Here is a 56,954-nt window from a genome sequence, read left to right as displayed (position 1 = left end):
CGGACGGCGGCGGCGTGCCGGTCCAGCGCGGCGTGGCAGGCGGCGAGCAGCGCCTCCAGGGTCGGCGGTTCCTCGGCGTCGTCCAGGACGGGGCTGTGCTCCGCGGCCGCCAGCAGGCAGAGCAGCACCGGATCGGGGTGCTCGGCCCGGGCCTCGGTCCGGAAGCGTGCTCTGCTCTGCTCGGTCACGGTGGCTGCGACGGCTTTCGTGGGAACGGCGGGTCGGGACTGCTCGCGCGGGTGCGCTACTCCTGCGGAAGGCGGGCGTAGTGGTAAGTGTGACTGGTCGTGAAGCCAAGTCCGTCATAGAGCGCGATCGCACCATCGTTCTCGGCCTCGACCTGCAGGTAGGCGCCGGTGGCGCCCTCCTCGGCGGACCGGGCGGCGAGCACCGCCATCAGCGCGGTGGCCAGGCCCGCGCGGCGGGCGTACGGAGCGACCTCGATCGCGCCGAAGCAGGCCCACGGGCCGTCGATGACACAGCGTCCGATCGCCAGCGGCGGTTGCCCCGCGGCGCCCGGCACGGTGGCGAACCAGACGGAGGGCCCGCCGTGGAGCACCCGCCGGGCGGCCTCCTCCACCGCCGGGTCGTCCGTCACCCGCCGGTACAGCGACATCCACTCCGGACCGGCGGTACGGGACAGCCGCACCCGGTCGTGCCCCGCCCCGAGCCGGGCCAGCGGGGCCAGCGGGGCGACCCGCACCAGGGTGGGCGAGTACGCCGCCCCCAGCCGGTCCAGCTCGGCCCGCAGCTCCTGCGGCGAGCCTGGCGCGCACACCTCCACCCAGGCGGGCAGCGCGCGCGCCGCGTACCACTCCCGGACCGCCGCGAGCGCCTCGCCCAGCGGCAGCCCCGGGTCGCCGAGGGCCTGGGCGGAGTTGGCCCGCCGGGTGAACCCGGCCGAGGCGCGCAGGGTCCACGCGCCGAGCGGCTCCTGCTCGACGGCCGGCCAGCCGCGCGCCGCGATCCGCTGGAGCTCCACCGGCGCGGCCTCGGGCAGCGCCGCCCGCCGGGCCGGGAAGAGCGGCACCACCTTGCCCGCGACCAGCAGGTTCTCCTCGAACGCGACCGGATCGCCGCTCCGCGGGACGACCGTCAGCCCAAGATCGTCCCACGATGTGAGCACGCCGATCGCATCGCGGAACACCGGCCTGTCGTCCACGAACTCAGCCAGGCGTCGAACGGAGACGCGTCGTCCCACGTCAGAGCGATCTATCCGGACCTCCGGACGGTCCTGAACCGGCCCGCCAGCCGCCATCTGGGCACCTCCTGTGCATTTGCGCTCCCTGACCCGCGATACTAGGGGCGGGCATCGACGACGCCGCGCTCACCCGCGCACGCGAGCAAAACAGAATGGGCCGCCGAGCCCTTCCGAGGAGGAACGACAGCGTGACCTACGTCATCGCGCAGCCTTGTGTCGACGTCAAGGACAAGGCCTGCATCGAAGAGTGCCCGGTTGACTGCATCTACGAGGGCGAGCGATCGCTCTACATCCACCCGGATGAGTGTGTCGACTGTGGCGCTTGCGAGCCGGTCTGCCCGGTCGAGGCGATCTTCTACGAGGACGACACTCCGGAGGAGTGGAAGGACTACTACAAGGCGAACGTCGAGTTCTTCGACGACCTCGGTTCGCCCGGTGGTGCCTCGAAGCTCGGGCTGATCGAGCGGGACCACCCGTTCATCGCCGCTCTGCCGCCGCAGAACACCGACGAGCACTGAATCGATCGGTGGCAACTGAAGCTGTGAGCACCAACGACAGCACGCTCGCGCCGTTCCCGGGCCACCCGGGGGCGGCGCGCCGCGTTTCCGATCTCCTGCCGGTCTTCCCCTGGGACAAGCTGGAGCCGTACAAGCGGACCGCGCTCGCCCACCCCGGCGGGCTCTGCGACTTCTCGGTGGGCACGCCGGTCGACCCGGTCCCCGAGGTGGTCCAGAAGGCGCTGGCCGCCACCACGGACACGCCCGGCTACCCGACGGTCTGGGGCCCGGTGGAGCTGCGCGAGGCGATCGCCGGGTGGCTGAACCGCCGCGTCGGCGCCGGGATCGGCCCGCAGGCCGTCCTGCCGACCGTCGGCTCCAAGGAGCTGGTGGCCTGGCTGCCGACCCAGCTCGGCCTCGGCCCCGGCGACCAGGTCGCCTACCCGCGGCTGGCCTACCCGACCTACGAGGTGGGCGCGCGGCTCTGCGGCGCCGAGCCGGTCGAGTACGACTCGGTGGACGAGCTGGACGGCTCGCGGGTGCGCCTGCTCTGGGTGAACTCGCCGTCCAACCCGACCGGCCGGGTGCTCGGCGCGGACGAGCTGCGCCGCACGGTCGCCTGGGCCCGCGAGCACCGGGCGCTGCTGGTCAGCGACGAGTGCTACCTGGAGCTGGGCTGGGAGGCCGACCCGGTCTCCGTGCTGCACCCGGACGTCTGCGGCGGCGGCCACGAGGGACTGCTGGCGGTCCACTCGCTCTCCAAGCGCTCCAACCTGGCCGGCTACCGCGCCTCCTTCGTGGCGGGTGACCCGGTGGTGGTCAAGGAGCTCCTGGAGGTGCGCAAGCACGGCGGCATGATCGTGCCGGCCCCCGTCCAGGCGGCGACGATCGCGGCCCTCGCGGACGACGCGCACGTGGCCGAGCAGCGCGAGCGCTACGCGGCCCGGCGTTCGGCGCTGCGGGCCGCGCTGGAGGCGTACGGCTTCCGGGTGGAGCACTCGGAGGCGAGCCTGTACCTGTGGGTGACCCAGGACCGCCCGTGCTGGGAGACGGTGGCCGAACTGGCCGCCCTGGGCATCCTGGTGGCGCCCGGTGACTTCTACGGGCCGGCCGGCGAGCGCTTCGTCCGGGTCGCGTTCACCGCGACGGACGAGCGGGTCGCGGCGGCCGTGGAGCGGCTGCGCGGCTGAGCCCGCACGACGGAAGGGGGCCGGTGTCCAGGACTGGACACCGGCCCCCTCCGCGTGGCGGGCCCCCGCGCGGGCCCGGCGCCGTACGGCTCGTCAGCCGTCTGCCGTCCGCCCGGGGATCAGAGCGGCAGGCCGCCGAGACCGCCGCCGCCGATGCCGCCGAGCAGGCCGGTGATCGGGCTGAGGCCGGCCAGCGGGGAGTTCGGGCCGAGGTCGGCGCCGCCGAGGCGGTTGGCCGAACCGTGCTCGGCCAGGCCCAGGACGTCGGCGCCGGGCAGACCGGCGGGCAGGCCGGCCGGCAGCGCGCGGGTCACCGAGCCGAGCGGCAGGGCGTCGGTGACGGCGTTGGTACCGGGGACGGCGCCGGCCAGCGCACCGCCGCCCGGCAGGCTCCCGGTGGTCTGCGAGAGCCCGCCCACCGGGTTGGCGCCGGCGCCGGCGCTGCGGCCCGCGGCGCCGTGGCCGGTGACCGCGTCACCGACCTTGCCCGCCAGGGCGGCCGCGACCTTCGGGGTGATGGCGGAGAGCTGGCCGGTGGTGGCGGCGGTCTTGTCGACCGGGGCGGTCAGCGAGCCGGCCTTCTCGTTCGCCTCGGGGAGCTGGTGGGCGACGATGTTGCCGGTGGCGTCGGCGGTGGCGGGCACGCCCGCGGCGACGGTGGCGGCGCCGGTGTCCCCGGCGGCCTGGCCCAGCTCGTGGGTGGTGTGCTGCAGGGTGGAACCCGCGTCGGTGTTGGTCAGCTGGCCCAGCGGCGCGGCCAGGTCGGACTTGGGCAGCAGCGCGTCGGCGGCGGACGCGGAGCCGGCCGCGACCAGCGGCGTCGCGCCGGCCGCCACGAGCAGGGCGGCCTGGGCGATCCGGCGCGTGAGGGGGTGAGACATGGGGCTCCTCGAAGGGTCTGGGTCCGTCCCGTCCGCTCGGGCGGACAACGTCACTACCGCTTCAGAAGCCAGAAGGTTTCGGCCGGTGCAAGGAAAGGGTCTTACCGACGATCGGACGGTATGACCGCAGTCCGGTCGTCGCGGCCCGCCCGGCCGGGGGCGGGAACGGGCCGCGCGCCAAGGGAAGTGACGGTTCTGCGCACCGGTGGTCGGCGCGCACCCGTTCGTCCACCGAGGTTGACCCGAATCACCCGTTCGGCGGTGATCCGCTCACCAGTGCGTCAACCGCCGGTCAGCTCTTCCCGGAGGCCGTCAGCGAGACCTGCACCAGCTTGGTCGAGGTGCCGGTCGGCTGCGGCTTCCAGCCGTCCTCGGACTTGGCCTTCCGCCAGATCCGACCGTCGTACGCGACCGTCTCGATCCCCAGCTGCTGGGCCTGTGCCACCGCCCACTGCGCGACCGCCCAGCCGTTCTGCCGCTCGGCGTCCGGGCCGGCGTCGGTGCTGGTGTTCGGCTCGGGGGTGAGCGAGACGGCGTTCTCCGCGCCCTTGATACCGGAGCTGAACCCGGCCGCCGGGGTGACCGTCCGGCCGAACTCGCGGCGCACCCGGTCGGTCAGCGCCTGGGTCCGGTCCGGCCGGCCGGCCGGCGCGGTGGTGGCCGCGGCGGAGGCGGTGCCCGGAGCGGCCGGCGTGGCGGCGTCCTCGGCCGGCTCGGGCTCGGCGAAGTCGTGCACCACGCAGTTCAGCGCGGCGGCCTCACGGCCGGTGAGCGCCGAGGCCAGCAGGGTCGCCTTGGTCTCGTGCTTGGCGTACGCCTGCGGGTAGCCGCTCTTCTGCACCTGCTGGGCCGCGTCGGTCAGCGGCAGCCGGGTGTAGCCGGGCACCTTGACCAGGCCGTCCAGGAACTTGTTGGTCGCGTAGACCGGGTCCTGGATCTGCTGCACCGTGCCCCAGCCCTGCGAGGGCCGCTGCTGGAACAGGCCGACCGAGTCCCGGTCGCCGCCCGACAGGTTGCGGATCTTGGACTCCTGCATCGCCGTCGCCAGCGAGATCGTCACCGCCCGGTCGGGCAGGCCGCGCGCGTGCGCCACGGCGGCGATCGTCGCCGCGTTGGCCGCCTGCGGGACCTCCAGCGTGCCCTCGCCCGCCGGGGTCTTCACCGAGCAGCCCTCGGGGGTGAGCTTCTGGTCGCGCAGCCAGTACAGGCCGACCGCGACCACCGCCAGCACCAACAGGCCGATCAGCACCGCCCGCAGCGGCCTGCGACGACGCGCGGGCGCCGACCCGTCGCCCTGCTCGCCGCTCTTCCTCCTGGCCACCGCCGCCCCTCTCCACCGTGCTCCTTGATCCGACACCGTACCCACTCGGACGGATGTACGGCGCCGGTGGTTCTGCGACAGGGCGGTGCGGCGTCCCGTGGCACGGCCCGGCGAACGGCCCCGGGTCTAGGCTGGACGACCATGAGCAGCCCGAACGCACCCCTGGACCTCACCCTCGACGGCGGCACGCTGACCGCCCGGCTTGTCGACTTCCCGTCGGAGAGCGGCGACGAGCAGGCGCTCGCCGACGCCGTGGAGGGCGCCCTGCGGGCCTACCCGCACCTCACCGTCGACCGGTACGGCAACAACGTGGTCGCCCGGACGAACCTCGGCCGCGCCGAGCGGGTCCTGCTCGCCGGGCACCTGGACACCGTGCCGATCGCCGACAACGTGCCGTCCCACGTCGAGGGCGACCTGCTGTACGGCTGCGGCACCTCCGACATGAAGTCCGGCGTGGCCGTGCAGCTGCGGCTGGCCGCCACCCTGCCCGAGCCCAACCGCGACCTCACCTTCGTGTTCTACGACTGCGAGGAGGTCGAGGCGCACCGCAACGGCCTCGGCCACCTGGTCACCGAGCACCCGGACTGGCTGGCCGCCGACCTCGCCGTGCTGATGGAGCCCAGCGGGGCCACCGTCGAGGGCGGCTGCCAGGGCACCCTGCGGGTGCAGGTCCGGCTGACCGGCGTGCGCGCCCACTCCGCCCGCAGCTGGCTCGGCGACAACGCCATCCACCACGCCGCCGAGGTGCTCGGCCGACTCGCCCGGTACGAGCCGCGCCGGGTGGAGATCGACGGCCTGGAGTACCGCGAGGGCCTCAACGCGGTGCGCATCGACGGCGGCGTGGCCGGCAACGTCATCCCCGACGAGTGCGTGGTGACGGTCAACTTCCGCTACGCGCCGGACCGCGGCGAGGCGGACGCCGAGAAGCACGTGCGGGAGGTCTTCGACGGCTTCGAGGTGACCGTCACCGACTCGGCCCCGGGCGCCCTGCCCGGCCTCGCCCAGCCCGCCGCGCAGGCCTTCCTGGCCGCCACCGGCGGCGTCGCCCGGGCCAAGTTCGGCTGGACCGACGTCGCCCGGTTCAGCGCGCTCGGCGTCCCCGCGGTCAACTACGGCCCCGGCGACCCGAACATGGCGCACAAGCGGGACGAGCACTGCTCGCTCGCCGCCATCGCCGAGACCGAGGAGCGGCTGCGCGCCTGGCTGACCGCCTGACCGCGGCGCCGGGCGGCGGCCGAACGCCATCTTCCGGTTGCCCAACCGACCTTCCGCCGTTGCCTGAAAACGGGGATCTGCGGGCGTAGGGTTTCGTCATGACAGGCACAGGAGACGAAAAGCACTACGGACACGGCCCTGAGCAGGTGGGAGAGCCGCGCCCGAAGCGGGCGTGGCCCGAGAAGCAGCAGGGCCCGGTGCTGGTGCGCCGGGACCAGGTCGGCACCAGCACGACGGACCAGCGCCTGCTGGACACCACCGGCCCGACGGACTGGCTGCACACCGATCCGTGGCGGGTGCTGCGGATCACCTCCGAGTTCGTCGAGGGCTTCGGCGCGCTGGCCGAACTCCCGCCCGCGATCAGCGTCTTCGGCTCCGCCCGGACGTCGATCGACTCGCCCGAGTACGCGGCGGGCGTGGCGATCGGCCGCGCGCTGGTCGAGGCCGGCTACGCGGTGATCACCGGCGGCGGCCCGGGTGCGATGGAGGCGGCCAACCGCGGCGCCTCGGAGGCCGGCGGCCTGAGCGTGGGCCTCGGCATCGAGCTGCCCTTCGAGCAGGGGCTCAACGAGTTCGTCGACCTGGGGCTGAACTTCCGTTACTTCTTCGTCCGCAAGACGATGTTCGTGAAGTACGCCCAGGGCTTCGTGGTGCTGCCCGGCGGCCTCGGCACCCTGGACGAGCTGTTCGAGGCGCTCACCCTGGTGCAGACGAAGAAGGTCACCCGCTTCCCGGTGATCCTCTTCGGCAGCGAGTACTGGGGCGGCCTCTTCGACTGGCTGAAGAACACCCTGGTCGCGCAGGGCAAGGCGGCCCCGCACGACCTGGAGCTGTTCCAGATCACCGACGACATCGACGAGGTCATGAAGATCCTCGCCGACGCCCGCCGGCCGGCGCACGAGATCTAGCCCGGGATCTGGCCCGGGCGCCCGACGCCGCGGCCCCCGTGCGGGCCGGGGCCCCGGAGGGCCGGTCTCAGGCCAGCCCCCGGCGGGCGACCGCCGGGGGGCGGGTGCCCCGGATCGAGGCGACCATGTCCAGCACCTGGCGGGTCTCCTCGACCTGGTGCACCCGGTAGACCTGCGCCCCCAGCCAGGCCGAGACCGCCGTGGTCGCCAGGGTGCCGAGCAGCCGCTCGTTCACCGGCCTGTCCAGGGTCTCGCCGACGAAGTCCTTGTTGGAGAGCGAGACCAGCACCGGGAACCCGGTCGCGGTCATCTCCGGCAGCCGCCGGGTCGCCTCCAGCGAGTGCCGGGTGTTCTTGCCGAAGTCGTGCCCCGGGTCGATGATCAGCGCGTCCCGGCGCACCCCGAGGCCCACCGCCCGCTCGGCCAGCCCGACGGTGACCCGCAGGATGTCCGCCATCACGTCCTGGTAGCCCACCCGGTGCGGCCGGGTGCGCGGTTCGGCGCCGCCCGCGTGCGTGCAGACCAGCCCGACGTCATGGCGTGCGGCCACCTCGGCCAGCCGCGGGTCCACCCCGCCCCAGGCGTCGTTCAGCAGGTCCGCGCCCACCTCGCAGACCGCCTCGCCGACCTCGTGCCGCCAGGTGTCCACGCTGATCACGGCCTCCGGGTGGCGCTTGCGCAGCTCCGCCACGAACGGCACCGTGCGCCGCAGCTCCTCCTCGACCGTGACCTCGTCGCCCGGCCCGGCCTTCACCCCGCCGATGTCCAGGATCGCCGCACCCTCGGCCATCGCCCGGTCCGCGGCGGCGAACGCCGCCTCGTCGGCGAAGGTGGCCCCCCTGTCGAAGAAGGAGTCCGGGGTGCGGTTGACGATCGCCATGATCACCAGCTCGTCGTCGGCGAATTCCCGAGGTCCCAGGCGCAGTGCCACCGATGTCTCCTCCACAGCTGCTGCGGGTGCGATGATGGCCCCCGGCCTACCGGGAACCATGATCCCACTTGTACCGAGGCCGGCCGGGAAGTCGGGAGGACAGCTCGTGTTCTGGGTGATCGTGGTGGCCATGGCCGTGGTGGTCGGCGGCGCCGCGCTGGTGGCGCTGGGCGGGGGCGGATCACTGCCGGAGGCGGTGCACGACCGGATCGCCGCCCGGCTTCCGCAGGACCGTCCGCTCAGCCGGGACGACGTGGACGGGATCCGGCTGCCGATGGCCGTGCGCGGCTACCGGATGGACGAGGTGGACGACGTCCTCGACCGCCTCGGGGCCGAACTCGCCTACCGGGACTCGCGGATCGCCGAGCTGGAGGCGGCCGCCACGCTGCGCGGCGCGGTCGAGGCCGGCGGCCCGGACGCGGGCGCCGAACCGCTGCCCGGCCTGGAGGAGTTCGCCAGGGTGGTCGAGCCCGTGGCGACGCTCACCAAGGAGCCCGAGGACGCGAAGCCGGCGCAGGAGCAGGAGCAGTGAGCGAACCGCTCGCCGAGCCCGCCGCCGGTGAGCCCGCCCAGTCGTCCGTCCAGCCGTCCGTCCAGTCGTCCGCCGAGCCGTCGAACGGCGCCGTGCTCGGCCCGGACGGCCTGCGCCGCTGCGCCTGGGGCGATTCGGCCGACGACTACCGGGTCTACCACGACACCGAGTGGGGCCGACCGGTCCACGGCGACGACGCCCTGTTCGAGCGGGTCTGCCTGGAGGCCTTCCAGTCCGGGCTGTCCTGGATCACCATCCTGCGCCGCCGGGAGGGCTTCCGGGCCGCGTTCGCGGGCTTCGAGATCGCCAAGGTGGCCGAGTACGGCCCGGGCGACGTCGAGCGGCTGCTCACCGACACCGGCATCATCCGCAACCGCGCCAAGATCGAGGCGTCCATCGCCAACGCCAGGGTCGCCCGTGACCTCGACGGCGGCCTGGACGCCCTGATCTGGCGCTTCGCCGGCGACCCGGACCGGCCGGCCCCCCGCAGTCTGGGCGAGGTGCCGGCCGTCACGCCCGAGTCGACGGCGCTGGCGAAGGCGCTGAAGAAGGAGGGCTTCCGCTTCGTCGGCCCGACCACCGCCTACGCGCTGATGCAGGCCTGCGGCCTGGTCGACGACCACCTGGCGGACTGCCACGTCCGCGCGGCCCTCGACCGGCCCTGAGGGGCCCTAGCGCCCCAGGTACCTCGGCTTCTCCTTGGCGATGAAGGCGCGGACCGCGATCCGGTGGTCCTCGCTGTCGCCCGCCAGGGTCTGCAGCTCGTCCTCCTTGTCGAGCAGGTCACTCAGCGTGTGCGCGGCGCCGTAGGCCAGCGACTCCTTGATGGCGCCGAGGGCCACCGTCGGGCCCTCGGCCAGCTCCTTGGCGAACACCCGGGCGGTGGCGGCCAGCTCGGCGGCCGGCACCACCTTGGTGGCCAGGCCCAGCTCCATCGCCTCGGTGGCCTTCACGGTGCGCGGCAGCATCAGCAGCTCGGTCGCCTTGGCGTGCCCGACCAGCCGGGGCAGCGTCCAGGAGGCACCCGAGTCGGCGGTCAGCGCGATCCCGGCGAAGGCGGTGTTGAAGCCCGCCGTGTCCGCGACGATCCGGAAGTCGCAGGCGAAGGCCAGCGAGGCGCCCGCCCCCGCCGCGACCCCGCCGACCGCGGCGACGGTCGGCTTGCGCATGCCCGCCAGCGCCCGCACCAGCGGGTTGTAGTGCTCGGCGACGGTCTTCAGCGCGCCCTCACCGGTCTCCTCGGCCCGCTTGAGCAGGCCCAGGTGCTCCTTGAGGTCCTGCCCGACGCAGAACGCCCGCTCGCCCGCGCCGGTGAGCAGCACCGCCCGGACCGCGGTGTCCTCGGCGGCGGCCGCCACGGTGTCCCGCAGCGCCACCTTGGTCGCGACGTCCAGCGCGTTCATCGCCTCCGGGCGGTTGATGGTGATGACGGCCAGGCCGCCGTCCAGCTCGTAGAGCACGGAATCCGACATGGGCGAGGGCTCCCTTGTGATCGTCGTGGGTCGGTCGTGTGTCAGGATGCCGGAGCGTACGGCCGGGTGGGGAGTGTGAGGTATCGCACCTTCCGGCCGCGTACGGACCGCCGCCGCGCCGGGGCTTATGACGGGAAATGTGGCGCTTGGGGGCGGTCCGGCCGTGGTTGCACCGAGAGTGATGTTGGTCATCAGGCCGTGGCATGCGGGATAATGGCTTCCGATCAATGCGTTCGATACCGGCGGTGGACGGACTGCCGGTGCGTAGCTGAGCGGTTGCAGGAAGGGGAACGAGCATGGCGGCCATGAAGCCGCGGACGGGTGACGGCCCGCTCGAAGTCACCAAAGAGGGGCGGGGCATCATCATGCGCGTTCCGCTCGAAGGCGGCGGACGCCTTGTGGTGGAGCTCACGCCTGACGAGGCCGACGCCCTCGGCGAGGCCCTGAAGAAGGCCTGCGGCTGACCGCAGCGGGTGCTCCCCATCTCCTGGAGATGTGCCACCGGGCCCGGGTACGACACCACGTCGACCCGGGCCCGTCGGGTTCCCGCTCCGGTTTCCGGGCCCTGGTTTCCGGGCCCCGGGGCCGTCAGCGCTTGATCGCGCAGAGCAGTCCGTCGGAGACCGGCAGCAGCGCCGGCAGCAGCGACTCGCTCTCCCGGACGTCCCGGAGCAGGTCCCGGACCGCGTGCGTCGGCGCGTCCTGAACGTCCGGCTCGGCCAGCCGGCCCTCCTGGAAGACGCCCTCGAAGCAGACCATCCCGCCCGGCCGCAGCAGCCGCAGCGACTCCGCCAGGTACTCCCGCGACTCCGCCGCGTCCCCGTCGCAGAACACCAGGTCGTACTGGCCGTCCGCCAGCCGGGGCAGCACGTCCAGCGCCCGGCCCGGTATGAACCGGGACCGGTTCGCCGCGAACCCGGCCGCCTGGTACGCCTCCCGGGCCAGTTGCTGGCGCACCGGCTCGGAGTCCACCGTGGTGAGCACGCCGTCCGGCCGCATCCCGCGCAGCAGGTAGACCCCCGAGACGCCCGTCCCGGTGCCGATCTCGGCGACCGCCTTGGCGTCCAGCGCGGCCGCCAGCAGCCGCAGACAGGCCCCGCCGCCCGGCCCGATCGCCTTGATCCCGGTACGCGCCGCCTGCGCCCGGGCGTAGGTCAACACCGCGTCCTCGCCGACGAAGGTGTCGGAGAGGGCCACGCGCGCGGGCCCGAACTCGCTGATGGCTGCCTCTTTCGGAGCCCCGGGTGGCGGCCCGGTGCCGAGGGGATGTCGATATTTCCTGCCACAGATTACTGGCCGACCGGGAACCGCGTACGGCGGCGGGCCGTTGGTGGAACAGGGACCGGGTGAACGGACGCCTTTCGGATACCCCCGGGCACTTTTATCCGGGCTTGACGGGTGAGGTGGATATGGTGGTGGCCCTGCTGGGCAGAAGAGCCGACCGAGGAGGTGTGGCCGAGGGCGACGTCCCTGTGCGGCGGCACATCCGCGGCACCACGTCGGCCCGTACGCCGAAGCCCGTGATGAACCAGCCCGCGCACTCCACCCTGGACCAGCCGGCCGCCGCGACCGTGACGCCGGCCGCCGGTACCGCCGAGGCCCCCGCCGCCCTCGCGACCTTCACCGAGGGCCCCGACGCGCAGAGCTGGACTCCGCCCTCGTGGGAGGAGATCGTCGAGGCGCACAGCGCCCGCGTCTACCGCCTCGCCTACCGCCTGACGGGTAACCAGCACGACGCCGAGGACCTCACCCAGGAGGTCTTCGTCCGGGTCTTCCGCTCGCTGTCCACGTACACCCCCGGCACGTTCGAGGGCTGGCTGCACCGGATCACCACCAACCTCTTCCTGGACATGGTCCGCCGCCGCCAGCGCATCCGCTTCGACGCCCTGGGCGACGACGCCGCCGAGCGCCTGGCCAGCCGCGAGCCGAGCCCGGCCCAGCACTTCAGCGACACCCACTTCGACGCGGACGTCCAGCAGGCGCTGGACACCCTTGCCCCGGAGTTCCGTGCCGCCGTGGTGCTGTGCGACATCGAGGGCCTCTCCTACGAGGAGATCGCCGCGACCCTGGGCGTCAAGCTCGGCACCGTCCGCAGCCGCATCCACCGCGGCCGCTCCCACCTGCGCGCCGCGCTCAAGCACCGCGCCCCCGGCGCGGCCCCCGGCCGGGAGCGCCGGGGCGGCTCCGAGGAGCCGGTGCCGGTCGGCGCCGCCGCCGGTGAGGCGGGCGCGCCGGGCGGGCGCGGACGGAGGCGGTCGTGAGCGGAACCGGCCGGTCGGGGCCGGGCCAGCCGGACGCCCCCGGCAGGGCCGCGGCCCGGCGGGGCGGCTGGGCGCTGCCCGGACGCCGGGGCCACGACGGCCCGGACGCCCCCCTGCTGCCCGCCGAGCCGCTGCCGGGTGAGCCGACGCTGCGCGCGGTGGCCGTACGGCCCGCCGAGCCCGTCGAGGAGCACCACCTCGGGGAGCGGCTCTCCTCCTTCGTCGACGGCGAACTCGGCCACGACTCGCGCGACCGGGTCCAGGCCCACCTGGCCACCTGTCCGCAGTGCCTCGCCGAGGCCGACGAGGGCCGCGCCGTCAAGCACCTGCTGACCCACACCGGCACCCCCGGCCCGTCCTCGGCGCTGATGGCCCGGCTGATGGCCGTCGGCACCCTCCAGGACGACCAGAGGCCGTCCGAGCGGCCCCGCCGGGACGACGACGACCTGCCCGGCGGCGGGGTGGCCGCGAGCGGCACGCTCGGCGGCAGCCGGCTCAACGGCGGCTCCTTCGGCCGGGGCGCGGGCGCCTCCTTCGGCGCGGGCGCGCTCGGCGCCGACGCACCGCTGCCGGGGGTCGACCCCCGGGCGTTCGGTCGCGGCGGATCGGTGCTGCGCCCGCTGATGGGCCGTCGTACCGGCCGGCCCGCCGACTCCGCCCAGCCGCAGCCGGCCGCCGCGTCCACCGGGCCCGCCATGATCCGGCCGAGCGCGCCGCGCGGGCGCCGGTTCGTCTTCGCCGCCGCCGGGGCCTTCTCGGTCGCCGCGGTGACGCTCGGCGGGGTCGGTTCCTTCGCGGCCCAGAACGGCGACCAGCAGGGCACCTCGGTCAGCCCGGTCGGCGACCCCGGTCGCAGCGGCGGGCGCGTCCCGATGAACGCGCAGGTCCCGGTGGACTTCCCGGTCCGCCCGGTGGCGGCCACCCAGAGCGCGTTCCCGCCCTACGGCGGGTCGGACCGCACCCCGAGCACCGGCATCGCCGGGCTGCACCACGAGAACCGCTAGAGGGCTCCTCGCCCACCGGTCGTGACGGCCTTGATCATCGGCGGGTCTTCACCACGGCTTCATCACACTGTGGGTCACGAATCCGCTGGTGGCCATTACCCTGTTAGGGACCGCCGTCCGCCGAGCTAGGGAGTTTGGGTGTTCAGCGACGTAGGCGCCCTGGAGATCCTGACTCTGGTCATCATGGCCATCGTCATCTTCGGTCCGGACAAGCTCCCGAAGATGATCCAGGACACCATGGGGTTCATCCGGAAGATCAGGTCCTTCGCCGACGACGCGAAGGCGGACATCCGCAGCGAGCTCGGTCCGGAGTTCAAGGACTTCGAGTTCGAGGACCTCCACCCCAAGACGTTCGTCCGCAAGCAGCTCATGGGCGGCCAGGAGGACCCGCTGGGCCTCAAGGAGATGCGGGACAGCCTGGACATCCGGTCGGTGCTGGACGACAAGCCGGCCGCCACCGTGAACGGCCGCGCCGGCACGGTGAGCATGGACAAGTCCGGTGTCGCGGCCCCGGCGGCCGCCGCCTCCGGCGCCCCGCTGCAGCCCGGCGAGCGCCCCCCGTTCGACCCGGACGCCACCTGATCCGGCGTCGCCACGACGACACCACCGCCCCGCCCGGCCGCACGGCTGGCCGGGGCGGTGGCGTGTCCGCCGCTATTGTGCTGATTGTTCCCGCTGTGCCGTCTGTCACTTTGCGGTCCGTTCCGGACCGAAGACGCCCGGCGGGGACGCCGGGGTGCGCCACGATGGGAGCGCGCCACGGCAGGCAAACGTGCGTTGAGGAGGTCCGGGGATGGACGCGACGAGTCATGCGGTGGGGACGGCGACGGCCGGTGGCCCGCTGGTCGGCGGGCAGGCCGGCCCGGCCGACCCGCTGGTGCCGTACCTGTCGGCGGACTTCCCCTGGTACGGCCTGGACGACGGCTGGACCGGCCGCCGCTACCTGATGCAGGCCGGCGCGGGCGGTCCGCGCGCCGGGGCGGCCGGCAGCGTCGACTACGGCACCCTCGGACACGGCGAGGAGCCGGCCAGGCACTACGAGCCGCGCGACATGCGCAGGTTCGCCGTGGTCGTCACGGTGGCCCGCCGGGACAGCCGCCGCAGCGCCGACAACACCGGCACGCTGGAGGCCACCTCGGCCTCCTCCGCCGCCTGGCTGGCCGGCTCCGGGCTGCTCGCCGCCACCTGGCCGGGCCAGCTGGACCGGGCGCTGCGCCAGGACTGGCTGGACCAGCAGAGCTCGCTCGCCTGGGATCTCGCCGACGACCTGGCCGGCCCCGGCTGGTCCACCCTGAGCCTCCCGGTGAACGGTCTGCCGCAGCCCTTCCGCTACCGCGAGTCCGAGTACGGCTGGGTCCTGGCCGGCGAGGCCCCGGGCGTCCTGCTCGGCGCCTTCGGCCGCGGCGTCAGCGCCTACGGCGCCGGCTTCTCCACCGTCCCCGACCTGTCGGCCTACACCCGCCCGTAGAGGCCGGTGGAACGCCGACGGGCCGGGCGGAAGCCGCCCGGCCCGTCGAGGTCGTCGAACCCTAGAACTTGTTCTTCGGGGTGAGCCCGAGGGAGAGCCCGGAGAGGCCGCGCTGGCGGCCGCCGAGCTTGCCGGCCACGGCGCGCAGGGCGGCGCCGGCGGGGGAGTCGGGGGCGGCCAGGACGACCGGGCGGCCGTCGTCGCCGCCCTCGCGCAGGCGGACGTCGATCGGGATCGAGCCGAGCACCGGCACGGTGGCGCCGACGGTCCGGGTGAGGGCCTCGGCGACGATCTGGCCGCCCCCGGTGCCGAACACGTCGATGACCTCGTCGCAGTGCGGACAGGGCATGCCGGCCATGTTCTCGATCACGCCGACGATCTTCTGGTGGGTCTGCACCGCGATGGTGCCGGCCCGCTCGGCCACCTCGGCGGCGGCCATCTGCGGGGTGGTGACGATCAGGATCTCCGCGTTGGGGACCAGCTGGGCCACCGAGATCGCGATGTCGCCGGTGCCGGGCGGCAGGTCCAGCAGCAGGACGTCCAGGTCGCCCCAGTAGACGTCGGCCAGGAACTGCTGCAGCGCGCGGTGCAGCATCGGGCCGCGCCAGACCACCGGGGTGTTGCCGGGGGTGAACATGCCGATCGAGATGACCTTCACGCCGTTCGCCTGCGGCGGCATGATCATGTCCTGGACCTGGGTCGGCCGGCCCTCGACGCCCAGCATGCGCGGCACGCTGTGGCCGTAGATGTCGGCGTCCACCACGGCGACCTTCAGGCCGTCCGCGGCCATCGCGGCCGCGAGGTTGACCGTCACCGAGGACTTGCCGACGCCGCCCTTGCCGGAGGCCACGGCGTAGACACGGGTCAGCGTGCCGGGCTTGGCGAACGGGATCTCCCGCTCGGGGGCGCCGCCGCGCAGCAGCTGGGAGAGCTCCTTGCGCTGCTCGTCGCTCATCACGTCGAGCTCGACCTCGACGCCGGTCACGCCGGGGACCCTGCCGACGGCCTCGGTCACCCGGGTGACGATGGTGTCGCGCATCGGACAGCCCGAGACGGTCAGGTAGACCGCGACGCGCACCGCGCCGCCCTCGGCGATCTCGACCGATTTCACCATGCCGATCTCGGTGATCGGGCGGTTGATCTCCGGGTCGTTCACGGTCGCCAGCGCCTGGCGTACGGAGTCCTCCGTGACGCCGGCCGCGACCTCTGTCTCGTTGGCCATGCCTTGATGGTACGGCGCTGGCGGTGCCCCTTAACCCGTCGGTAGCGTGCCGAGGGTCACAGCGCCTCGGAGGTCTCCCGGCGCTCGTCGATCTCCTTGAGCAGGGACTGGAGTTCGGAGCGGATCCCGCTCAGCTCCGAGGCGATGAAGGCGCGGGTCGCGACCTCGCCGAGGCCCTGCCGCAGCGCGGCCACCTCGCGGGTCAGGTACTCGGTGTCGGCGATGTTGCGGTCGCTGCGGGCGCGGTCCTGCTCCATGTTGACGCGGTCCCGGTCGTCCTGGCGGTTCTGCGCCAGCAGGATCAGCGGGGCCGCGTACGAGGCCTGCAGCGAGAGCATCAGGGTGAGGAAGATGAACGGGTAGTCGTCGAAGTGCACCTGGTCGGGCAGCACGGTGTTCCAGCCGACCCAGACCACCACCACGATCGTCATCCAGACGATGAACCGCCCGGTGCCGAGGAAGCGCGCGATCCGCTCGGAGAGCTGGCCGAAGGCCTCCGGGTCGTAGGCGGGCAGGGTGATCAGGCCGGGGCGGGCGGTGCGCGGCTGGTCGAGCCGGGCGCGGGCGGGGCCGGTGGCGGCCGCCTCGGCGCGCTGGGTGCGACCGCCCTCGCGGGCCCGCAGTTCACGCAGTTCGCGCAGCTGGCGGAGCTGGCGCAGCTCGCCCTGCAGGCGCTGGCGGGGGGTGTCGTCCCGTCGGCCCTTGCGGTCAGCGTCCACCGGCCACCTCGCTCTCGTCGTCCAGTCCGTGCAGGGCTGCCTCGCGCCAGTCCTCGGGCAGCAGGTGGTCGAGCACGTCGTCGACGGTCACCGCGCCGAGCAGGTGGTCGGCCTCGTCGACGACCGGGGCGGCGACCATGTTGTACGTGGCCAGGTAGCTGGTGATCAGCGGCAGCGGGGTGTTCGGCGGCAGCGGGTCCAGATCGTCGTCCACCAGTGAGCCGACCAGGGTGTACGGGGGCTCGCGCAGCAGCCGCTGGAAGTGCACGGTGCCCAGGTACTTGCCGGTCGGGGTCTCGTTCGGCGGGCGGCAGACGAAGATCTGCGCGGCCAGCGCCGGCTTGTGGTCGGAGACCCGGACCCTGGCGAGCGCCTCGGCCACGGTGGCGTCCGGCTCCAGCACGATCGGCTCGGTGGTCATCAGGCCGCCCGCGGTGTTCTCCTCGTACGTCAGCAGGCGGCGGACCGGCTCGGCCTCGTCCGGCTCCATCAGCTGGAGCAGCCGCTCGGCCTCCTCGCCGGGCAGCTCGGAGAGCAGGTCGGCGGCGTCGTCCGGGTCCATCGCCTCCAGGACGTCGGCGGCGCGCTCGTCCTTCAGCTTGCCGATGATCTCGACCTGGTCGTCCTCGGGCAGCTCCTCCAGGACGTCGGCGAGCCGCTCGTCGTCGAGCGCGGCGGCCACCTCGGCGCGGCGCTTGGCGGAGAGGTGGTGCATGACGTTGGCGAGGTCGGCCGGGCGGAGCTGGTCGAAGGTGGCGAGCAGGTTGGCGGCGCCCTGGTCCTCCTCGGGGAGGGTGAAGCCGGTGACGTCCTTCCAGTCCAGGGTGAGCGTCTCGCCCCGGGACTTGCGGAGCCGGCCGGGCCGGCCGACCTGTACGAAGACCTTGCTGATCTCCCACTCGCGCAGCCGGGTCTGCACCATGGCGACGTCCAGGACGGTGACGTCCTCGTCGGTCTTGACCCGGGTGACGGTGCGGTCCAGCAGTTCGCCGAGGACGAGGGTCTCGGACGGGCGCTGCTCGAAGCGCCGCATGTTGATCACCCCGGTGGTGAGCACCTGGCCGGACTCCAGGCTCGTCACCCTGGTCATCGGCAGGAAGATCCGGCGCCGGCCGACCACCTCGGCCACCAGCCCGAGCACCCGGGGCGGGCGGCCGCCGAGGCGCAGCGAGACCACCACGTCGCGGACCCGGCCGACCTGGTCGCCGTTCGGGTCGAAGACGGCGACGCCGGAGAGGTGCGAGATGAAGACCCGGCTGCCTGGCCCTGCCATGGACTCCCTCGACTCGTTCGATGCCCGACGGACGCACGGGCGCGAGCGGGGGCGCCCCGCGGCCAAGGCTACCCGCGCACCCCTGGCCCGGCCCGGTGAGCGGCGGCCGTGCGGCGGGGCGCGGAGCACCGCCCGAGGAGCCCGGAACGGGCCTGCCGACCCGCACGGGAGGCCCGCCGGTCCGACATCCCGGGCGTGCGCGGGAGCGGGAGCGGACGGTGAGCGGCAGGGGAAGGGGGGGGAGGGCTACTTCGCCGACGGAGCCTGGCCCTTGCGGCGCTTGAAGAGCAGCTTGGGCAGGCCGGCCGGGATCGGCAGGCGGGTGGTGGCGGCGGTGGGCATCGGGGCGGCCGCGTGCGAGTCGTCCGGCATGGCGCCCGGGCGCTCGGTGAGCGTGCCGACCGGCTCCAGCCGCAGCACCCGGCACTCGCGGGCCCAGCGGTCGGCGATGGTGTCGGTGTCGGGCGCGTTCAGCCGCTTGCCCTTGAGCTCCTCGACCGCGCCGAGCCAGGCCTCGCTCCGCGGGGCCGGCTCGGAGACCCGGGCCGACCAGCCGGTCAGCCGGCCGCCCTTGTCCTTGCTGCGGACGGTCACCACCGCGCCCGCCCCGGCGGTGAGCCCGTGCAGCGGCTGCTCGGCGCCGTCGCCGACCACCACCACCGCGCCGTCGTGCCAGGCGTGCCAGAGCGCCCGGCTCTGCTCCTGACCGTCCGCGCGCACCCAGAGCAGGCCGGACTTCTTCGCGGCCTCCTCCAGCAGGGCCCGGTCGAGGAAGTCGTCGGCGGTCGCGGCTGCGGCAGGCGTACGGTCCATGGCCGACAGCGTACGGCCTGCGGCGTCCACCGGATGTCTCACCCGTCGGGCGACAGTTCCATGGTGGCCGCACGGGCCTTACCTTAGGAGCGGCCAGACCCACCCCGAGCCATGAGGAGCGCCGTGCCCGCCGCCCGGCCCGAGACCGCCGCCCCCGACCGTCCCGCCCCGGGCCGGACCGACGCGGCCGCGCCGCACCCGCTCCCCAGGCTCGACCTGCTGCTGCTCGCGGTCTCCGTCTCCGGCATCTCGCTCTCCGCGCCGCTGATCAGCGCCACCGCCGCGCCCGCCCTGGCGATCGCGTTCTGGCGCAACGTGATGTCGGTCGGCGTGCTCGGCCCGTACGCGCTGCTGCGCCACCGCGCCGAGCTGCGCGGGATCGGCCGGCGGGCGCTGCTGCTGGCGATGGCGGCCGGGGTGCTGCTCGCCGCCCACTTCGCGCTCTGGATGCCGAGCCTGCGGATGACCTCGGTGGCCTCGGCGACCGCGCTGGTCACCACCACCCCGCTGTGGACCATCCTGCTGATGCGGCTGCTCGGGGTCCGGGCGCCGCGCCTGGTCTGGCTCGGGACGGGCGTGGCCTTCGCCGGCGTGCTGGTGCTCACCGGGGTCGACCTCTCGCTCTCGCCGCGCGCCCTGCTCGGCGACGCGCTGGCGCTCGGCGCGGGCCTCGCCGCGGCCGGCTACGTGCTGCTGGGCGCGGAGGTCCGCAAGTCCGTCAGCACCACCGCGTACACCCTGGTCTGCTACGCCACCACGGCAGCGGTGCTGCTGGCGGTCTGTCTGGTGGCCGGCACCCCGATGTCCGGCTGGCCCGCCGGGGTGTGGTGGCAGATCGTGCTGCTGATGGTCACCGCGCAGCTGCTCGGGCACTCGCTGAGCAACCGGGTGGTGCGGACCCTGGGGGCGTCCGTCACCTCCACCGCGATCCTGCTGGAGACGCCGGGCGCCGCGCTGATCGCGGCGCTCTGGCTGGGCCAGTGGCCGCCGGCGGCGGCCTACCCGGCCGTGGTGCTGATCCTGCTCGGGCTGGTCCTGGTGGCCCGCGGCGGCCGCCGCTAGGCCCACCGGGACCGGCCCGCCCGGCGGCTCACAGCCAGCCGTTGCGTCGGAAGCCCCGGTACATCCCGATGCAGATCAGCACCACGCTGCCGAGCACCATCGGGTAGCCGTACCGGTGGTGCAGCTCGGGCATGTAGTCGAAGTTCATGCCGTAGACACCGGTGATCATGGTGGGCACGGCGAAGATCGCCGCCCAGGCGGTGATCTTGCGCATGTCCTCGTTCTGCGCCACCGACACCTGCGCCAGGTTGGCCTGCAGCAGCGAGTTCAGCAGCTCGTCGAAGCCGTGCACCTGCTCGGTGACCCGGGCGAGGTGGTCGGCGACGTCCCGGAAGTACTTCTGGATGTCCGGGTCGACCAGCCGCTGGAGCGGTTCGGAGAGCTGCTGCATCGGCCGCAGCAGCGGCGCCACCGCACGCTTGAACTCCAGCACCTCGCGCTTGAGCTGGTACACCCGGCCGACGTCGGTGCCGCGGCCGCCCTTGTTGGAGAAGACGTCGAACTCGATCTCGTCCACGTCGGTCTGCAGCCGGTCGGCGACCAGCAGGTAGTTGTCCACCACCTGGTCGGCGATCGCGTGCAGCACCGCGGAGGGGCCCTTGGCGAGCAGCCCGGAGCCGTCCGCGTCGGCCTCCAGCCGGTGCCGCAGCTCCTGCAGCGAACTGTGCCCGCCGTGCCGGACGGTGATCACGAAGTCCCGCCCGGCGAAGACCATCAGCTCGCCGGTCTCGACCACCTCGCTGGTCGGGGTGAGCTGGTCGTGCTCGACGTAGCGGATCGTCTTGAAGACGGCGAACAGCACGTCGTCGTAGCGCTCGACCTTGGGCCGCTGGTGCGCGTGCACCGCGTCCTCGACCGCCAGCGGGTGCAGGCCGAAGCGCTGGGCGATGCCCTCGAACTCGGCCTCGGTGGGCTCGTGCAGCCCGATCCAGCTGAACGATCCTGCACCGTCCGGCAGTTGCTGCGAGGCCCGGACCTGGCGGGCGGCCTCGCGCGGGCTGCAGGTCTCGCCGTGCCGCTTGCCGTACCGGTAGACGGCACAGTCCACCACCGCCGAGACGGACTGGCCCGGGTGGATCGAGTCGAACAGGCCGGCCGCCGAACGGCGGCGGTTGGTGCGGACGGCTGCGCGCAGGCTGTTGATCATCGACATGGCAGGCTCCCTGGGGCAGGAGCCGCCGCACGGCGGCGCGGTGGGCGGATGGCCGTGGTGCGACGGCATGGAACACCGGTGGAATGGCGCCTGCGGTCGGTCCTCGGCCTTGCTGGGGCACGCGCTGGAACGACCGGACGCCGGTGAGGGTGCTCTCCCGGCCGACTCAACACTGCCTCGGTCGTCCCGGCGGACGCGGCTGATTCAGCTGCTACTGCTGTTGTTTCAGCCTGCGTGGCGAGGGGTACGGGGAAGGCGTCCGGGCCGGGTAGAGCTGCCGGTACTGCATGGTCGGCTGGTATCCACCGCAACCACCTCCTTCGCGCCGCTGCCCCGGGGGTAGAAGCATCCCCGGTGGCCAGTCGCTCACACTAACATCTGACCGGCCCTCGCCGCTGGGGTGTCCGCGGGCCGGCCCCCGGCGGCGGGTTACGCTCACCGGCATGGCGCACGACTTCCCGCTCTTCGGCGATCCCTCCGGCGGCTCCTCCGACCTCTCCCGGACGGCGGTCCTGGCCGCCGTCGAGGCGCGGCTGCTGACCACCTTCGGCGAGCCGGGCGGCCGCGCCGCGGTGACCTTCCTCGGCGCGGACCGGATCGAGGTGCTGCGCTTCGGCCCGGACGCCGACGGCCTGGTCCGCTACGCCACGCTCGGGATGTCCGCCGCGCCGATGGCCGACCCGACCGCGCCGGTCGCCGACCAGGTGCGCGGACCGCGCGCCGAACTGGTGCTGACGGTCCGTGGGGGCCGCGACACTGTGCTCCGGACGCTCGCCACCTTCGCCGCGACACCGCAGGTGGAGGGCCTGGTGCTGGCCCCCGGTGGCTCGCTCGACCTCGGCGCCCCGCTCTGGGACGGCGCGCCGTTCACCTCCGTGCTGGCCGCCGAACCCGGCGGGCTGGTGGCCGACCTGGAGCTGGACGAGCCCGCCGACCCGGTGCGCTTCCTGCCGCTGCTGCCGATGACGCCCAACGAGGCGGGCTGGAAGCGGGTGCACGGCGCGGCCGCGCTGGAGGAGCGCTGGCTGAAGCACGGCACGGACCTGCGCGACCCGGACCGCCGCGGGGTGCCGCTGGACTGACGTCCGGTCAGGGGCGCGCGGTGCGGCCGCCGCACCGCCGCCCGCACCGGTACGCCCGCGTGCGGACCGGGCCGGGCTCAGCCGCCGATCGGCCGCGCGCCGGTCGCCTGGGCCAGCAGCGCCTCGTACACGGCCGGGTCGGTGGTGTGCTCGCCGAGCCGGACGGTCTTGCGGCCGCCGTGGTAGTCGCTGGACCCGGTGGTCAGCAGCCCCAGTTCGGCGGCCAGCCCGCGCAGCCGGACCCGGGTGGGCTCGTCGTGGTCGATGTGGTCGACCTCCAGCGCCGCCAGCCCGGCCGCCGCCAGCTCGGCGATCACCTCGTCGGAGACGGTCCGGCCGCGCTTGACGGCGCCCGGGTGCGCGAAGACGGGTACCCCGCCGGCCGCCCGGACCAGCCGGACCGCCTCGACGGGGTCGGTCTCGTGCTTGCGGACGTCCGCCCGGCCGCCGTTGGCCAGCCAGTCCGCGGTGAAGGCGTCCGACACGGTGGCCACCACGCCCGCCTCGACCAGGGCGCTGGCGATGTGCGGCCGGCCCACCGAGCCGGCCCCGGCGATCCGCTCGACCTGCTCCCAGCTGATGTCGGCGCCGAGTGCGCGGCAGCGCTCGACGACCGCCCGGCCGCGCCGGAACCGGTCGGTGCGCACCAGCTCGCGCTCGCGCGCGAACCCGGGCTCGGCCGGGTCGAACAGGTACGCCAGCAGGTGCATGCTGATGCCGTCCACCGCGCAGGACAGCTCGGCGCCCGGGACGAGGGTCAGCCGGGTGCCGGCCGGCAGCGCGTGCACCGCCTCGGCGGCCTCGGCGTGGCCGGACACGGTGTCGTGGTCGGTGAGCGCCACCACGTCCAGGCCCGCGGCCGCGGCGGCCGCGACCAGCTCGGCCGGGCTGTCGGTGCCGTCGGAGGCGTTGCTGTGGGCGTGCAGGTCGATGCGCACGGGGCGGGCTCCTGGAGGTGGGCACTCGGGGGTGCCGCCCAGGATAGTGCCGCGTCCCGCCCGCCCCCGGGGACGGGCCCTAGCCGAACAGGCGGGGGGAGAGCGCCCCGCAGGGCAGCAGGTCGAGCTCCGCGCCGGCCTCGCGCAGGTCGGTGAGCACCAGTTCGTCGTACATCACCAGCGCCGACTGCTCCGGCCAGGCCACCGCCCAGAGCCAGAGCCCCCGGGCCTCGCCGACGAACACCGCACGGTCGGCCGGGGCGTCCGGGACGTGGAACATCGGGGTGGGCCGGCCGGCCGCCATCAGCTTGGCGTCGGCGGGCTTGTAGAGCGAGACGGACTCGCCCGGATCCGGTCCGGAGAGCCCCGCGTAGCGGGCCCCGAGCCCGACCCCCAGCTCCTCGGCGACCAGCATCAGCTCGCCGAACCCGCCCAGCGGCGCCGGGCCCGCGCAGGCCACGGCGGTGGCACGGGCGCCGGAGACATCGTCACCGACGTGGGCGATCCCGGTGTAGAGCCAGCCCACCGGGAGCGGCCAGGGCAGCCAGACGGGGACCTGGGAGCGGGCGACGGCCACGCCGAGCGCCTCGACGCTCGGGGGCAGCACGGGCTGCATCGGGTGCACGGCACCGTGCTGGTCGCACTGCCAGGTGTCGGAGAACAGACCGGGGGCGCGGACCCGGCCGGCGCACCTCGGACAGCTTGGCTCGCCCCTCATAGCCGACAACGCTCCTCCCTCCGGACCGCCGCGTCAAGGACGATCACCCGTACGGAGGGCTCGGCGGGACCTGTCGGTGGCGGGCGCCCGGCCCGCGCGGTGTGGGCGCGTTGCGGGCGGCTCCCGCTAGGGGATTGTCCAGTCGGGGGCGGCGGCAAACGTCGGCGGCAAACGTCGGCGGCCGCGGGGGCCGGCGGGAGCGGGCACACGGACTGACGCCCCGTCATCGGCGAATGCGGTGACGGGGCGTCAGTCCGGTATCGGAACGTCGGTGTCGGACGTTCCCGGCTCATCGGCGGCGGGTGAGGTCTCCTGGGTGGAGGCGCCGCACCGGGTCAGACGGTCGGGCACGGACGGATCAGCAGGCGTTCGCCGGTGCGGGCGGCGGCCTGGACGAGCTCGCGGACGGTTTCGGCGTCGGCGATCAGTCGGTCGGTGGCGTTTCCGTTGGTGTCGTCGAGTCGAAGGATTTCAAAGCGCATGGGCCTGTCCTTTCCTGGCCCCGCTGAGCGGGGCGGTCGCGGCTGAGTCGGTATCAGCCCTCGTGGGGTCTGTCGGGTCGAGCGGAGAACGGCCGGCTCGAAGGTCTGCTGCGGCAAAGGGCTCCCCCCTGCTTGCCAGGTACTGCTCGTACTGCGTGAGTCACGGCCTGCGTGAACCACGGTGTCGTGGTGCTGCTACCGGGCCGTTGCCCGTCCGTGAAGTCCTGGTTTCGGCCGATAGGCGATGACGTCGATGGCGACGATGATTCCCAGACAGAATCAAATATTACCGCAACTAACGACTTTTGTCCCGCGTCATCGCCGGCCGGCCCGGCGGGGAGCGCTACGAGCGGGCCCAGAAACCGGCCAGGGCGGCGGCCGTGGCGGTCGGCTGCTCGGCGTTGGGGGAGTGCCCGGCGTCCTCGACCACCACGCGCTCGGCGCCCAGCCGCAGCGCCATGGCGGTCTGCTCCGGCACCGGCCAGGCGTAGTCGCGCACCCCGGAGAGCACCAGCGCGGGCAGTGCCGCGGCGGCCGTGGCGGCGGCCAGCTCGTCGACCCGGTCGGGTGCGGCGATCAGGTGGCCGCCGGTGGTGCTGAGCGCCTGCGGGACGTTGGCCAGCCAGCGCTGGTGCAGGAACCGCGCGACCTCGGCGGACGGGCGCTTCGCGGGATCGCCGGAGCCCTCCTCCATCTGCTGGAGCACCTGCCAGATCTCCTCCAGGCTCATCGTCGGCAGCACGTCGATCAGCAGCTTGGTCCGGGCGGCCTCGGCCGGCTCGATCGCACCCGGCCCGGTGGACATCAGGGTCAGCGAGCGCCACGGCAGGGCGCCGTCCGCGGCGGCCGCCAGGACGGCCTCGCGGACCACCTGGCCGCCGAAGGAGTGCCCGAGCAGGTGCAGCGGGGTGTCGCCGTCGGCGAGTGCCTCGGACAGCGCCCGGACGTCCGCGCCCAGCTCCCCGACGGCGTACGCCCCGGGGTCGTCCGGTCCGCCGGTCTCGTGCTGGCCGCGCTGGTCGATCGCCGTCACCCGGTAGCCGGCCGCCGCGAGCGGCTCCAGCAGGGCGATGAAGTCCTCCTTGCTGCCGGTGAACCCGGGCACCAGCAGCGCGCTGCCGCGCACCGCCCCGGCGGGCTCGGCCCGCAGCGCGGCGAACCCGCCCCGGGCGGTCGGCAGCCGCAGCGCGTGCGCACAGCGGGGGAGGGCGAGGAACGGCGGGGTGCTCATGGGCGGACTCCTGCGCGGGTTCGGCGGCCGGCCCCGGGGTGACCGGCCGGTAACCCCGAGCGTAGTGCGGTGCCCGCGGCCGGTGTGGGAACGCCCGAGGGGCGGCGGGTCCGGTCCGGACCCGCCGCCCCTCGGGCGGTTGCTCAGCTCTCCGGGGTGGCCTCGTCGGCGGCGGCGGCCGGGCGGCGGCTGCGGGTGCGGCGGCGCGGGGCGGCGGCCTCGGCCGGGGCGTCCCCGGTGCTCTGCGGTGCGGCCTCGGCGGCCGGCTCGGCCTTCGCCTTGGCCCGGCTGCGGGTGCGCGGCCGGCTGGCCGGCTTCTCCCCGGCCTCCACCGCGTCGGCGGCGGGAGCCTCCACGGGGGCCTCGGCCACCGCGGTGGCCGTACCCTCGCCGGCGGCGCCGCGCGGACGACGGCGACGGCGGCGCGGAGCCGCCTCGCCCTCGACGGCGGGTGCGCCGGCCTCGACGGCCGCGGCCGCCTCGGCGGGCGACTCGACCACGGCGCCTTCCGCGACCGTCTCGCCGGCGCGGGTGCGACGGCGCTCACGGGAGCGGCGGGCCGGCTTCTCCTCGGCCGCCTCGACCGGGGCGTCGGCGGGCCGGCCGGAGCCGCCCCGCGCCGGGCCGCGGCCGCCCCGGGCGGCGCCGGCCGAGCGCGAACCGCGCCCGCCGGTCTCGCCGAGGTCCTCGACCTCCTCCGCGCCGAGCCCGGCGCGGGTGCGCTCCGAGCGCGGCAGCACACCGGTGGTGCCCGGGGCGATCTTCAGCAGCTCGTACAGGTGCGCCGAGGTGGAGTAGGTCTCCTCCGGCTCGTTGAACTTGAGGTCCAGCGCCTTGTTGATCAGCTGCCAGCGCGGGATGTCGTCCCAGTCCACCAGCGTCACCGCGGTGCCGGAGGCGCCGGCCCGGCCGGTGCGGCCGATCCGGTGCAGGTAGGTCTTCTCGTCCTCGGGGCACTGGTAGTTGATGACGTGCGTCACGCCCTCGACGTCGATGCCGCGGGCCGCGACGTCGGTGCAGACCAGCACGTCGACCTTGCCGCTGCGGAAGGCCCGCAGCGCCTGCTCGCGGGCGCCCTGGCCGAGGTCGCCGTGCACCGCGCCGGCCGCGAAGCCGCGCTGGGTGAGCTGGTCGGAGACGTCGGCCGCGGTGCGCTTGGTGCGGCAGAAGATCATCGCCAGGCCGCGGCCGTCGGCCTGCAGGATGCGCGAGACCATCTCCACCTTGTCGAGCGAGTGCGCCCGGAAGATGTGCTGGGTGGTGTTGGCGACCGTGTGACCGGTGTCGTCCGGCGCGGCGGCCCGGATGTGCGTCGGCTGGCTCATGTACCGGCGGGCGAGGCTGATGACCTGGCCCGGCATGGTCGCCGAGAACAGCAGGGTCTGCCGCTTGGCGGGCAGCATGGTGATGATCTTCTCGACGTCGGGCAGGAAGCCCAGGTCGAGCATCTCGTCGGCCTCGTCGAGGACCAGCGCGCGGACCTTCGACAGGTCCAGCTTGCGCTGCCCCGCGAGGTCGAGCAGACGGCCCGGGGTGCCGACGATGATGTCGACGCCCTTCTTGAGCGCCTCGACCTGCGGCTCGTAGGCACGGCCGCCGTAGATCGCGAGCACGCGGACGTCGCGGACCTTGCCGGCCGTCTGCAGGTCGTTGGTGACCTGGGTGCACAGCTCGCGGGTCGGGACGACGATCAGCGCCTGCGGGCCGTCGGACAGCTGGTCCTCGGTGGCCCGGCCGGCGTCGATGTCGGCCCGGACGACGACGCGCTCGATCAGCGGGAGGCCGAAACCAAGGGTCTTGCCGGTGCCGGTCTTGGCCTGGCCGATGACATCGTGGCCGGTCAGCGCGACCGGGAGGGTCATCTCCTGGATGGGGAAGGGGTGGAGGATACCGACGGCCTCAAGGGCCTCGGCGGTCTCCGCGAGGATCCCCAGATCCCGGAAGGTGGTCTTGGCGGGTTCAGCGGTGGTGGACAGGGTGCTGCCTCTTCCATGTGGTGGGGCCGAGAGCGAGAGAGCGGCGGGCAGCCGCGCGGCTGCGTACGGGCCGGGGGCCCTGAATACAGCTGCGCGGACGCACAACCGCGCCGGTCCCTGCGGCCGGCCGGTGGTTCGCGCGGCCCGGTGCGGGGCGCGTCGCCGGCGGCGTCGGGGAGGATTCCCGTGAGGGACCTGCGCGGGACCTTCGCCGGGGGCGGCGCGGTCCGCGGCGGCCCTCGCTCGGCCACTGATGCGGTGCCAGGGCTTGAGGTCCAAGCCATGGTCGGAGCCGATCGGCTCTCCGACCGGGCATCCGCGTACACGAGGACCCGGCTTCCGGCTGCGGACACGTCCTGACGGACGGTCCCGCTGCGGAGCGGGCTTGCCCGGCGCACCGAGACGGCGGTGACACCGTGCGAGCACTACGGGCCTCCCTACCACCATACAGTCACGCGACGACTCGAACACGTGACGCGTCTGACATCACGGTGATCAAGGGGCGACGAGCGGGTGGCGCGGGCCCCTCCGGCCGGTTCGGCGGGGTCCGCGGGCGCCTCCCGGGGCCGGTCCGGAGGGCGCCGCCCGGCGCCGGCGGCGGGTGGTGGGGGTTCGCGCCGGGCGGGACTAAGGTGGCAGGTCATGGAGACCCATGGGGAGACGCAGGACAGCGCGGCCGGCTCGATCGGGGACTGGGCGACCTGCTCGGCCGACCCGGAGTACCGGGCGGCCGTACTGGACCTGCTCGGCGCCCTCGCGTACGGCGAGCTGAGCGCCTTCGAGCGGCTCGCCGAGGACGCCAAGCTCGCGCCGGGCCTCGCCGACAAGGCGGAGCTGGCCCGGATGGCCAGCGCCGAGTTCCAGCACTACCAGCGGCTGCACGACCGGCTCGCCGAGGTCGGCGCGGACCCGCAGGAGGCGATGCGGCCGTTCGTCGAGCCGCTGGAGCTGTTCCACCGGATGACCGCCCCCTCCGACTGGCTGGAGGGTCTCGTCAAGGCGTACGTCGGCGACGCGATCGCCACCGACTTCTACCGCGAGGTGGCCGTCCGGCTGGACGACGACACCCGCGACCTGGTGCTCGGCGTGATGTCGGACACCGGGCACGCGCAGTTCGCCGTCGACAAGGTGCGGCAGGCCATCGAGGCCGACCCGCGGTCCGGCGGCCGGCTGGCGCTCTGGGGCCGGCGGCTGATGGGCGAGGCGCTCAGCCAGGCCCAGCGGGTGGTCGCCGAGCGGGACGCGCTGTCCAACCTGCTGGTCGGCGGCAGCGTGCAGGGCTTCGACCTGGTCGAGGTCGGCAAGATGTTCAACCGGATCACCGAGGCCCACACCCGGCGGATGGCCGCCCTGGGGCTGGCCTCCTAGGGGCCGCAGCCCCGGTGGCGCCGGGCACCGGCCGTCAGGCGGGCCGGTGCCGCCGGTGGGCGCCCGCGCGGTGCGGGCGGTGCCGGTGCGCCGGTGCCCGGCCGGCCGCGCAGTCCGGCCGGGCCAGGACCGAGGTGAGCAGCGCCGAGCAGAGCGCCGAGACCGCCAGGGTCACCGCCGGGTACCCCCCGTCCAGGGTGAAGTGCGCGATCACCCCGCCGAGCAGGGCCGCCACCACCGCCGTCCCGATCGTCAGCGCCCGCCCGGCCGGGAAGTACGCCGGCAGCGCCAGCAGCGCGGTCAGGCCGGTGACCAGGCCGATGAGGACGAAGGCGAGCGACTCGACCAGCAAGGGTGCCTCCCCGGTGGCGCGGGTGCGGCGCTGGGACGGCCGCACTGTCGCCGTACCCCGGGCCGCCGGGCCGTACACGCAGCGGTGCCCCGCACCCTCGGTGAGGGGGCGGGGCACCGTGAAGCAGCTCAGAGCGTGCCGAAACCGACCTTGCGGACGGCCTGCTCGCCGATCTCCACGTACGCCAGGCGCTCGGCCGGGACGATCACACGGCGGCCGTGCTCGTCGGTCAGCGTGAAGAGCTTCTCGGTGCCCTCCAGCGCCTTGGCGACCGCGTTCTGGACCTCATCGGCAGTCTGCGAGCTCTCGATCACGATCTCGCGCGGCGCGTTCTGAACGCCGATCTTGACCTCCACGGCTTCCGTCCCTCCGGGGTTGCAGCCATCCACGCGCGGACACCGGACCGCCTGGGACAAGCGTTCGCGGCGACCGCGCCGTACGGCTTCACCATAGAGCACCCGATCATCGCCGCGGCGAAGCCCGCCAGATCGCTACTCGGAAGCGGCCCGGGGCAGGTCGTCGTCCTCCTCGCCCGAGCCCGGCTCGCCCGGGTGCATCGGGAAGCCCTTCAGCCCGCGCCAGGCCAGGCTGGCGACCAGCCGCACCGCCTCGTCGCGCGGGATCTGCAGGCCCTGCGAGAGCCAGTAGCGCGCGGTGATCTGGGCCAGGCCGCAGACGCCGGCCGCGAGGAGCTTGGACTCGGCCTCCGGCAGGTCGGTGTCCTCCTGGATGACCTCGCTGACCAGCGTCGCGCTGGCGTCCGAGGCCCGCTCGACGCGCTCGCGCACGGCGGGCTCGTTGGTCAGGTCGGACTCGAAGACCAGGCGGAACGCGCCGGACTCGCTGGAGACGTAGTTGAAGTACGCCTCCATCGTGGCGGCGACCCGGTGCTTGTTGTCGGTCGTCGCGGCCAGTGCCGAGCGGGTCGACTCGACCAGTGCGTCGCAGTGCTTGTCGAGCAGTGCGAGGTAGAGCTCCAGCTTTCCGGGGAAGTGCTGGTAGAGCACCGGCTTGCTGACACCGGCGCGGTCGGCGATGTCGTCCATGGCGGCCGAGTGGTAGCCCTGGGCGACGAACACCTCCTGGGCGGCACCGAGCAGTTGTTCACGGCGGGCGCTTCGCGGCAGGCGGGCACCGCGCGGGCGCTCCTGCGCCTCCTGGATGGCCGTCACGGCGCTCCTCACTTCACGGTTGTTCGGGGCTGGCAAGGTGACTGATTCTACTTTTCGGTAACCGCGTTCGCGCTTGGCGAGCGTGAGAAAAGCGCCGGGCCCCCTTGTCAGGTGCCCACAATACGGCGCTGACCACGGCTGTCGGCAGTGGTGCGACGAGGGATGAGACGACCGGGCCGGGGGAGGCCGGGGCCTGGGCCCGCGGGGGTACGGCTCACTACCATCGTCCACCATGAGCAGCGCTGAGCAGCAGGTACGCACGTCGGCGGGGGAGCCCGCGCAGTTCCGTACGGTCGAGATCCCCGGTGCGGTGCTGGCGGTGAGCGGCCCCGACGGCGGGCCGGTGGACGGTGTGGACGGTGCCGGGGCGCGGGAGCCCGCGCTGTTCGTGCACGGGCTCGGCGGCTCGGCGGGCAACTGGACGGCCCTGATGGACCGGCTCCGCGACGTGGTCGACGGCGAGGCCGTGGACCTGCCCGGGTTCGGCCGCTCCGCCCCGCCCGCCGACGGCAACCTCTCGCTCAACGGCCACGTCCGCGCGGTGATCGGCTACCTGGAGGCGACCGGGCGCGGTCCGGTGCACCTGTTCGGCAACTCGCTCGGCGGCGCCGTCTGCGTGCGGCTCGCGGCCCTGCGCCCGGACCTGGTGCGCACCCTCACCCTGATCTCGCCCGCGCTGCCCGAGCTCCCGCCGCAGCGCACCGCCTGGCCGACCGCCCTGCTCGCGGTGCCCGGCCTGCCGGCCCTGCTGCGCCGGATGCCGTCGAACGGCCGCAGCGTGGAGGACGCCACCGACGGCCTGCTGCGGCTGGTCTACGGGGAGCCGGCGGCGCTGGCCCCGGCGGTGCGGGCCGAGGCGGTGGCCGAGTACCGGCGCCGGACCGAGCTGCCGTACGCGATGCCGGCGCTGATCGGCTCGGCGCGCGGGATCGTCTCCGCCTACACCGAGCGCGGCGACCAGGCGCTGTGGCGGCAGGCCGAGCGGGTCGGGGTGCCGGTGCTGCTGGTGTACGGGCTGCGCGACAAGCTGGTGTCCTACCGCTCGGCGCGGCGGGCCTGCGCGGCCTTCGCGGACGCCCGGCTGCTGGTCCTGCCGGACTCGGGGCACGTGTCGATGATGGAGTTCCCCGACCAGGTCGCGCGGGCGGTGCGGGAGCTGCTGGGCGCGGAGGCGCGGTAGCGGCGGCGATAACGCCCCGGTTCGGGGCGAGGTCACGCCGGTTCACTCGTTCAGGTGGCTACCAGCCAGGTGACCGATGGATGGCCGCCGGCCGGTCCTACCTTTCTGCTGTCGGACCGAACAGGTGTGGGGGAGGAGCGGGCGCCGGAGCAAGCGGAAGGCGGCCGCGAACAGGGGTGCCGGCGGGTCGGGTGCGACCGCCGGAGCGGGCGTGCGCCCGGAGGGTCGGCCGCGGGGAGTGTCCCGCCCGCCCCGGCCGCCCAGCCCGTTCGAGCCGTCCGGCGATCCGTTGACCCGTCCGTCGATCCGCCCTGCTCTGGAGGTCTCCCGTGCGCGTCGCACTGCTCACCGAGGGCGCCCGTCCGTTCGCACAGCGTAGCGCGGGTGGCTGGTGCGCCCGACTGGTCGAAGGCCTGGGCGAGCACGAGTTCGAGCTGTACGTGCTGGCCGGAGCGGCCGGCTCGGGCGTCGCCGACAGCCCTTCGGGCCGCTGGCGCGGGGTGCACGAACTGGCCCTGTGGGGCCGGCGCCCGCCCGGCCGCACACCGGGAGCGCTGCGCAGACGGCAGTACGTACGGGCCTACGAGGACCTGGTCCGGGCGCTGGTGATGCCGGGCGGGCGGGCCTCCTTCGGTACCGGGCTGTACCGGCTGGCCGCGCTCGCCCGCGAGGACGGCGCCCTGCCCGCGTTCCTCGCCTCCGCCCACGCCCGCCGCGCGCTGGAGCGGGTCTGGCGCTCGCCCGGGGCCGACACCTCGGCCGGGCAGCCGCTGGTCTGCGACGTGCTGGTGGCGGCGGACCTGCTGGAGCAGTGCCTGCGCCCGCTCTCCGCCCCCTGGTACGGCACCGGGCCCGGCGGCCTCGGTGCGGCCGACCTCTGCCACGTGGTCGGCGGCGGGCCGGCGGCGCTGCCCGCGCTGGTGGCCAAGCAGCTGCACGGGGTCCCGCTGGTGGTCACCGAGCACGGGCTGCACCTGCGGGAGCAGTACCTCGGGTACCGCGAGGCGCCGTACCGGTGGCCGGTCCGGGCACTGCTGCTGGCCTTCTTCCGGGCGCTCACCGAGGAGACGTACCGGCAGGCCGCGATACTGACCCCCGGCAGCGCCCACGACCAGGAGTGGCAGCGGCGCTGCGGGGCCGACCCGGCGCGGACCCGGGTGGTCTACGAGGGCACCCCGGCGGTGTCCCGGGCGCCGGCCGGTCCGGAGCCGTCCGCGCCGACCCTGGTCTGGGCCGGCCCGCTGGAGCCGGGCCGGGACACCGAGCTGATGCTGCACGCCTTCGCCGGCGTCCTGGCCGAGCTGCCGGGGGCGCGGCTGGTGGTCCACGGCGAGCAGGCCGCGCCCGGCTACCTGGCGCACTGCCGGGCGGTCGCCGGGCGGCTGGGGGTGGCCGACGCGGTGGAGTTCGCCGGGCGGCCGGCCTCGACCGCCGAGGCGTGGGAGGGCGGCACGGTGGCGGTGTTCTCGGCGCTCTCCCAGCGCAGCCCCCGGCTGCTGGCGGACGCGATGCTGAGCGGGCGGGCCGTGGTCTCGACGGACGTGGGCGTGGCCCGGGAGGTGGTCGGTCCGACCGGACTGCTGGTGCCGCCGCGCGATCCGCGGGCGCTGGCGACCGCCTGTCTGGCGCTGCTGCGCGACGAGGAGCGCCGGGCCCGGCTGGGGCTGGCGGGCCGCCTGCGGGCGCAGGAACGCTTCGCCGTGGAACCGGTGATCGGCGCGTTCCGGGAGGTCTACCTGGAGCTGGTCTCGCAGTGGCCCGCCTTCCCGGCGGCCGAGGGCGGCGGCGGTGCGGTCGGGGAGCACCCGCGCCCGTTCGCCCGGCCCGCCGAGTACTGGCTGGCGGACGGCCGGGGCGCGGGCGCCCCGCAGGCCGCCGCGGGCAGCGCCGCGGGCGACGGCCCCGACCGCGTCGAGGGCGGCGTCGAGGGCGGATCGCAGGACGCACGCCGGGACGGGTCGCGGGACGGGTGCGCCGAGGACGCGTGCGATCGCCCCGGCGCCCTGGCGGAGGCGGTCTGATGAGCGGCAGCGGCCCGACCGCCGGCGCCCCGGCGGTGCCGGGCGGGGGCGCCGGAGAGCGGGCCGGGGGCGCGGCGGGCCGGGTGACGGGCGATCCGGTGCGGGAGGTGATGGCCGCCCACCGGGTGCTGTGCGAGCGGGCCGTCGACCCGCTGGAGATCGCCGCGGGGCTGGAGGAGGCCGGGCTGGGAGCGGCCGCGGCCGCCCGGTGCCGGCACACGGACCTGTTCTCGCTCGCCGAGGAGCTGTACGCGCGGGTGCCGCGCCGCCCGCCCGGTCCGGCGCAGGCCGCCTGCGGGCGGGAGAGCCGGTGGCGGCGCTGCGGCGCGGCCCTGCGGGTGGCCGCGCTGGCGGCGCTGCCGTGCGCCGCGGCGGCCGCCCTCGGAGCGGTCCGGCCGGTGCTGCTGCCGGCGGCCGTCCCCCTGGTCCTGCTGCCCGCGCTGGCCGCCGGGGCCGACGGGTCCGACGGCACCGGCCCGCCGGACCGGGCGGCCCGCGGCCGGCGGCCGGTGCTGCTGGCCCACGGGCTGGGAGTGGCGGGCCTGTTGCTGCTGCCGCTGGCCGGGGCGCCCGGGGACGCGTCCGGGGACGGCCGGGTGACGGCGGCCCTGGTCCTCGCGGCCGCGCTGTCGGCCGGGTCCGCGGAGTGGGCCGCCCGCTGGTTCCGTCACGTCGGCCGGGGCCACCTCGGGTCGGCGGGCACGCTCGCCGAGTTCCGCTCCCGGATGCGCCCGGTGCTGCCGGTGGCCGTCACCCTGCACCTGGCCGTCCTGGCCGTGCTCACCTTCGCCGCGCTTGCCGTGCTCACGGCCGTCGCCCCGCGCCCCGGCCCGGACCACGGCGGCGGGCTGCTGCACGTGGCGGTCGAGCGCGCCGACGGCGCCCAGTGGGCGGCGCAGGGCGTGCTGGGACTGCTGCTGGTCCTGCCCGCGCTGCTGGCCCGCTGCGGCCGGAGCGCCACCGCCGCGCTCGGCGCACTCGCCGGGCCGGTCCTCACCGCGGCCCTGCTCGCGACGGGCCGGAGCCTGCCGGCCGCCGGACTGCTCGGCGGCGGGGCGGTCGCGCTCGTGCTTTTCGGGTATGCGTCGGTGGTGCTCGGCCGGGCCGGTGCACACCGCTGAACCTCCCCCTGTTCACTCTGTCCGCCAGGTCGATACCCGACCTCGCTTCGTGGAAGGACACCCCCGATGAGGGTGCTGCTGCTGGGCGCCGACGGCTTCATCGGCCGCCGGGTCACCGATCGTCTGCTCGTGGACCAGGAGTTGCAGGTGACGGTGCTCGGCCGGCGCGACTCCGCCGACATCCGCTTCGACCTGACCGCCGGGAGCCCGGGTGCGCTGGCCCGCTTCCTGGACGCGGTCGCGCCCCAGGTGGTGATCAACTGCGCGGGCGCCACCTACGGCAGCTCGCGGACCCTGATCCGGGCGAACACGCTCGCCGTCGCCACCGTCTGCGAGGCGATCCGGCGCAGCCGGGAGCCGGCCCGGCTGGTGCACGTCGGTTCGGCCGCCGAGTACGGACCGGTGCCGGGCGGGGTCCCGGTGGCGGAGAGCGCCGAGCCGCGCCCGGTGGGCCCCTACGGGGTGTCCAAGCTGGCCGGGACGGAGCTGGTGCTGGCGTCCGGGCTGGACGCGGCGGTGCTGCGGGTGTTCGACGTGGTGGGCCCCGGGTCGCCGACCGCCTCGCTGTTCGGCCGCCTCGCCGAGGGGCTGCGGCGGGCGCTGGAGCGCGAGGAGTCCCAGGTGCGGATGCCGGACCTGTCCGGGTACCGGGATTTCGTGGACGTGCGGGACGTCGCGCGGGCGATCCAGGCGGCGGCGGTGTCGGCCGCCACCGGCGTGATCAACATCGGCAGCGGGCACGCCGTCCGGGCCCGGGACGCGGCGCAGCTGCTGGTCCGGGCGTCGGGCTTCGAGGGGTCGATCGTCGAGGAGAACCGGTCGGTCCTGCTGCCCGCGCAGGTCGGCGGCCCGGTCGACCAGCCGGCCGGGCACCACCTGCCGGGCCACCGGGTGCTGGAGCCGCGGCCGGTCGAGGGCCGGGTGCCGGCGGGCGAGCCGGTGCCGTGGCGGCAGGCGGACGTGCGGACCGCCCGGGACCGTCTCGGCTGGCGGACGCAGGTGCCGCTGGAGGAGTCCCTCGGGGACGTCTGGCTGGAGACGGCCTGCCGGGTCTGACCGCGGCCGGGCGGGCCGGCGCAGGCGCAGCTGCCCCCGGGGCCGGTCCGCGGCGGGCCGCCGCGGCGCTGACCGGCCCCGGAGCGCGGTCCCACGATCCGACGCCGGTCGTCTCGCCCATCGGACGGGCTGTCTCGGAATACCGGGGCGGCGTGACACTGTTGGCCTAGCAGAGCCACCCCCGGTGGCGGAGCAACAAGCCCCAAGAGGTTGGCCCCGGCCACCTGAACCGACGACCATCGGAGTCCCCGTGTCGCTGCCACCCCTGGTCGAGCCGGCCGCCGAGCTCACCGTTGACGAGGTCCGCAGGTACTCCCGCCACCTGATCATCCCCGACGTGGGCATGGCCGGGCAGAAGCGGCTGAAGAACGCCAAGGTGCTGTGTGTCGGCGCCGGCGGCCTGGGCTCGCCCGCGCTGATGTACCTGGCCGCGGCGGGTGTCGGCACGCTCGGCATCGTCGAGTTCGACGTGGTGGACGAGTCCAACCTGCAGCGGCAGATCATCCACGGCCAGTCGGACATCGGCCGGTCCAAGGGCGAGTCGGCACGGGACTCGGTCAAGGAGATCAACCCCTACGTGGACGTGATCCTCCACGAGGAGCGCCTCGACAACGACAACGTGATGGAGATCTTCTCCGGCTACGACCTGATCGTCGACGGCACCGACAACTTCGCCACCCGCTACCTGGTGAACGACGCGGCGGTGCTGCTCGGCAAGCCGTACGTGTGGGGCTCGATCTACCGCTTCGACGGCCAGGCCAGCGTGTTCTGGGCCGAGCACGGCCCGTGCTACCGCTGCCTCTACCCGGAGGCCCCGCCGGCCGGCATGGTCCCGTCCTGCGCCGAGGGCGGCGTGCTGGGCGTGCTCTGCGCGTCCATCGGCTCGATCCAGGTCACCGAGGCGATCAAGCTGCTGGCCGGGGTCGGCGAGCCGCTGGTCGGCCGACTGATGATCTACGACGCCCTGGAGATGAACTACCGCCAGGTGAAGGTCCGCAAGGACCCGAACTGCGCGCTCTGCGGCGAGAACCCGACGGTCACCGGGCTGATCGACTACGAGGCCTTCTGCGGTGTCGTGTCGGAGGAGGCGCAGGCCGCCGCCGCCGGTTCGACGATCACCTCGAAGCAGCTGAAGCAGTGGCAGGACGACGAGGAGGACATCTTCCTGGTCGACGTCCGCGAGCCCGGCGAGTACGAGATCGTCAGCATCCCCGGCGCGGTGCTGATCCCGAAGAACGAGTTCCTGATGGGCAACGCGCTGGAGTCGCTGCCGCAGGACAGGAAGATCGTGCTGCACTGCAAGTCGGGCGTGCGCTCGGCCGAGGTGCTGGCCGTGGTGAAGTCGGCCGGCTTCGCCAACGCCGTCCACCTGGGCGGCGGCGTGCTCGGCTGGGTGAACCAGATCGAGCCGCACAAGCCGGTCTACTAAGGACCCCGCAACACCGAGGAGGGCCCGTTGCGGACCGGCTCCAGACAAGCCCTAGAGGGCGCCCTTGCGCTGGAGCACGTTGTAGGAGATCCAGCCCGGCAGCACCGGCAGCCAGAAGGTGAGCGCCCGGTAGAGGAAGACCGCCGGGGTGGCCACCGCCGGGGGCACGTCGGCGACGGTCAGGGCGCCGATCAGGGCGACCTCGACCGGACCGATGCCGCCGGGGGTGGGGATGGCGGAGCCGGCCGCGTTGGCGGTCAGGAAGACCACCGCGACCGCGGAGAAGCTGATGCTGCCGCCGAAGGCCTGCACCGAGGCGTCCAGGCAGGCGGTGAAGGACAGGGTGAGCAGCAGGATGCCGCCGAAGCCGGTGACCAGCTTGCTGGGCGTCTGCATCAGGTCGAGCATCCGGGGCACCACGCCGAAGAACAGCGAGCGCAGCCGGTTCAGGACGAACCGCCGCAGCGGGGCGACGGCCGCGACCACCAGGGCGAGCACGGCGGCGGTCAGCACGCCGATGATCACCGCGCGGGAGGCGGAGAGGTCGCCGTTGGTCTGGCTGCCGGTGATCAGGCCGAAGCTGAACAGCAGCAGCAGGTGCCCGGTGAGGCCGGCCAGCTGCGAGGCGCCGACCGAGGCGACCGCCTGGCCGGAGCGGATGCCGGCCTTCTGCAGGTAGCGGGTGTTGAGCGCGATGCCGCCGATCGCGGCGGGCGCCACCAGCTTGACGAAGGACCCGGCGATCTGGGCCGCCACCGTGCGCCGGAACGGCAGCTTCTCCGGGACGAAGCCGGTCAGGCTCATCGAGGCGGCGACGTAGCTGAACGCGGCCGCGGCCAGGGCCACCGCCGCCCAGGCCCAGTTCATCTGGGAGAGCTTGAGCTGGGCCGGCTTGATGGTGGTCAGCGCCAGGTAGGCGGCGAAGGTGAGCGCGATGACCATGATCAGGGTCTTCGGCTTGAGCCGTTCCAGCTTCGCCGTCTCGGTCGGCGCCTCGGGGGCGATCTGGAGGATCTGGCCGCGGATCCGGCTGAGCAGGTCCTCGCCGGCCACCGCGATGTCCTCCTCGGCCTGCTGCTGGGTGCGCTCGCCGGCGGCGACCTGCTCCAGCGCCCTGGCCCGGGCGGCGGTCTTGCGCTCCTTGGTGAGCTTCTTCAGGTCGACCCTGGTGGAGCGGCTCATCCCGACCGGCTGGAGCAGCGGCAGCGCCTGCGCCACCCGGTCCGCGCCGAGCACGGCGTTGGCGGTGGCCACCGCCCGGTCCGGGCCGATCCGCAGCGCGAAGGTGGTGAGCAGCTGGGCGACGTCGATCCGCAGGGTCAGGTCGGTGGCGGCGATGTCGCCGCCGGAGAGGTTGACCAGGCAGGCCGACTTGCCGTCCACCACCAGCAGGGACTCGCCGGTGAGCCGGCGGTGGGCGATCCGGCGCTCGTGCAGGGCCCCGACGGACTCCCACAGCGAGGCCATCACCTGGTCGGTGACCTCCTCGTCGGCGAGGTCGTCCAGGGTGCGGCCCTCGACGTTCTCGTAGACCAGGATCGCGGCGTCCGGGCCCAGTTCGGAGGTGGCGACCAGCTGCGGCGCGCGGGCCCCGGAGGCGGCCGCCGCGTAGGCGATCAGGGCCTCCTGCTCCAGCGCCTGGCGCAGCGACTGGGGGCTGCGCCGGACGGCCACCGAGCGCAGCCGCAGCCGCCGCCAGGCACGGTAGAAGAACCCGGAGGCCTGCTGCTCGCGGTCGATGATGTGGACGTCCAGCGGCGGGCCGCTCTGCTGGGCGACGAAGTAGCGGCGGGTGCCGCCGGGGGCGTCGGCGGCCCGGTGGGCGCTGGCCGGGGTGAAGCCGACCTTGCGCAGGCCGATCATCAGGTGCTGGCCGGTGGGCCGGATGTTCGGCGACCCGATCGCGTACAGCGTGCCGTAGGCGACGGACCAGCCGATCAGCACGGTGAGCAGCAGGGACAGCGGGGTGGTGTAGCCGCCGAACAGCTCGGTGATCCCGCTGAAGACCACCACCACCCACAGGGCCACCCGCCAGCGCGGCCGGCTCGACATGCCGACCGCGGTCATGTAGGCGATCACGGGGGCCAGGTAGCCGTGCACCGGGTCGGTGAGGGTCCCGGTGCTCTCCAGCGGGAACCGGGTGAGGGCGTCGCGGATCTGCACGGAGGCGCCCTCGGCGACCCACCAGTCGATGCCCAGCGAGACGCCGTAGGCGAGCACCGAGGCGAGGACGCCGTCGGCGACCCGCAGGCCGTCGCGTTTGATCAGCCGCTCGACCGCGAAGGCCAGCGGTACGGCGAGCACCGCGACGCTGGAGACGAGGCCGGCGATGGTGGACAGCACCGGGGAGAACCGGGGGGCGTTGGAGGCGATGTCCAGCTCGATGCCGGTGGTGGTCGAGGTCGCGACGCCGGCCAGGACGAACACGGCGACTATGCCGAAGACGCCGGCCAGGAAGCGGATCAGGTCGGACGGCCGGTGCGCGCGGGCGGCGAGCAGCGGTTCGTCGACGTCCAGGTGCGGGGTGTCGTCGTGGGCGTCGTGCTCCTGCGGCGGCGCGGGCTGCTGCGCGGGGACGCCGGCCTGGGCCGGTCCGGTCGCGGCCGCGGGCGCCTCGGCCGCGGGGCCGATCGGTTGCGGGGTCTTGATCGTCCGGTCCTTGATCAGGGAGACTTCCGGCGTCGGCTCGGTGGCGGGCCCACCGCCGGGACCTGCGGGCACGGCGTTTGCGGACTCGTCGGAGTCCTCGTCCACGCCCACGTCTGCCGTCCCGGTCATCTGGTCTTGTCCTCGTATCACCACTCACCGCCCCGAAGATGGTGGCATGCCTCGGCGCCCCGTGCTGGACAGGGGGCGCATCGGGCGCGGCGGATCGTTCGTACGGGGCCGCCCGCTTCCCCGGATGGGGAAGAATGCCGCAGGTGACGGACGCTACCGACGACGGCGCGCTGCCGCCCTTCGCCGAACTGGTGCTCGACCTGACCGAGCGGATTCCACCCGGCCGGGTGATGACCTACGGGGACGTCGCCGAGTACCTCGGCCACGGCGGCCCCCGGCAGGTCGGCCGGGTGATGGCCCTGTACGGCGCCGCCGTGCCCTGGTGGCGCGTGATCCGCGCGGACGGACGCCTCCTGCCCGGCCACGAGCGGCGGGCGCTCACCCGCTACCGCGAGGAGGGTACCCCGCTGCGCGAGCTCGCCGACCCGCCCCGGGTCGATCTGAAGCGGGCCCGCTGGGACGGACAGTAGCCGGGCGGCTGCGCACGAAGACGGAAACCGCTGCGCACGAAAGCGGAAACCGGTGCGCGCAAACCCGGAAACCGCTGCGCGGACGGGAATGACGGGGCAGGATCGTAGGCTCGATACGGACGGGCCCCTCGCGGGGCCCGCCTTCCGTCGCCCGCAGCACAACCCCCAGGACGTCCGTGAGCTCCCCCTACCGTCTGGTGCGCAGCCCCCTCGCCCAGCCCGCCCCGCCCGTGCTGGACGAGTACCAGCGCGCCGTGGTCGAGCACGCGGGAGGCCCGCTGCTGGTGCTCGCCGGGCCCGGTACCGGCAAGACCACCACCCTGGTGGAGGCCGTCGCCCGGCGGATAGAGGCCGGCACCGACCCCGAGAAGATCCTGGTCCTGACCTTCAGCCGGAAGGCCGCGACAGAGCTGCGCGACCGGATGTCCGCCCGGCTCGGCGCCGCCGCCCCCGGCCCCCGGGCCACCGCCCTGCGCGCCCCGCAGGCCACCACCTTCCACTCCTTCTGCTACGCCCTGCTCCGCGCCCACCAGGACCCGCAGGACTACGCCGAACCGCTGCGCCTGCTCTCCGGCCCCGAGCAGGACGTCATGGTCCGCGAACTGCTGGCCGGAGGTGCCGAGGACACCCGCCTCGGCACCTCCCGGATCGGCTGGCCGCTGGACCTGCGGGCCTGCCTGACCACCCGCGGCTTCGCCGACGAGGTCCGCGCCGTGCTCGCCCGCAGCCGCGAGCTCGGCCTCGGCGAGGCCGAGCTCGAACGCTTCGCCGAGGGCGTCCAGCGCCCCGACTGGGCCGCCGCCGCCCACTTCCTCGCCGACTACCTCGACGTCCTCGACCTGCGCGGCGTCCTCGACTACGCCGAGCTCGTCCACCGCGCCGTGCTCCTCGCCGAGCGCCCCGAGGTCGGCGAGGAGCTGCGCCGGCGCTACGACGTCGTCTTCGTCGACGAGTACCAGGACACCGACCCCTCCCAGGTCCGGCTGCTGCGCCAGCTGGCCGGCGGCGGGCAGGAGCTGATCGCCGTCGGCGACCCCGACCAGTCGATCTACGCGTTCCGCGGCGCCGACATCAACGGCATCCTGGAGTTCCCGCAGACCTTCCGCCGGGCCGACGGCAGCCCCGCCGAGGTCAAGGTGCTGCGGGTCTCCCGCCGCTCCGGCGCCGTACTGCTCGCCGCCTCCCGCGAACTGGCCCGGCGGATGCCGATGGGCCGACTGCCCGCCGACAAGCTCGCCCAGCACCGCGCCCTGCTGCCCGCCCGCGAGGGCGGCCGGGTCGAGGTGTACACCTACCCCACCCCCGGCACCGAGCTGGACTCCATCGCCGACCTGCTGCGCCGCGCCCACCTGGAGGACGGCGTGCCGTGGGGCGAGATGGCCGTCCTCGTCCGGGCCGGCGCCCGCTCCATCCCCGGCGTACGGCGGGCGCTCGGCGCGGCCGGCGTCCCGCTGGAGATCGACGGCGACGACCTGCCGCTGCGCGAGGAGCCCGCCGTCGCCCAGCTGCTGCTCGCCCTGCGGGTCTGCGCCGAGCAGGCCGCCCACCGGCCCGCGACCGAGCAGCCCGGCCCGCAGGCACCCGACCCGCTGACCACCGAGCTCGCCCACGGCCTGCTCACCGGCCCGCTCGGCGGCATGGACGGCTCCGACCTGCGCCGCCTCGGCCGCGCCCTGCGCGAGGAGGAGCGCGCCGCACTGCGCGCCGCCGGCCTGCCCGCCGCCGCACTGCGCCCCGCCGAGGAGCTGATCCGCGAGGCCCTCGCCGAACCCGAGCGGCTGGTCGCCCTCGACCCCTCGTACGCCCGCCGCGCCCGCGACCTCGGCACCCTGCTGCGCAAGGTCCGCGAACGGCTGGCCGGCGGCTGCACCGCCGAGGACGCGCTCTGGGAGCTGTGGGACGGCAGCCGCCGCTGGCGCGAGCGCCTGGAGCGGGCCGCCCGGCGCGGCGGCGCCGCCGGCCGCAACGCCGACCGCGACCTGGACGCGCTCTGCGCCCTGTTCGAGACCGCCGCCCGCGCCGAGGAACAGGTCACCGGCCACCGCAGCGCCCTCGACCTGCTCGCCGAGCTGGAGGCCCAGGACATCGCCGCCGACACCCTCACCGTGCGGGCCGTCCGCCCCGAGGCCGTCCGGCTGATGACCGCCCACCGCTCCAAGGGCCTGGAGTGGCGCGTGGTCGTGGTCGCGGGCGTCCAGGACGGCCTCTGGCCCGACCTGCGCCGCCGCGGCTCGCTGCTGGAGGCCGACCGGATCGGCCGCGACGGCCTCGCCGAACCGCTCTCCCCGGGCGCCCTGCTCGGCGAGGAGCGCCGGCTCTTCTACGTCGCCGCCACCCGGGCCCGCGAACGGCTGATCGTCACCGCCGTCAAGGCGCCCGCCGAGGACGGCGACGAGCCCTCCCGCTTCCTGCGCGAGCTGTACCGCGAGGACGTCGACCCCCGGACCGGGCGGGTGCTGCGCCGCACCCCGCAGGTCACCGTCGAGGACGTCACCCACCGCCCGCGCCGCCCGCTGTCCGTCCCCGCACTGGTCGCCGAGCTGCGCGCGGTCACCGTCGACCCGGCCCGCTCACCGGAACTGCGCCGGGCCGCCGCCGAACGGCTCGCCACCCTGGCGGCGGCCGCCGACGAGGACGGCCTGCCGCTCGTCCCCGCCGCCCATCCCGACCGCTGGTGGGGCCTGGACGACGCCACCGCCGCCGCCGAGCCGCTGCGCGACGCCGACCTGCCGGTGCGGCTGTCCGGCAGCGGCCTGGAGCAGCTGGAGAACTGCTCGCTGCAGTGGTTCCTGGACAAGGAGGTCAAGGCGCGCAGCGCCGGCTCCGCCGCCCAGGGCTTCGGCAACGTCGTGCACGCCCTCGCCGACGAGGTCGGCTCCGGGCGGACCCCGGCGGACCTCGCCGTGCTGATGGAGCGCCTGGACACCGTCTGGGACGCGCTCGCCTTCGACGCGCCCTGGAAGTCCCACCAGGAGAAGACCGAGGCCCGGGCCGCCCTGGAGCGCTTCCTCAACTGGCACGTGCTGGAGCGCGGCCGGGACCTGGTCGCCACCGAGCACGGCTTCGACGTCACCCTGGAGGTCGGCGGCGTCGCGGTGCAGATCCGCGGCTCGATGGACCGGGTCGAGAAGGACGAGGCCGGCCGGGCCTACGTGGTCGACTTCAAGACCGGCAAGCAGATCCCCTCCGACAAGTCGCTGCCCGAGCACAAGCAGCTCGCCGTCTACCAGCTGGCCGTCCGGGCCGGCGCGCTCAACGAGCTGCCCGGCTTCGCGGGCGGCCCGCCGCACACCGGCGGCGCCGAGCTGGTGCACCTGCGCGAGCCCGCCGCCAAGGCCGCCCCGGACGCGCCCAAGGTGCAGCAGCAGGGCCCGCCGGACGGCGAACCGTGGATCGAGGGACTGCTCGCCGACGCGGCCGGCCGCGTCCTCGCCGAGCACTTCGTCCCGCAGACCGGCGGCGGCTGCGACCGCTGCGGCTTCCGCCGCAGCTGCTCCGCCCAGCGCGACGGTGCGCAGCTGGTGGAGTGAGGGTTGTCGGCGCCTGCGGTTAGCCTCGGAGGGTGACCGCCGTGCTCAGCCACCCCGACCAGCTCAAGGACCTGCTGGGCATCCCCTTCAACCCGGAGCAGATGGCGGCCGTCGGCGCCCCCCTGGAACCGGCCGTGATCGTGGCCGGCGCGGGCTCCGGCAAGACCACCGTGATGGCCGCCCGGGTGGTCTGGCTGGTCGGCTCCGGCGCCGTGCGGCCCGAGCAGGTGCTCGGCCTCACCTTCACCAACAAGGCCGCCGGCGAGCTCGCCGAACGCGTCCGCTCCGCCCTGCGCGCCGCCGGGGTGGGGACGGCCGCGGCCGAGGACCGGGAGAGCGCCGCCGGGTACGGCGAGGAGCCGCTCGGCGAGCCCGAGATCTCCACCTACCACGCCTTCGCCGGCCGGCTGCTCAAGGAGCACGGCCTGCGGATCGGCATCGAACCCGACGTCCGGCTGCTCGCCGACGCCACCCGCTACCAGCTCGCCGCCCAGGTGCTGCGCTCCGCCCGCGGCCCCTTCCCGGCCCTCACCGGCACCTTCACCAACCTGGTCGCCGACCTGATCGCACTCGACGGCGAACTCGCCGAGCACCTCGTCGAGCCGGCCGCCCTGCGCGCCCACGACGAGGACCTGCTGGACGCCCTCGCCACCGCCAGACTCAGCAACGACGACCTGCGGGCCGTCCCCGGCGCCGCCCGGGCCCGACTGGAACTGCTGCGCCTGGTCGAGGACTACCGCCGCCGCAAGGCCGCCGGCGGACTGATGGACTTCGGCGACCAGATAGCGGCCGCCGCCCGCCTCGCCCAGGAGCGGCCCGAGGTCGGCGAGCTGCTGCGCGGCCAGTTCCGGGTCGTGCTGCTCGACGAGTACCAGGACACCTCGGTGGCCCAGCGCCTGATGCTCGCCGGGCTGTTCGGCGCGGGCCCGGACGGCGTCGGCACCGGCCACGCCGTCACCGCCGTCGGCGACCCCTGCCAGGCGATCTACGGCTGGCGCGGCGCCTCCGTCGCCAACCTGGACGAGTTCCCCCGGCACTTCCCGCGGGCCGACGCCACCCCCGCCGCCCGGTACGCGCTCAGCGAGAACCGCCGCAGCGGCGGCCGGCTGCTCGCCTTCGCCAACCGGCTGGCCGCACCGCTGCGCGCCATGCACGAGGGCGTCGAGGCGCTGCGCCCGGCCCCCGGCGCCGAGCAGGAGGGCTTCGTGCGGGCCGCGCTGCTACCCACCCACGCCGAGGAGGTCGACTGGCTGGCCGACTCGGTCGCCCACCTGGTGCGCACCGGTACCGCCCCGGGCCGGATCGCGGTGCTCTGCCGGGGCGGCGCGGCCTTCCCCGACATCCACGCGGCCCTGGTGGCCCGCGAGGTGCCGGTCGAGGTGGTCGGGCTCGGCGGGCTGCTGCAGCTGCCCGAGGTGGCCGACCTGGTCGCGGCCTGCGAGGTGCTGCAGGACCCGACCGCCAACGCGGCGCTGGTGCGGCTGCTGATCGGCCCGCGCTGGCGGATCGGCCCGCGCGACCTCGCCCTGCTCGGCCGGCGCGCCGCCGAGCTGGTCCGCACCGCCCGCCCCGAGGGGGTGGAGGCGCTGGCCGCCGCCGTCGCCGAGGCCGACCCCACCGAGGTGGTCTCGCTGGCCGACGCGCTGGAGACCTTCCTCGACCCGGACCAGCCCGACGAGCTGGCGTTCTCCGCCGAGGCCAGGGTCCGCTTCGCGCGGCTCGCCCGGGAGTTGCGCGAGCTGCGCCGCTCGCTCGCCGAGCCGCTGATGGACGTGCTGCACCGGGTGCTCGCGGTCACCGGACTGGAGGTCGAACTCGCGGCCTCCCCGCAGGCGCTGGCCGCCCGCCGACGGGAGACCCTGCACGCCTTCCTGGACGTCGCGGCCGGCTTCGCCGACCTGGACGGGGATCCGGGGCTGTCGGCCTTCCTCGGCTTCCTGCGGGCCGCCCAGGAGTACGAGCGCGGCCTGGACAGCAGCCTGCCCGGCGGGGAGGACACCGTGAAGGTGCTCACCGTGCACAAGTCCAAGGGCCTGGAGTGGGACGTCGTCGCCGTCCCGGGCCTGGTCAAGGGCGCGTTCCCGTCCGGCAGCCCGCGCGAGCGGTGGACCAGCACCAAGCGGGTGCTCCCGCACGCCCTGCGCGGCGACGCGGCCACCCTGCCCGACGTGCGCGGCGGGTGGAACAACAAGTCCATGGCCGCCTTCAAACAGGAGCTCGCCGCGCACTCGGCCACCGAGGAGCTGCGGCTGGGCTACGTCGCCTTCACCCGGCCGCGGTCGCTGCTGCTCGCCTCCGGGCACTGGTGGGGGCCCTCCCAGAAGACCGTGCGCGGGCCGTCCGCCTTCCTGGAGGAGCTGCGGGCGCACTGCGAGCAGCCCGGTGCGGGCGAGGTCGAGCGGTGGGCCGAGCAGCCGCTCAAGGGCACCGAGAACCCGGCGCTGGCCGCGCCCGTGGAGCGGCCCTGGCCGCTGCCGTTGGACCCGGCCGCCCAGCGGGCCCGCCGCCGGGTCGCCGAGGTGGTGCACCGCCGGCTGGCCGGGCAGGACGCCCCCGAGCCGGAGCCGATGGCCGCCGAGGACCGCCGCCAGGTGGAGTCCTGGGACCGTGATCTGACCGCCCTGATCGGCGAGTTGGAGCGCTCGCGGCGCAGCGTCCGGGAGGTGCCGCTGCCCGCCGCGCTCTCCGCCACCCAACTGCTGCGGCTGGCCGCCGATCCGGACGGTTTCGCGCAGGACCTGGCCCGTCCGATGCCGCGTCCGCCGCAGCCCGCCGCCCGCCGGGGCACCCGCTTCCACGCCTGGGTGCAGTCCAGGATCGAGCCGCTGCTGCTGCTCGGTCCGGACGCGCTGCCCGGCGCGGACGACGACGGCATCGAGGACGAGCAGGATCTGGAGCGGCTCAAGGAGGCGTTCCTGCGCACCCCGTACGCGAACCGGACGCCGTACCGGGTGGAGGCGCCGTTCCAGCTGGTGCTGGCGGGCCGGGTGGTGCGCGGCCGGATCGACGCGGTCTACCGCGAGGGTGACGGGCGGTCAGAATCGGGAGGCGCGTCACGCTACGAAGTGGTGGACTGGAAGACGCACCGCGAGGAGAGCGCCGACCCGCTCCAGCTCGCGGTCTACCGGGTGGCCTGGGCCGAACAGTTGGGCGTTCCGCTGGAGCAGGTCACGGCGTCTTTCCTGTACGTCCGCAGTGGTCGGATCGAACAACCCGCAGGACTTCCCGACCGAAAAGAGTTGGAACGGCTCCTGATCGGGAACAGTGAAGAATGAGTCACGGAGAGCATTCAAGTCATCACGGCATCGGGCGAAACCTGTGCGTAGTGCACGTTTCGTGCCTATTGTGGGGTCGGTAACCGGTCAACCCCCGTACTCCGGCCGCCAGCGAGGCCCGCATTCCCTAACCCTCAGTCATCACCGCAGGTGCCCACGGGCACCGGCGTCTTCTGCTGGAGAGACCGAAGTTGAGCGCGACCGGATGGATCAGAGAGCGGTTCGCCGGGCCGACCCCGGGGACCGCTCCGGGCACGACCGGCACCTGGCCGAGGACGGCGCTCGCGCTGCCGTTCATCGGCATGGCGCTGGTCGTCGCCCTCGACTACTTCAGCAACACCGAGGTGACGGTCGAACCGGCCCTCACCGCCGTCCCCGCGCTGGCCGCCGTGGTCAGCCGCCGTACCTGGTACCCGCTCGCCATCGGCCTGTGCACCGAGGCCGTGGCCTTCCTGATGGCCGCCTACAGTGACGCGCTCGGCGAGTCCGTCCACAGCGCCACCGTCTTCGCCATCGTCCTGGTCGCCGCGATCGGCTGGGTCAGCGCCACCCTGCGGCTGCGCCAGGAGAAGGCGCTCGCCGACGCCCAGCTGGTCGCCTCGATCGCCCGCCGGGTGCTGCTGCGGCCCGTCCCCGAGCGGGTCGGCACCGTCCGGGCCGCCGTCCACTACGAGGCCGCCGCCGCGCACGCCAGGATCGGCGGGGACCTCTACGAGGTGGTCAACACCCGGCACGGCGTACGGGCCGTGGTCGGCGACGTCCGCGGCAAGGGCCTCGGCGCGGTGGAGACCGCCGCCGCCGTGCTCGGGGCCTTCCGCGAGGCCGCCCACCAGGAGCCCGAGCTGGACCGGGTGGCCGGCTGGCTCGCCGTCAGCCTCGACCGCGCCCTGCACGAGAACGACCACCCGGGAGTGGAGGAGGAGTTCGTCACCCTGGTGCTGATCGGGGTCCGCCCCGACGCCACCGCCGAGATCGTCAACTGCGGCCACCCCTCGCCGCTGCTGCTGCGCGGCACCGAGCCCGTCCGGCCGCTGGAGCTCGCCGAGACGGTGCCCCCGCTCGGCGTGCTCGACCCGGCCGACGTCCGCCCGCCCGTCCACCGCGTCCCGCTGCACCAGGGGGACCGCGTCCTGCTGTTCACCGACGGTGTCATCGAGGCCCGCGACCGCGCCGGCGTCTTCTACCCGCTCGCCGAACGGCTGCCGCACTGCGCGGACGGCGGGCCTGCGGACGTGCTGCAGCGCCTGCACGAGGACGTGGTGCGCCACGTCGGCCGCCAACTCGGGGACGACGCCGCGATGCTGCTCCTCCAGTACGACCCGCTGGGGCCGATCCCCCAGCTGCCGCACCAGAACGGGCAGCTGGCCCACCCCAGGGGCTGCGCTCAGGGGCCGAGCCCGGAAGCCGGGCTCAGAGGCTGACCGTCACAACCAGCGGACGGTGGTCGGAGACCGCCGTCCGCTGGGCCTGCGCCGGACCGACCGCGGTCCGCGGCACGCCCACCGCCAGCACGTGGTCGAACTGCACGGCCGGCCGGTGCGAGGGGTAGGTGGGCGTGCGGGCCAGGTCGTACCAGCCCTGCAGTCGGGCCCGGGGCTCGCGCACCCGGCGCCGGCGCTCCGCCACGAGCTGCGGCCGGGCCCGCCGGGCCGCGCGCAGCTCGCGCACCCGCACCCGCGGCGCGGTGCGGTCCAGCGCGGTGGCCCCGCCCAGCACCGTCCGGGGCACCGCACCGATCAGGTTGAAGTCCCCCAGCACCAGGTACGGCTGCGGCAGGTCGGAGATCCAGCGGCGGATCCCGGCCAGCTGCGCCATGTTCCAGCCCGGCACGAACGACAGGTGCGCGGCCACCACCGTGAACGGGCCGTGCTCGCCCTCCAGGACGGCAGCCAGCGCGGCCCGCGGCTCGTCCGGCACGGGGGTGAGTCCGCGCCGCCCGGCCACCCGCAGCGGCAGCCCGAACGGCGCCGGGGCGAACCGCCGGGCCCGCCAGTGCCGTACCGGCAGCCGGGTCAGCAGCGCGGTGCCGTACGCGGGCGGGGCGCCGTCGCCGACCTCGCCCGGCCCGTACACCTGGATCCCGGCGGGCGCCGACGGCTCCGGCACCCAGCCGGCCACCGGCGCCGGCCGGCCGTGCAGGGCGGCCGCGAACCGCCAGTCGGCGGCGCCCATCGCCTTGGCGGCGACGGCCGCCTGGTCGGTGCCACCGGAGCGCGACTGGTACCGGTCCACCTCCTGAAGCGCCAGGACGTCGGCGTCCAGCCCGGCCACGGCCTGCGCCAACGGCCCGCCGGCGTCGGCGGGATAGGGCGCCGGGCTGCCGTCCGGGGCGAGCGGCTGACCGTGCAGCAGATTGAAGGTGGCGATGCGCAACTGGCTCACACCGCACGACGGTACCCGCTCGGCGGGGGAGGGGGGCGAGGCTTGAGCCCGCCGGGCATACCGGGTATACATACTCGGTATGTCCATCCGTCACGGTCTGCTCGCCCTGCTCGACCAGGGCCCGCGCTACGGCTACCAGCTGAGAACCGAGTTCGAGGCGCGCACCGGCGCCACCTGGCCGCTCAACGTCGGCCAGGTCTACACCACGCTGTCCCGCCTGGAACGCGACGGACTGGTCGAGCCCGCCGGGGAGGACGAGGAGGGCCACCAGTTCTACGCGGCCACCGACGCCGGCCGGACCGAGCTGCGGGCCTGGTTCGACACCCCGGTGCCGCGGACCAACCCGCCGCGCGACGAACTGGCGATCAAGCTCGCCATGGCGGTGACCGTCCCGGGGGTGGACGTGCCCGCCGTCGTCCAGGGCCAGCGCCGCCACAGCATCAAGGCGCTCCAGGACTACACCCGGCTCAAGGCCCGCGCCCTGGCCGGCGAGCGCCGGCCCGGCGCCGCACAGGGCGCCGACCTCGCCTGGCTGCTCGTCCTGGAACAGCTGATCTTCCAGACCGAGGCCGAGGTCCGCTGGCTCGACCACTGCGAGACCAGGCTCGCCCAGCAGGCCGAGGTCGAACAGGCCAGGGCCGCCGAGGCCCAGGCGGCCGAGACCGCCAGGACCGCCAAGACCCGTACCGGGCGCCGGCGCACCAAGGCCTGACCCGTACGGACCTCACGAACCACCGGCCCGGACCGCTCAGCGGGGGCGGGCCCAGAACAGCAGGGGGAAGTGTGTCCCACACCGATCCGACCAGGAGCGCCGGCCAACCCGTGCTGCACCTGGACAACGTCACCCGGGTCCACGGCCAGGGCGCGTCCGAGGTGCACGCGCTGCGGGGCGTCGACCTCAAGGTGCACCCGGGCGAGTTCGTCGCCGTGATGGGGCCCTCCGGGTCCGGCAAGTCCACCCTGCTGACCCTCGCGGGAGGACTGGACACCCCGACCACCGGCCAGGTCCTGGTCGAGGGCACCGCCCTCGGCGGACTCAACCGCAAGCGGCTCGCCGAGGTGCGCCGCCGCTCGGTCGGCTACGTCTTCCAGGACTACAACCTGATCCCGGCCCTCACCGCCGCCGAGAACATCTCGCTGCCCCGCGAACTCGACGGCGCCTCCGGCCGCTCCGCCCGCCGCGAGGCCCTCGCCGCCCTGGAGGAGCTCGGCATCCCCGAGCTCGCCGACCGCTTCCCCGACGACATGTCCGGCGGCCAGCAGCAGCGCGTCGCCATCGCCCGCGCCCTGATCGGCGACCGCCGCCTCGTCCTCGCGGACGAGCCCACCGGCGCCCTCGACTCCACCACCGGCGAGTCCGTCCTCGCCGTCCTGCGCGCCCGCTGCGACGCCGGCGCCGCCGCCATGATGGTCACCCACGAGGCCCGGCACGCCGCCTGGGCCGACCGCGTGGTCTTCCTGCGCGACGGCCGCATGGTCGACGAGAGCGTCAGCCAGGACGCCGGCAGCCTGCTCGTCACCGCCGCCGCCAACAGCGGGAAGGGCCCGGTGGAACAGTGAGGCTCAGCGCCTGGCGGGTCGCCCTGCGCATCGCCCGCCGCGACGCCCTGCGCGCCAAGGGCCGCAGCGCCCTCGTCGTCGCCATGGTCGCGCTGCCCGTCCTCGGCGTCGCCGGCGCGGACGTCGTCTTCCGCAGCGCCGAACTCGACCCCGGCGAGCGGGTCGTGCGCGCCATGGGCCAGTCCGACGCCGAGATCCACCTCATGGACCGCGGCGCGATCGTCCTGCAGCCCCCGGAGCCGGACTTCGAGGTCAAGGTCGACCGGGCCGAGGACGCCAAGAAGCAGAACGGGCAGCCCCAGTACACGCCCGAGCAGCGCCGCAGCCTCGACACCGCGCCCGCCGAGCTCGCCCAGCAACTGCTCCCGGCCGGCACCACGCTCGTCCCGGTGCGGCAGGGCCCCTACGTCGCCACCAGCACCGCCGCGGGCCTGCTCAACGTGGAGACCGTCGAGGCCGACCTCAACGACCCGCTCTGGCGCGGCCGGATCGACCTGGTCAAGGGCCGCGCCCCCGGCGCCGCCCACGAGATCGCCGCCACCCAGGAGTTCCTCGACCGGTCCGGACTCAAGCTCGGCGACCACACCGCCCCGCGCGGCATGGACGCCACCCCGTACACCATCACCGCCGTCGCCGAGTACCCCGGCGAGCTGGCCGCCACCACCCTGATCGCCCGCCCCGGCGAGCTGATCGAACCGCTGTCCAAGCTGCCCGGCGCCGACCGCGGCCGCGGCCGCACCGCCACCGAAAGCGAGCCCACCCGCTGGCTGGTCAAGCTCCCGGCCGGGGCCGCCCTCGACTGGCCCAAGGTGACGGAGTTCAACAAGCACGGCTTCTCCGTCGCCTCCCGCAGCGTCATCCTCGACCCGCCGGCCCGCTCCGACGTGCCGTTCTACGTCCAGCGCGACGCCGAACAGTCCGGCGGGACCAGGTACTTCGACCGGACCTCGATCGTCATCCTCGCCACCGTCGCGGGCATGGCCCTGCTGGAGATCGTGCTCCTCGCGGGCCCCGCCTTCGCCGTCGGGGCCAGGCGCTCCCGGCGGCAGCTCGGCCTGCTCGCCGCCGGCGGCGGTGACCGTGCCAACGTCCGCGCCGTCGTCCTCGGCGGCGGCGTCGTCCTCGGCGTCAGCGGCGCCGTCGTCGGCCTCGGCCTCGCCATCGGCATGGTCGCCGCGCTGCGCACCCGGGCCGAGCACTTCGCCGGCCGGCGGTTCGGCCACTTCGACCTGCAGCCGCTCGACCTGGCCGGCGTCCTCGTCATCGGCCTGGTCACCGGCCTGCTCGCGGCCGTCGTCCCGGCCGTCCAGGCCTCCCGGCAGGACGTCGTCGCCGCGCTCACCGGCCGCGACTCGCTCAAGCCGCCGAACCGCAAGCTGGCCCTGCTCGGCCTGCTGGCGCTCCTGGGCGGATCGGCCCTCGCGCTGTTCGGTGCCACCGCCGGCTTCGGCAACCGCAGCACCGCCGTCCTCGGCGGCTCGATCATCGCCGAGCTCGGCATGGTCGCCCTGACGCCCTACCTGGTCGGCCTGTTCGGACGGATCGGCCGCTGGCTCCCGCTCGGCCCCCGACTCGCCCTGCGCGACTCGGTGCGCCACCGCGGACGCACCGCGCCCGCCGTCGCCGCGGTGATGGCCGCCGTCGCCGGCTCGGTCGCCGTCGGCATCTACACCGCCAGCAGCGACGAGCAGCACCGCCGCGACTACGTCGCCTCGGCGCCCGCCAACGCGGTCACCCTCAACAGCGGCTGGGGCGCCGGCGCCGACGGCCGGATGCTGTCCCAGCAGCGCGCCGTGGTCGAGTCCAGCGTCCCCGACCTCGGCCCCCGGGCCGACGTCCAGCGGGTCAACTACAAGGGCGACTGCGGCATCGACAACAGCACCTGCGGCTACGTCAACGTCGTCCTGCCCAAGGAGCTGCGCTGCCCGGTCTACGAACAGACCGACGTGGACTACTCCAGCCCGGAGAACCAGCGGATCCTCAACGAGGACGAGCGCTGCAAGAGCAGCCGCGGGTACCACGGCAACGCCTTCGGCAGCCTGATGGCCGGTGACGGCACCCTCCTGCGCAACCTGTTCGGCGTGGACGACCAGACCGTCGCGCAGGCGCTGGCCGCCGGCAAGGCGGTGGTCTTCGAGTCCCGGTACCTGAAGGACGGCAAGCTGACACTGAAGCTGACCGAGCCCTCGGACCACACCAGGAACAAGCCCGGCGTGACCACCGAGCCCGCCACCAGCGAGGTGACCGTCGACGCCGTCCTGGCCACCTCGGCCGTCCCGGTCGGCGGACAGGCCGTGATCAACCCGGACACCGTCCGCCGGCTCGGCCTGACCACCAGCGACACCGGCTCGGTCTGGCTGCCCCGGACGGCGCCGCCGGACAGCGCCGAGCAGAAGGCCATGGGCGCGCTCGACAAGCTCTCCGACGGCACCATGTTCGAGGTCGAGCGCGGCTACCGGCCCGAGCGCGGCCTGATCACCCTCGGCCTGACCGTCTTCGCCGCCCTGGTCGCCCTCGGCGCGGCCGGCATCGCCACCGGCCTCGCCGCCGCCGACTCCCAGCGCGACCTGACCACCCTCGCGGCGGTCGGTGCGGCGCCCCGGATCCGGCGGACCCTCTCCGGGTTCCAGTGCGGCGTCATCGCGGCCATGGGCACCCTGCTCGGCGCGGTCTGCGGGGTCGTCCCGGCCGTCGCGCTGCGCAAGGTCGAGGGCATCGTCGAGTCCTACCCGGGGATCAGCCCGGAGGAGGCCGCGGACCGGACGGTGGTGGTCTTCCCCTGGCTCACCATGGGCGTCACCGTGGTCGTCCTGCCGCTGCTCGCGGTGGTGCTGGCCGCCCTGCTGACCCGCTCGCGGATCTCGCTGCTGCGCCGGACGGCCTGACCGCCCCGGCCCCGCACCGCCCCTCCCCGCCCCCGGCCGCCGTCCCGCGCGGCCGGGGGCGGCGTCGTCGGCCGGGCCGTGAGGGGAGGGGTGACGGAGGTTACAGCCCCCGGGGCGACCACAGGCCGAACGCCCGGGGCGGACACCCGCACGGGCGAACTAAAGTCGTCCGTATGACGAGAACTCCGGACAGCGTCGTCCGCTCCTTCATCGACCGGCACCAGGCCGTCTTCCTGGCCGACCTCTCCGAATGGCTCAGCATCCCCTCGGTCTCCGCGGACCCCGCGCGGGCCGGCGAGGTCCGCCGCTCCGCCGAGTGGCTGGCCGCGAAGCTGCGCGACACCGGCTTCCCGGTGGCCGAGGTGTGGGAGACGGACGGCCTGCCGGCGGTGTTCGCCGAGTGGCCCTCCGGGGACTCGTCCGCGCCGACCGTGCTGGTGTACGGGCACCACGACGTGCAGCCCGCCGCCAAGGAGGACGGCTGGGCGACCGAGCCGTTCGAGCCGACCGTGGTCGGCAGGCAGCTGTTCGCCCGCGGCGCCGCCGACGACAAGGGCCAGGTCTTCTTCCACACCCTGGGGGTGCGGGCCCACCTGGCCGCCACCGGCCGCACCGCGCCGGCCGTCAACCTCAAGCTGCTGATCGAGGGCGAGGAGGAGTCCGGCTCGCCGCACTTCGCCGACCTGGTCCGCCGGGAGGCCGAGCGGCTCGCCGCCGACGTGGTGATCATCTCGGACACCGGTATGTGGTCCGAGACCACGCCGACCGTCTGCACCGGCATGCGCGGCCTGGCCGACGCCCAGATCGACCTGTACGGGCCGCAGACCGACATCCACTCCGGCTCCTTCGGCGGGGCCGTCCCCAACCCGGCCGCGGTCGCCGCCTCGCTCGCCGCCGGGCTGCACGACGCCGACCGCCGGGTGGCCGTCCCGGGCTTCTACGACGGCGTGGTCGAGCTGACCGAGCGCGAGCGGGAGCTCTTCGCCGAGCTGCCCTTCGACGAGGCGCAGTGGCTGGAGGTCGCCAAGTCCTCCGCCACCCTGGGCGAGGCCGGCTACTCCACCCTGGAGCGGATCTGGGCCCGGCCGACCGCCGAGGTCAACGGCATCTGGGGCGGCTACACGGGCCCCGGCGGCAAGACCATCGTGCCCGCCTCGGCGCACCTGAAGCTCTCCTTCCGGCTGGTCGCCGGGCAGGAGGTGGAGAAGGTCCGGGAGGCGGTCCGCGCCTGGGTGGCCGAGCGGGTGCCCGAGGGCATCCGGTACGAGCTGGTCTTCCCCGGGGCGACCCGGCCCTGCCTGACGCCGCTGGACCACCCGGCGCTGCAGTCCACCGTCCGGGCGATGGGGCGCGCCTTCGAGCAGCGGATCCTCTTCACCCGTGAGGGCGGCTCCGGCCCGGCCGCCGACCTCCAGGACGTCCTCGGTGCGCCGGTGCTCTTCCTCGGCATCTCGGTGCCCTCGGACGGCTGGCACTCGGTGAACGAGAAGGTCGAGCTGGACCTGTTGGCCAAGGGCGTCGAGACGGCCGCCTACCTGTGGGGCGACCTCGCCGAGAACTGGCGTCCGGGCGGCGGGGACGCGTGAGGGCGCCGCTGCCCCCGGCCCGCGGGGACGCCGTCGCCGACCCGGCCCGCGGGCCCGCCGGACGCCCGGTTCGCCGGGCCGTCGCTGCCCCCGGCCCGCGGGGCACCGCCGCCAGAGCACTCATCCAGATGACTCATCACGTGGGGATGGAACGAAGTGAGCACCGTGCCTGAGACCGAACGCCCGCCGCAGCTGGCCCTGGCCCGGGCCGGGGTGGACCGGGCGGCCCAGCACCGGTTCGACGAGCCCTGGCTGGCGGCCGCCTGGAGCCACCCGACCACCAAGGTGCTGCCGATCGCGGGCGGCGAGGCCTTCGTGGTGGACACCGGGCAGGGCACCGAGCTGGTGCTGCTGCCCTCCTTCGAGGCGCCGCAGACCGGCGACCGCTACTTCCTGGGCACCGACGAGGAGGGCGTCTCCTACTTCGCGATGGCCGGCGAGAGCCTGCCCGGCCGACTGGACGGCGACGCCCGTCCGGCCGGGCTGCGCGAGGTCGGCGCGATGCTGTCCGACCGGGACGCCGGGCTGCTGGTGCACGCCGTCGCGCTGGAGCACTGGCACCGGCTGCACAGCTTCTGCTCGCGCTGCGGCCACCCGACCGAGAAGGCCGGTGCCGGACACGTGCGGCGCTGCACCTCCTGCGCGGCGGAGCACTACCCGCGGACCGACCCGGCGGTGATCATGATGATCACCGACGACCGGGACCGCTGCCTGCTCGGCCGGCAGGCGCTCTGGCCGGAGGGCCGCTGGTCGACCCTGGCGGGCTTCGTCGAGCCGGGGGAGTCGATCGAGCAGGCGGTGGTCCGCGAGGTCTTCGAGGAGGCCGGGGTCCGGGTCGCCGAGGTCGGGTACGTGGCCAGCCAGCCGTGGCCGTTCCCGTCCAGCCTGATGCTGGGCTTCATGGGCAAGGCCCACCCGGACGGGACGGCGATCACCGTGGACGGCGAGGAGCTGGCCGAGGCGCGCTGGTTCTCCCGGGAGGAGCTGAAGGCCGGGATGGCGGCCGGCGAGATCCTGCCGCCGTCCGGGATTTCGATCGCACGTCATCTGGTCGAACTCTGGTACGGCGAGCCGCTGCCCTCCGCGGCACGCTGGTAATACGGCGTATTGGGGGGGGGGGGCCACCAGAGGGCCCGCCCCCCCAAGCGATGGCCCACCCCAGGGGGGTATCAGGGGGGGGCCGGGGCGCGGGGGGGGGGGGGCGGGGGAGATTTGGGTTACACGCAACCCGCCGCCAAG

At 74.7% G+C, this 56,954-nt stretch carries 50 protein-coding genes (1 of these 50 cut by a window edge); 28 read left to right on the top strand and 22 right to left on the bottom strand.

Features of this window, described 5'->3' with window-relative positions; genetic code table 11:
* On the bottom strand, positions 1-188 hold the start of the coding sequence (locus tag ACFVVX_RS12590; RefSeq protein WP_387944439.1) for a transglutaminase family protein. 679 nt of this gene lie to the left of the window's left edge; the window shows 188 of its 867 coding nt (coding positions 1-188); its start codon is at positions 186-188; the stop codon falls past the left edge of the window.
* 56 nt (positions 189-244) lie between these two features.
* The gene (locus ACFVVX_RS12585; RefSeq protein ID WP_387944437.1) at positions 245-1,162 is read right to left on the bottom strand and encodes a GNAT family N-acetyltransferase; all 918 of its coding nucleotides are present in this window, start codon (positions 1,160-1,162) and stop codon (positions 245-247) included.
* Between the two features lie 227 nt (positions 1,163-1,389).
* Here ACFVVX_RS12585 and fdxA point away from each other — a divergent pair, with 227 nt between their 5' ends.
* Entirely contained in the window at positions 1,390-1,719 is a 330-nt protein-coding gene (gene fdxA / locus ACFVVX_RS12580) for a ferredoxin (protein WP_329489462.1), read from the top strand.
* Between the two features lie 23 nt (positions 1,720-1,742).
* Complete coding sequence (dapC, locus tag ACFVVX_RS12575) at positions 1,743-2,888, top strand: succinyldiaminopimelate transaminase (RefSeq protein WP_387944435.1); 1,146 nt, start codon at positions 1,743-1,745, stop codon at positions 2,886-2,888.
* 119 nt (positions 2,889-3,007) lie between these two features.
* Here the strand turns inward: dapC and ACFVVX_RS12570 are convergent, their stop codons facing one another.
* Together ACFVVX_RS12570 and ACFVVX_RS12565 are read right to left on the bottom strand one after the other, a co-directional pair.
* Complete coding sequence (locus ACFVVX_RS12570) at positions 3,008-3,769, bottom strand: hypothetical protein (RefSeq protein WP_387944433.1); 762 nt, start codon at positions 3,767-3,769, stop codon at positions 3,008-3,010.
* Positions 3,770-4,061: 292 nt separating this feature from the next.
* Positions 4,062-5,090, bottom strand: coding sequence for a hypothetical protein (locus ACFVVX_RS12565; RefSeq protein ID WP_387944431.1), 1,029 nt, complete (start codon positions 5,088-5,090; stop codon positions 4,062-4,064).
* A 141-nt stretch (positions 5,091-5,231) separates the two neighbouring features.
* Between ACFVVX_RS12565 and dapE the strand changes: the two genes are divergently transcribed.
* Together dapE and ACFVVX_RS12555 are read left to right on the top strand one after the other, a co-directional pair.
* Positions 5,232-6,305 (top strand): succinyl-diaminopimelate desuccinylase, encoded by a 1,074-nt coding sequence (gene dapE, locus ACFVVX_RS12560; protein ID WP_387944429.1) that lies wholly within the window; start codon positions 5,232-5,234, stop codon positions 6,303-6,305.
* Between the two features lie 98 nt (positions 6,306-6,403).
* Positions 6,404-7,213, top strand: a complete 810-nt coding sequence (locus ACFVVX_RS12555) for a TIGR00730 family Rossman fold protein (RefSeq protein ID WP_387944428.1) — start codon at positions 6,404-6,406, stop codon at positions 7,211-7,213.
* A gap of 67 nt (positions 7,214-7,280) precedes the next feature.
* Here ACFVVX_RS12555 and folP read toward each other — a convergent pair whose 3' ends face one another.
* Positions 7,281-8,093, bottom strand: coding sequence for a dihydropteroate synthase (gene folP, locus ACFVVX_RS12550; protein ID WP_387944646.1), 813 nt, complete (start codon positions 8,091-8,093; stop codon positions 7,281-7,283).
* Positions 8,094-8,250: 157 nt separating this feature from the next.
* Between folP and ACFVVX_RS12545 the strand changes: the two genes are divergently transcribed.
* Positions 8,251-8,676 (top strand): DivIVA domain-containing protein, encoded by a 426-nt coding sequence (locus tag ACFVVX_RS12545; protein WP_387944426.1) that lies wholly within the window; start codon positions 8,251-8,253, stop codon positions 8,674-8,676.
* 92 nt (positions 8,677-8,768) lie between these two features.
* The gene (locus ACFVVX_RS12540) at positions 8,769-9,341 is read left to right on the top strand and encodes a DNA-3-methyladenine glycosylase I (protein WP_387944644.1); all 573 of its coding nucleotides are present in this window, start codon (positions 8,769-8,771) and stop codon (positions 9,339-9,341) included.
* Between the two features lie 6 nt (positions 9,342-9,347).
* Here the strand turns inward: ACFVVX_RS12540 and ACFVVX_RS12535 are convergent, their stop codons facing one another.
* Complete coding sequence (locus ACFVVX_RS12535; protein ID WP_387944424.1) at positions 9,348-10,148, bottom strand: enoyl-CoA hydratase-related protein; 801 nt, start codon at positions 10,146-10,148, stop codon at positions 9,348-9,350.
* 296 nt (positions 10,149-10,444) lie between these two features.
* Here ACFVVX_RS12535 and ACFVVX_RS12530 point away from each other — a divergent pair, with 296 nt between their 5' ends.
* Entirely contained in the window at positions 10,445-10,612 is a 168-nt protein-coding gene (locus ACFVVX_RS12530; RefSeq protein WP_014137929.1) for a DUF3117 domain-containing protein, read from the top strand.
* Between the two features lie 124 nt (positions 10,613-10,736).
* On the opposite strand, the gene ACFVVX_RS12525 is transcribed toward ACFVVX_RS12530, so the two are convergent.
* Positions 10,737-11,345, bottom strand: coding sequence for an O-methyltransferase (locus ACFVVX_RS12525; protein ID WP_387944422.1), 609 nt, complete (start codon positions 11,343-11,345; stop codon positions 10,737-10,739).
* A gap of 326 nt (positions 11,346-11,671) precedes the next feature.
* Here ACFVVX_RS12525 and sigE point away from each other — a divergent pair, with 326 nt between their 5' ends.
* From sigE to ACFVVX_RS12505, 4 genes are all read left to right on the top strand, one after another.
* Positions 11,672-12,409, top strand: a complete 738-nt coding sequence (sigE, locus tag ACFVVX_RS12520) for an RNA polymerase sigma factor SigE (RefSeq protein WP_387944642.1) — start codon at positions 11,672-11,674, stop codon at positions 12,407-12,409.
* Positions 12,406-13,413 carry an anti-sigma factor family protein gene (locus ACFVVX_RS12515; RefSeq protein ID WP_387944420.1) on the top strand — a complete coding sequence of 336 codons (1,008 nt, stop codon included), beginning with the start codon at positions 12,406-12,408 and terminating at the stop codon, positions 13,411-13,413. Before sigE ends, ACFVVX_RS12515 begins: the two co-directional genes overlap by 4 nt.
* A gap of 138 nt (positions 13,414-13,551) precedes the next feature.
* Entirely contained in the window at positions 13,552-13,995 is a 444-nt protein-coding gene (locus tag ACFVVX_RS12510; RefSeq protein WP_387944418.1) for a sec-independent translocase, read from the top strand.
* A 211-nt stretch (positions 13,996-14,206) separates the two neighbouring features.
* Positions 14,207-14,881, top strand: a complete 675-nt coding sequence (locus ACFVVX_RS12505) for a hypothetical protein (RefSeq protein ID WP_387944416.1) — start codon at positions 14,207-14,209, stop codon at positions 14,879-14,881.
* 61 nt (positions 14,882-14,942) lie between these two features.
* On the opposite strand, the gene ACFVVX_RS12500 is transcribed toward ACFVVX_RS12505, so the two are convergent.
* From ACFVVX_RS12500 to ACFVVX_RS12485, 4 genes are all read right to left on the bottom strand, one after another.
* Positions 14,943-16,103 carry an Mrp/NBP35 family ATP-binding protein gene (locus tag ACFVVX_RS12500; RefSeq protein WP_387944414.1) on the bottom strand — a complete coding sequence of 387 codons (1,161 nt, stop codon included), beginning with the start codon at positions 16,101-16,103 and terminating at the stop codon, positions 14,943-14,945.
* Between the two features lie 56 nt (positions 16,104-16,159).
* Positions 16,160-16,726: a DUF1003 domain-containing protein gene (locus ACFVVX_RS12495; protein WP_387944640.1), complete on the bottom strand. Its 567-nt coding sequence runs from the start codon at positions 16,724-16,726 to the stop codon at positions 16,160-16,162.
* 85 nt (positions 16,727-16,811) lie between these two features.
* Entirely contained in the window at positions 16,812-18,095 is a 1,284-nt protein-coding gene (locus ACFVVX_RS12490; RefSeq protein ID WP_387944412.1) for a magnesium transporter MgtE N-terminal domain-containing protein, read from the bottom strand.
* Between the two features lie 246 nt (positions 18,096-18,341).
* A complete protein-coding gene (locus ACFVVX_RS12485; protein WP_387944410.1) occupies positions 18,342-18,908 on the bottom strand; it encodes a hypothetical protein in 567 nt (188 codons plus the stop codon).
* A gap of 111 nt (positions 18,909-19,019) precedes the next feature.
* Here ACFVVX_RS12485 and ACFVVX_RS12480 point away from each other — a divergent pair, with 111 nt between their 5' ends.
* Positions 19,020-19,970: a DMT family transporter gene (locus ACFVVX_RS12480; protein ID WP_387944408.1), complete on the top strand. Its 951-nt coding sequence runs from the start codon at positions 19,020-19,022 to the stop codon at positions 19,968-19,970.
* A 28-nt stretch (positions 19,971-19,998) separates the two neighbouring features.
* Here the strand turns inward: ACFVVX_RS12480 and corA are convergent, their stop codons facing one another.
* Positions 19,999-21,123 (bottom strand): magnesium/cobalt transporter CorA, encoded by a 1,125-nt coding sequence (corA, locus tag ACFVVX_RS12475; protein ID WP_387944406.1) that lies wholly within the window; start codon positions 21,121-21,123, stop codon positions 19,999-20,001.
* A 443-nt stretch (positions 21,124-21,566) separates the two neighbouring features.
* Here corA and ACFVVX_RS12470 point away from each other — a divergent pair, with 443 nt between their 5' ends.
* Positions 21,567-22,205, top strand: coding sequence for a suppressor of fused domain protein (locus ACFVVX_RS12470; RefSeq protein ID WP_387944405.1), 639 nt, complete (start codon positions 21,567-21,569; stop codon positions 22,203-22,205).
* Between the two features lie 77 nt (positions 22,206-22,282).
* Here the strand turns inward: ACFVVX_RS12470 and ACFVVX_RS12465 are convergent, their stop codons facing one another.
* The 5 genes from ACFVVX_RS12465 to ACFVVX_RS12445 all read right to left on the bottom strand — a co-directional run bounded on the left by ACFVVX_RS12465 (position 22,283) and on the right by ACFVVX_RS12445 (position 27,436).
* Positions 22,283-23,143 (bottom strand): PHP domain-containing protein, encoded by an 861-nt coding sequence (locus ACFVVX_RS12465; protein WP_387944403.1) that lies wholly within the window; start codon positions 23,141-23,143, stop codon positions 22,283-22,285.
* Positions 23,144-23,222: 79 nt separating this feature from the next.
* The gene (locus ACFVVX_RS12460) at positions 23,223-23,861 is read right to left on the bottom strand and encodes a DUF6758 family protein (RefSeq protein WP_387944401.1); all 639 of its coding nucleotides are present in this window, start codon (positions 23,859-23,861) and stop codon (positions 23,223-23,225) included.
* Between the two features lie 335 nt (positions 23,862-24,196).
* Positions 24,197-24,343, bottom strand: coding sequence for a hypothetical protein (locus ACFVVX_RS12455; protein WP_387944399.1), 147 nt, complete (start codon positions 24,341-24,343; stop codon positions 24,197-24,199).
* Positions 24,344-24,686: 343 nt separating this feature from the next.
* A complete protein-coding gene (locus ACFVVX_RS12450; RefSeq protein ID WP_387944397.1) occupies positions 24,687-25,574 on the bottom strand; it encodes an alpha/beta fold hydrolase in 888 nt (295 codons plus the stop codon).
* Positions 25,575-25,717: 143 nt separating this feature from the next.
* Complete coding sequence (locus ACFVVX_RS12445) at positions 25,718-27,436, bottom strand: DEAD/DEAH box helicase (protein ID WP_387944395.1); 1,719 nt, start codon at positions 27,434-27,436, stop codon at positions 25,718-25,720.
* 756 nt (positions 27,437-28,192) lie between these two features.
* Between ACFVVX_RS12445 and ACFVVX_RS12440 the strand changes: the two genes are divergently transcribed.
* Complete coding sequence (locus tag ACFVVX_RS12440; protein WP_387944393.1) at positions 28,193-28,918, top strand: ferritin-like fold-containing protein; 726 nt, start codon at positions 28,193-28,195, stop codon at positions 28,916-28,918.
* A 34-nt stretch (positions 28,919-28,952) separates the two neighbouring features.
* Here ACFVVX_RS12440 and ACFVVX_RS12435 read toward each other — a convergent pair whose 3' ends face one another.
* From ACFVVX_RS12435 to ACFVVX_RS12425, 3 genes are all read right to left on the bottom strand, one after another.
* Entirely contained in the window at positions 28,953-29,270 is a 318-nt protein-coding gene (locus ACFVVX_RS12435; protein ID WP_387944391.1) for a hypothetical protein, read from the bottom strand.
* 128 nt (positions 29,271-29,398) lie between these two features.
* On the bottom strand, positions 29,399-29,626 hold the full coding sequence (locus ACFVVX_RS12430) for a DUF3107 domain-containing protein (RefSeq protein WP_387944389.1): 228 nt from the start codon (positions 29,624-29,626) through the stop codon (positions 29,399-29,401).
* Between the two features lie 135 nt (positions 29,627-29,761).
* Positions 29,762-30,442 (bottom strand): TetR/AcrR family transcriptional regulator, encoded by a 681-nt coding sequence (locus ACFVVX_RS12425; protein WP_387944387.1) that lies wholly within the window; start codon positions 30,440-30,442, stop codon positions 29,762-29,764.
* Positions 30,443-30,674: 232 nt separating this feature from the next.
* Between ACFVVX_RS12425 and ACFVVX_RS12420 the strand changes: the two genes are divergently transcribed.
* The 5 genes from ACFVVX_RS12420 (at position 30,675) to moeZ (ending at position 37,249) form a co-directional block, all read left to right on the top strand.
* Positions 30,675-31,622, top strand: a complete 948-nt coding sequence (locus ACFVVX_RS12420; RefSeq protein WP_387944385.1) for an alpha/beta fold hydrolase — start codon at positions 30,675-30,677, stop codon at positions 31,620-31,622.
* 329 nt (positions 31,623-31,951) lie between these two features.
* Positions 31,952-33,643, top strand: a complete 1,692-nt coding sequence (locus ACFVVX_RS12415) for a DUF3492 domain-containing protein (RefSeq protein WP_387944383.1) — start codon at positions 31,952-31,954, stop codon at positions 33,641-33,643.
* Positions 33,643-34,764 (top strand): hypothetical protein, encoded by a 1,122-nt coding sequence (locus ACFVVX_RS12410; protein ID WP_387944381.1) that lies wholly within the window; start codon positions 33,643-33,645, stop codon positions 34,762-34,764. Before ACFVVX_RS12415 ends, ACFVVX_RS12410 begins: the two co-directional genes overlap by 1 nt.
* 66 nt (positions 34,765-34,830) lie before the next feature.
* On the top strand, positions 34,831-35,820 hold the full coding sequence (locus ACFVVX_RS12405; RefSeq protein ID WP_387944379.1) for an NAD-dependent epimerase/dehydratase family protein: 990 nt from the start codon (positions 34,831-34,833) through the stop codon (positions 35,818-35,820).
* A 250-nt stretch (positions 35,821-36,070) separates the two neighbouring features.
* The gene (gene moeZ / locus ACFVVX_RS12400) at positions 36,071-37,249 is read left to right on the top strand and encodes an adenylyltransferase/sulfurtransferase MoeZ (RefSeq protein WP_387944377.1); all 1,179 of its coding nucleotides are present in this window, start codon (positions 36,071-36,073) and stop codon (positions 37,247-37,249) included.
* A gap of 51 nt (positions 37,250-37,300) precedes the next feature.
* On the opposite strand, the gene ACFVVX_RS12395 is transcribed toward moeZ, so the two are convergent.
* Positions 37,301-40,027 (bottom strand): flippase-like domain-containing protein, encoded by a 2,727-nt coding sequence (locus ACFVVX_RS12395; protein WP_387944375.1) that lies wholly within the window; start codon positions 40,025-40,027, stop codon positions 37,301-37,303.
* Between the two features lie 134 nt (positions 40,028-40,161).
* Between ACFVVX_RS12395 and ACFVVX_RS12390 the strand changes: the two genes are divergently transcribed.
* From ACFVVX_RS12390 to ACFVVX_RS12375, 4 genes are all read left to right on the top strand, one after another.
* Positions 40,162-40,497: an MGMT family protein gene (locus ACFVVX_RS12390; RefSeq protein WP_387944373.1), complete on the top strand. Its 336-nt coding sequence runs from the start codon at positions 40,162-40,164 to the stop codon at positions 40,495-40,497.
* Between the two features lie 176 nt (positions 40,498-40,673).
* Positions 40,674-44,027: an ATP-dependent helicase gene (locus ACFVVX_RS12385; RefSeq protein WP_387944371.1), complete on the top strand. Its 3,354-nt coding sequence runs from the start codon at positions 40,674-40,676 to the stop codon at positions 44,025-44,027.
* 32 nt (positions 44,028-44,059) lie between these two features.
* Positions 44,060-47,302: a UvrD-helicase domain-containing protein gene (locus tag ACFVVX_RS12380; RefSeq protein WP_387944370.1), complete on the top strand. Its 3,243-nt coding sequence runs from the start codon at positions 44,060-44,062 to the stop codon at positions 47,300-47,302.
* Between the two features lie 191 nt (positions 47,303-47,493).
* Positions 47,494-48,723 carry a PP2C family protein-serine/threonine phosphatase gene (locus ACFVVX_RS12375; RefSeq protein ID WP_387944368.1) on the top strand — a complete coding sequence of 410 codons (1,230 nt, stop codon included), beginning with the start codon at positions 47,494-47,496 and terminating at the stop codon, positions 48,721-48,723.
* On the opposite strand, the gene ACFVVX_RS12370 is transcribed toward ACFVVX_RS12375, so the two are convergent.
* Positions 48,713-49,684, bottom strand: coding sequence for an endonuclease/exonuclease/phosphatase family protein (locus ACFVVX_RS12370; protein ID WP_387944366.1), 972 nt, complete (start codon positions 49,682-49,684; stop codon positions 48,713-48,715). The genes ACFVVX_RS12375 and ACFVVX_RS12370 overlap by 11 nt on opposite strands.
* Positions 49,685-49,763: 79 nt before the next feature.
* Here ACFVVX_RS12370 and ACFVVX_RS12365 point away from each other — a divergent pair, with 79 nt between their 5' ends.
* From ACFVVX_RS12365 to nudC, 5 genes are all read left to right on the top strand, one after another.
* On the top strand, positions 49,764-50,396 hold the full coding sequence (locus ACFVVX_RS12365; protein WP_387944364.1) for a PadR family transcriptional regulator: 633 nt from the start codon (positions 49,764-49,766) through the stop codon (positions 50,394-50,396).
* Between the two features lie 71 nt (positions 50,397-50,467).
* Positions 50,468-51,244, top strand: coding sequence for an ABC transporter ATP-binding protein (locus tag ACFVVX_RS12360; RefSeq protein ID WP_387944362.1), 777 nt, complete (start codon positions 50,468-50,470; stop codon positions 51,242-51,244).
* Positions 51,241-54,129, top strand: coding sequence for an FtsX-like permease family protein (locus tag ACFVVX_RS12355; RefSeq protein WP_387944360.1), 2,889 nt, complete (start codon positions 51,241-51,243; stop codon positions 54,127-54,129). Before ACFVVX_RS12360 ends, ACFVVX_RS12355 begins: the two co-directional genes overlap by 4 nt.
* 173 nt (positions 54,130-54,302) lie before the next feature.
* Complete coding sequence (locus ACFVVX_RS12350) at positions 54,303-55,715, top strand: dipeptidase (protein WP_387944358.1); 1,413 nt, start codon at positions 54,303-54,305, stop codon at positions 55,713-55,715.
* A gap of 156 nt (positions 55,716-55,871) precedes the next feature.
* The gene (gene nudC, locus ACFVVX_RS12345) at positions 55,872-56,813 is read left to right on the top strand and encodes an NAD(+) diphosphatase (protein ID WP_387944356.1); all 942 of its coding nucleotides are present in this window, start codon (positions 55,872-55,874) and stop codon (positions 56,811-56,813) included.
* Positions 56,814-56,954 lie beyond the last annotated feature (141 nt).

This window comes from Kitasatospora sp. NPDC058170, assembly GCF_042883905.1.
Lineage (GTDB): Bacteria > Actinomycetota > Actinomycetes > Streptomycetales > Streptomycetaceae > Kitasatospora.
This window is presented reverse-complemented; position numbering and strand designations above follow the sequence as displayed.

Coding starts and splice junctions, on each gene's coding strand:
- ACFVVX_RS12445 (WP_387944395.1), bottom strand. CDS start 27,436: ATGACCCTCCCGGTCGCGCTGACCGGCCACGATGTCATCGGCCAGGCC.
- dapE (WP_387944429.1), top strand. CDS start 5,232: ATGAGCAGCCCGAACGCACCCCTGGACCTCACCCTCGACGGCGGCACG.
- ACFVVX_RS12455 (WP_387944399.1), bottom strand. CDS start 24,343: ATGCGCTTTGAAATCCTTCGACTCGACGACACCAACGGAAACGCCACC.
- ACFVVX_RS12450 (WP_387944397.1), bottom strand. CDS start 25,574: ATGAGCACCCCGCCGTTCCTCGCCCTCCCCCGCTGTGCGCACGCGCTG.
- ACFVVX_RS12505 (WP_387944416.1), top strand. CDS start 14,207: ATGGACGCGACGAGTCATGCGGTGGGGACGGCGACGGCCGGTGGCCCG.
- sigE (WP_387944642.1), top strand. CDS start 11,672: ATGAACCAGCCCGCGCACTCCACCCTGGACCAGCCGGCCGCCGCGACC.
- folP (WP_387944646.1), bottom strand. CDS start 8,093: ATGGCGATCGTCAACCGCACCCCGGACTCCTTCTTCGACAGGGGGGCC.
- ACFVVX_RS12390 (WP_387944373.1), top strand. CDS start 40,162: ATGCCGCAGGTGACGGACGCTACCGACGACGGCGCGCTGCCGCCCTTC.
- ACFVVX_RS12555 (WP_387944428.1), top strand. CDS start 6,404: ATGACAGGCACAGGAGACGAAAAGCACTACGGACACGGCCCTGAGCAG.
- ACFVVX_RS12395 (WP_387944375.1), bottom strand. CDS start 40,027: ATGACCGGGACGGCAGACGTGGGCGTGGACGAGGACTCCGACGAGTCC.
- ACFVVX_RS12420 (WP_387944385.1), top strand. CDS start 30,675: ATGAGCAGCGCTGAGCAGCAGGTACGCACGTCGGCGGGGGAGCCCGCG.
- ACFVVX_RS12410 (WP_387944381.1), top strand. CDS start 33,643: ATGAGCGGCAGCGGCCCGACCGCCGGCGCCCCGGCGGTGCCGGGCGGG.
- corA (WP_387944406.1), bottom strand. CDS start 21,123: ATGTCGATGATCAACAGCCTGCGCGCAGCCGTCCGCACCAACCGCCGC.
- ACFVVX_RS12460 (WP_387944401.1), bottom strand. CDS start 23,861: ATGAGGGGCGAGCCAAGCTGTCCGAGGTGCGCCGGCCGGGTCCGCGCC.
- ACFVVX_RS12470 (WP_387944405.1), top strand. CDS start 21,567: ATGGCGCACGACTTCCCGCTCTTCGGCGATCCCTCCGGCGGCTCCTCC.
- ACFVVX_RS12485 (WP_387944410.1), bottom strand. CDS start 18,908: ATGGACCGTACGCCTGCCGCAGCCGCGACCGCCGACGACTTCCTCGAC.
- ACFVVX_RS12535 (WP_387944424.1), bottom strand. CDS start 10,148: ATGTCGGATTCCGTGCTCTACGAGCTGGACGGCGGCCTGGCCGTCATC.
- ACFVVX_RS12405 (WP_387944379.1), top strand. CDS start 34,831: ATGAGGGTGCTGCTGCTGGGCGCCGACGGCTTCATCGGCCGCCGGGTC.
- ACFVVX_RS12480 (WP_387944408.1), top strand. CDS start 19,020: ATGAGGAGCGCCGTGCCCGCCGCCCGGCCCGAGACCGCCGCCCCCGAC.
- ACFVVX_RS12440 (WP_387944393.1), top strand. CDS start 28,193: ATGGAGACCCATGGGGAGACGCAGGACAGCGCGGCCGGCTCGATCGGG.
- ACFVVX_RS12500 (WP_387944414.1), bottom strand. CDS start 16,103: ATGGCCAACGAGACAGAGGTCGCGGCCGGCGTCACGGAGGACTCCGTA.
- ACFVVX_RS12490 (WP_387944412.1), bottom strand. CDS start 18,095: ATGGCAGGGCCAGGCAGCCGGGTCTTCATCTCGCACCTCTCCGGCGTC.
- ACFVVX_RS12350 (WP_387944358.1), top strand. CDS start 54,303: ATGACGAGAACTCCGGACAGCGTCGTCCGCTCCTTCATCGACCGGCAC.
- ACFVVX_RS12570 (WP_387944433.1), bottom strand. CDS start 3,769: ATGTCTCACCCCCTCACGCGCCGGATCGCCCAGGCCGCCCTGCTCGTG.
- ACFVVX_RS12365 (WP_387944364.1), top strand. CDS start 49,764: ATGTCCATCCGTCACGGTCTGCTCGCCCTGCTCGACCAGGGCCCGCGC.
- ACFVVX_RS12530 (WP_014137929.1), top strand. CDS start 10,445: ATGGCGGCCATGAAGCCGCGGACGGGTGACGGCCCGCTCGAAGTCACC.